We start from the raw sequence: 57,671 nt of genomic DNA on the forward strand, positions 1-57,671 counted from the left end.
CTTCCTGCGGCCCTGAGCCACCGTCCGGGTCTTGCGGATCTCGAACATCGCAACCCCTTGAACTGGGGGTGTTGCGACGATCGCTAGAACCTAAGGGGGGCGGCCGGGGCCTTCGTGAGTTGTGCGCGGGGCTCAGTGCCAGCTGTGCGGGGCGCGGAAGCCGGGCTCGCGCTCCAGGCGGCGCCAGCCTGCCTTCGGGCGGCCTCGGCGGGTCGGGGCGGCAGGGGCGGCGGCCGCGCGGGCCAGGAGGATGGCCGTGATGGCGGCGACTTCCTCGGGCTCGGCGTGGCCCTTCTCGACACGAATGTCATGCGTGGTCATGGGTGTCAGTCTCCGTGAGAGAGGTTTCCGCGGGGGAACCGCAGAGGTTCCGCAGGGTTACTGCGGGGGGTTGCCGTGCTTGCGGGAGGGCAGGTCGGCGTGCTTGGTGTGCAGCATCGCCAGGGACTTGATCAGCACCTCGCGGGTCTCCGCGGGGTCGATGACGTCGTCGACCAGGCCGCGCTCGGCCGCGTAGTACGGGTGCATGAGCTCGGACTTGTACTCCTTGACCATGCGGGCCCGCATGGCCTCGGGGTCCTCGGCCTCGGCGATCTGGCGGCGGAAGATCACGTTGGCCGCGCCTTCCGCGCCCATGACGGCGATCTCGTTGGTCGGCCACGCGTAGGTGAGGTCAGCGCCGATGGACTGGCTGTCCATGACGATGTAGGCACCTCCGTAGGCCTTGCGCAGGATCAGGGAGATCCTCGGCACGGTCGCGTTGCAGTAGGCGTAGAGCAGCTTCGCTCCGTGCCGGATGATCCCGCCGTGCTCCTGGTCGACGCCCGGGAGGAACCCGGGGACGTCCAGGAAAGTAATGATCGGGATGTTAAAAGCGTCGCACATCTGGACAAAGCGTGCAGCTTTTTCCGACGCCTCGATGTCCAGGACCCCGGCCAGGGACTGCGGCTGGTTGGCGACGATGCCCACCACCTGGCCGTCGAGACGGGCCAGGGCGCAGATGATGTTGCGGGCCCAGCGCTCGTGGACCTCCAGGTAGTCGCCGTCGTCGACGATCTCCTCGATGACCTTGGTCATGTCGTACGGCCGGTTGCCGTCGGCCGGGACCAGGTCGAGCAGGATCTCGCTGCGGCGGTCCGTCTCGTCGCTCGGCTCCACCCGGGGCGGGTTCTCGCGGTTGTTCTGCGGGAGCATCGACAGCAGGTAGCGCACCTCGGCGAGGCACGTCTCCTCGTCGTCGTAGGCGAAGTGCGCCACGCCGGACGTCTCGGCGTGCACGTCGGCGCCGCCGAGGCCGTTCTGGGTGATCTCCTCGCCGGTGACCGCCTTGACGACGTCCGGGCCGGTGATGAACATCTGCGAGGTCTCGCGGACCATGAACACGAAGTCGGTGAGGGCGGGGCTGTAGGCCGCGCCGCCCGCGCACGGGCCGAGCATCACCGAGATCTGCGGGATGACTCCGGAGGCCTTGGTGTTGCGCTGGAAGATGCCGCCGTAGCCGGCGAGCGCGGAGACGCCTTCCTGGATACGGGCGCCCGCGCCGTCGTTCAGGGAGACCAGCGGGGCGCCGGCCGCGATGGCCATGTCCATGATCTTGTGGATCTTCGTGGCGTGGGCCTCGCCCAGCGCGCCGCCGAAGATGCGGAAGTCGTGGGCGTAGACGAAGACCGTACGGCCCTCCACGGTGCCCCAGCCGGTGACGACACCGTCCGTGTACGGCCTCTTCGCCTCCAGGCCGAAGCCGGTCGCCCGGTGTCGCCGCAGTTGTTCGACCTCCCGGAAGGAATCCGGGTCCAGGAGGAGCTCGATGCGCTCCCGTGCGGTCAGCTTGCCCTTGGCGTGCTGCGCGGCGGTCGCCTTCTCGCCGGGGCCGGCCAGCGCCTGCGCACGGATCTCGTGCAGCTCGGCGACCCGCCCGCGGGCGTCCGTCGGTTCACCCGTCGGCTCGCCCGTCGCCTCGTCGGTCGACTCACCCGGCGCCTCATCCAAAACGGTCATGTAGCGACCTTACGAACACCACCAAGGAAAGCTCGCCGTCGACTCCGTACAGTCTCCGGACCGTTTCCTTGGTACCCCTGAACAGAACCGGGGCCACATGCAGCCCTTCTGACTGCTCAAGGGGCATCGTGCTTGTAGGGGTCGTACAAACTCAGCCAGTGAGAGTCACCTCACATTCGTGGGTGGCACATGCCCTCCCCGGAGTGACACGGAGGCGCAATCGGCGGCCTGTGGAGACCACCTCGACCGAGGGGTCCGCGCGGATCACCCCGCCCACCGGGTGGCCCCAGCCGATCTCCAGCGGCGCACCAGTGCGGGGCGGCGGGCTCGCTCACGCAGAGGTTGACTTGCACCTCGGGCTGAAGCCCGAGGATTCTGGCCTTCTCGATCGTTGCTGTGCCGCTACGCGGCACGGGGCTCGGTCGGGAATCCGTGGCTTCCTGTTTCTTCGCGCTGTGCCAGAACGAGTTCTGGTCTTACCGGCGCTCCGCAGGCCGATACCGCCAGTCCGGCGGCCGTCTTCACGTTGATCGCGGCGTTGATGTCCCGGTCGTGGACGGTGCCGCAGGCGGCGCACGTCCATTCCCTCACGTCGAGGGGTTTGGGCCCGTCTTTGACGCCGCAGGTGGAGCAGACCTGACTCGTCGGCTCAAACCGGCCGATCTTGATCAGGGCCCGCCCGTACCGTTGTGCTTTGTACTCCAGCATGTTCACGAATGAGGCCCAGCCGGCGTCGTGGACGGACTTGGCCAGTCTGGTGCGTGCCAGTCCCGTCACCGACAGGTCCTCCACGGCGATCCCTTGGTTCTCGGAGATCAGCTTCGTGGAGAGCTGGTGGTGGAACTCATGGCGGGCATCGGTGACCTTGACGTGGGCGCGAGCGACCTTGAGCCGGGCCTTGGCGCGGTTCTTCGAACCTTTCTGCTTGCGGGACAGTTCCCGCTGGGCCTTCTTCAGCTTCTTCTCCGCGCGGCGCAAGAACCGCGGGGAGTCGATCTTCGTGCCGTCGGACAGGACGGCGAAGTGCGTCAGGCCGAGGTCGATGCCGATGGTGCGGTCGGTGGCGGGCATCCGCTCGGCATCCGCCTGTGGGTCGGTGTCGATGACGAAGGAGGCGAAGTACCGCCCGGCGGAGTCCTTGATGACGGTGACCGAGGTGGGGGTGGCGGGCAGCGTGCGGGACCACTTCACCTTCACCGGACCGATCTTCGGCAGGTTCAGCCGGCCGCTGTCGGTGAGGTGCCAGCGGGCGTTGGCGGTGAACCGGATCGACTGCTGGGCGTCCTTGCGGGACTTGAAGCGCGGGGCGCCCACCTTGGGGCCCTTGCGGGTGCCCTTGAGGGAGGCGAAGAAGTTGCGGTACGCGGTCTCGACGTCGCGCAGGGACTGCTGCAGGACGACCGCGGAGACCTCGCCCAGCCAGGAGCGTGAGGTGGTCTGCTTCGCCTGGGTGATCAGGCGGGTGGACAGCTCGCCGATCTTCGGGAACGGCTGCTGGGCCTTGCGGGCGTCCTCGCGGGCGCGCACCGCGTCGTTGAACACGACGCGGGCGCACCCGAACGCCTTCGCCAACGCCCCCTGCTGACCGGGGTCCGGGTACAACCTGAAGGCGTACCGGAGTTGCATGACAGCCACGATACATACTTGGGTTATGGGTGAGATGCAGAAGATCAGAACTGGTCGGCACATACTTTCGTGATGCATGTGCACTTGGTCTTCGTGACCAAGTTCCGGCACAAGGTGTTCACCGATGCCCACTTGAGGCGCATGGAGGAGATCATGCGGTCGGTGTGCGCGGACTTCGAGTGCGATCTGGTGGAGTTCAACGGCGAGAACAACCACGTCCACCTCCTGGTGAACTTCCCGCCCAAGGTCGCCGTCACCAAACTGGTCAACTCCCTCAAGGGTGTCTCCTCGCGCCGTCTGCGCCTGGGGGCACCTCCCGACCGAAGGCTGGGGGAGAGTTCCCCGGCCTGGACGGCACTACTGGAGGGCCAACAAGCTGTGGTCAGGCTCCTACTTCGCAGGCACCGTCGGCGGCGCCCCGCTCACCGTGGTCAGGCAGTACATCGAACAGCAGAACCGGCCGGTGTGAGCACAGCCCGGCTTTGCCGGGACCAGCGATCACGACGCTCCGCGCCGCGGGTGGTGAACATGCCGTGTCCGGCTCCGCCGGACCAGACGCGGCGACGCTCCGCTCGCAACCATCAGATTCGCTTCACCACCGGGCTGAAGGCCCGATGCACTGGAATGAACCTCGTAGCGGTGCGGCCTCGGCGGCGGACCAGCACGCTCGCACCGGCGGACGCGGTCAGCCCGCCGGCCGTGCGGAAGCCGCGGGCGAGCTCGCCGGTTTCGGCGAGGCGGGAGGCGTACGGCTCGGTGGCGGGGTCGTAGCCGGTGCCGAGGGCGAGGTCGAGCCAGCGGCGGCGGAGGGTGTCGTAGGGGTCGGCGGCCGCGTCCGCAGGGAGCCGGGGGGAGCGGCGGCGATGGTCGTCGCAGGCAGGGCGGCGGTGAACAGGAGGGCCCGGCGGGTGGGGCCGGGCAGGGCGGAGGCTCGGCGCTGGGGATCCATGACCGTTTCGTCTACCACTTCCGTGCCATCGGGCAACACTCCGCCGAAAAGGTTGAAGCGTCACCGGAATAGGTCTACGGTCGTCACTGTTGACCTGGTTGAACGTTCAACATCATCCCGTCGATCTCGCTAGGAGCACGTCATGGGCATCTTCGGCCGCAAGGACAGCGCCGACACGACCGCCGCGGCGCCCGCCGCCGTGAACCCCGACCTCGCCGCGCTGACCGGCGACTACACCATCGACCCGTCCCACACGACGCTCGGCTTCGTCGCCCGGCACGCCATGGTCACCAACGTCAAGGGCAAGTTCCTCGACTTCAGCGGCTCCCTGCACCTCGACGGCGGCGACCCGTCCGCGTCCACGGCGTCCATCGACGTCAAGATGGACAGCATCGACACGGGCTCCGCGGACCGCGACGGTCACCTCAAGGGCTCGGACTTCTTCAAGACGGACGAGTTCCCGACGATGACCTTCCGCTCGACCTCGGCCGAGGCCCTGGGCGGCGACGACTACCGCATCACCGGCGACCTCAGCGTCCTCGGCGTCACCAAGCCGATCACCATCGACCTCGAGTTCAACGGCGCCGCGAAGGACCCCTTCGGCAACGAGCGCGTCGGCTTCGAGGGCAAGGCGGAGATCATCCGCTCCGAGTGGGGCCTGACCTGGAACGCGGCGCTGGAAACCGGTGGCGTCCTGGTCTCCGACAAGATCAAGCTGAACTTCGACATCTCGGCGATCAAGAACGCCTGAGCCTGCCGGCGGCTGCCCGAGGAAAGCCGCAACCCGGTGAGCCGTCGAGACACATGAGCACTGAGCGCGCCCGCCCTCCGGTCCCCACGGACCGGGAGGGCGGGCGCTCGGCGCGTCATCCCCTTGCCAGTCTGCCGACGACGGCCGCCAGTTGGGCATCGCGGCTGTCCGGCGTACGGGCCCGCAGGACGGGGAGCATGGCCAGGTACCGGTCCGTCTTGCCGAGGCGCTCGAAGGCGGCCTTGGCGCGGGGGTTCCGTTCCAGGGCGGCGGTGAGGTCGTCGGGGACGGTGGCCTCGCGTTGCGACTCGTACGCGGCGGCCCATCTGCCGTCGGCCTTCGCGGCCTCCACCTCGGCGAGTCCGGCGGGGCGCATGCGGCCGCCCGCCGTCAGTTCCTCCACGCGCCGCACGTTGACCATCGACCACAGGCTGCCGGGGCGACGCGGGGTGATCCGCTGCAGGTAGTGCGTGGCGTCGAGCGCCTTGCGCTGACCCGTGATCCAGCCGTGGCAGAGGGCCACGTCGTTGACGTCGGCAGCGGTCACGGAGGGCAGGCCCGAGGACTTCTTGGCGACCTTGACCCACAGGCCCGGATGGGGGGCCGGGTGGGCGGTGAGCCAGTCGTCGAGGGCGGTCGTGCTGTCGAAGGCTCGGGGCTGCGGGTCCTCGGGGATCATGGGGACACCGTAGGCGGCGAGTCGATGGCGCGCGGCTGGTGAGCGCTGTGCGCGTGGCCGAATCCCACCCCTTGTGCGGGCACTCACGGGGTTCTCATAATCCAGCAACAGATTTGACCTGCGCATGCCAGTAAGAGGCACTTCTTTGTTGCCGTTAATGACATGCTCACGTCAATTCTGTGTCTCCTCGTACGTCTCGCACCGTCCCCAGGTCAACCCCCCACGGAAGGCATCACGTTGAAGAGACTCCTCTCGGCACTCAAGAGATGCGCGGCCGTCGGTGCCGCCGCCCTCGCGATCGCCAGCCTTCAGCCCGTCTCGGCCGCCAACGCCGCCCCCGCCCCCGTCGTCGGCGGAACCCGCGCGGCGCAGGGCGAGTTCCCGTTCATGGTCCGGCTCTCGATGGGCTGTGGCGGCGCGCTGTACACCCAGCAGATCGTGCTCACCGCCGCGCACTGCGTGGGCGCGACCGGCAACAACACCAGCATCACCGCCACCGCCGGTGTCGTGGACCTCCAGTCCACCACCGGCCGGGTCCAGGTCAGGTCCACCAAGGTGTACCGGGCCCCCGGCTACAACGGCACCGGCAAGGACTGGGCGCTCATCAAGCTCGCCGCGCCCATCAACCTGCCGACGCTGAAGATCGCCACGACCACGCAGTACAACACCGGCACCTTCACCGTCGCCGGCTGGGGCTCGGCCTCCGAGGGCGGCGCCCAGCAGCGGTACATGCTCAAGGCCAACGTGCCGTTCGTCAGCGACGCCACGTGTCGTTCCTACAGCGGCTACAGCGGCCTCGTCGCCGCCGAGGAGATCTGCGCCGGCTACGCGGCCGGCGGCGTCGACACCTGCCAGGGCGACTCCGGCGGCCCGATGTTCCGCCGGGACAGCGCCAACGCCTGGATCCAGGTGGGCATCGTCAGCTGGGGCATAGGCTGCGCCCGGCCCAACGCCCCCGGCGTCTACACCGAGGTCTCCACCTTCGCCTCCGCGATCGCCTCGGCCGCGTCCACGCTCTGACGCACGCGCGCCTCACCTCGTCACCTCGTACGACCGGGCCCGGCGCTGTCCTGCGCCGGGCCCGTTCCGTAGCGTCAGAACCTGCGCCGGAGCGTCAGAACCCGCCGCCGAAGTCCCCGCCGCCCCCGCCGAAGTCGCCGCCTCCGCCGTAGTCCCCGCCGCCGAAGCCGCCGCCGAAGTCGTCGGTGTGGAAGTCCGCGCCGGACACGTCGCCGCCCTCGTAGCCGCCGGCGCCGAAGTCGCCGTAGCCGGAGCCGTAGTCGGCGGCGTAGGCCGGGGTGGCCATCATGCTGCCGAGCATCGTGCCGATGAGCAGGCCGGGCAGGATGCCGCCGCCGAAGTAGCCACCCGCCCAGGGGCCGTACGCGGGGCCCGCGTCCCAGTAGGGGCGGCGGCCCTGTTCCGTGTCGACCTCGCGGACCACCGGATCGCGGCCGTCCGCCAGGCGGGTCCGGTCAGCCGCGCAGACCGGGACCTCGCGCGGGGTGCCGTCCACCGGTGTCCAGGTCGCGTCGGCGACCGAGGGGCCGTGGCGCGGGTCGAAGAAGCAGGGTGCCCGGCGTTCGGGCAGCGGCCGGCCCTCGCGGCGGGCGGCGAGACCGGCCAGCGAGAAGCGGCCGTCGTCGATGGACTGGGTGACGGCCCGGACGTCCTCCGGTTTCGCGGCCTGGGCCATGAACGTCTTCGCCTTCTCGTAGGAGTCCAGCCCGCGTTCGTAGTCCTCGCGCATGGCGTCGGTGGCGCCCGGCTCCCCGGGATGGAAGTCGAGACGGTCCAGCTCCTCGCCGAAGGCGGTGATGTCCTCGTCGACCACGACGCGCAGCCTCTCCAGCGCGGCCCGCTGCGCCTCCTCGTGCCGGCGCCGCCTGCGCCGTACGAGCGCGTACGCTCCTCCGCCGCCCGCCACCAGGACCACACCGGCGGTGATCAGTCCGGCGGTGGACCCGCCGCCGCCGTCGCCGGAGGTGTCCCAGCCCGCCGGGGCCGAGCCGCCCATGTTCGTCAGGGCGCGGTCGGTGAAGTCGTCGATCTGCGTCTCGGCGGCCTTCTCCGTCCCGACACTGCTGACGAGGTTCCGTACCGCCGTGGGCGGCAGGACCGAGGAGTCGGCGCGGGCGTCGAAGTCGTCGCCGACGCGGATCGCGTACAGGCCGGTGATGCCGGTGGCGGTGCGCAGGTCGGTGAAGAGCTGCTCGGTCGGCTGGTCGGCGGGCAGGACGGCGACGAAGAGGGGCTTGTCGGCATCCTTGATCTGCTCGGCCAGCGCGTCGGCGTCGGCGGCGGAGAGCTGGTCGGAGGCGGCCGGTGCGACGTACACCGGATCCTCGCGCAGGGCCTCGGCGATCGTCGAGACGTCGGTGGCCGCAAAGGCGCGCGGGGCGCCCGCCGTCAGGACGGTCAGGGCCGTCAGGACGGCGAGCGCCAGTGCGGCGAGCAGTCCGGCAAGGCTTCGGGCCGATAGGGCGACCTTCATACTTCGAAGCTACCCGAAAGCCGACGAAAAAGGTCCCTTCGGACCGGCGGGAACCCGGTCGCTCAGGCCGCCGCCCGATAGGCCGCCGTCAGCTTCTCCACCGCCTCTCCGTACCGCCCGGTCAGCAGCAGACGGTCCGCGTCGGCGAAGGGCTTCGCGACCGCCGCCGTGACGTCCTGTCCCACCTTCTGCTGAACGATCAGCCGGGCCCTGGTGACGAGCGCACGGCCGGTCTCCTCGGCTCCGGCCCGCTCGGCCGCCCCGGCCGCGACGCCGAGTGCCTTCAGGGCCGTCGCGCCGCCCTCCGGGACCCGGCTCAGGGTCGTGAGTCCCCAGCCGTAGGGGAACTGCGGGTCGTAGGCCGCGTCGCCGACGTTGATCGGCAGCTGCGCCTGGGACTTCGGCCAGGTCACCGGGAGCTGTCCGGTGAAGGGCCGCCTGCCGTACAGGACGTCGGCCACGCCGTCTCCCTGCGTGCCCGGCAGCCAGGAGGCGACCAGGGCGTCGATCTCGCCGAGCCGGTCCCCGAGGAGCTGGGGGCGCCCGGAGACGATCAGCACCGCGCACCTCATCGCGGCGCACACCGTGTCGACGGCCGCCCGGTCGGCGGCGGACAGCTCCAGGTCGTGGCCGTTGCCGACGTCGCCCATGCCTTCGGCGTACGGGGTCTCGCCGACGACGACCACCCCGACGTCGTGGCCGCCCGTCGGTGCCGAGGCGTCCTTGGAGTAGGTGACGTCACCGCCCGCCTCGCGCATCCCTTCGAGGATGGTCGTGCCGGGGGTGATGTCACCGGAGGAGCCCTGCCAGGTGACGGTCCAGCCGCCGCTCTGGTTGCCGATGTCGTCGGCGTTGGACCCGGCGACGTACACCTTCTGGCTCTTCCGCAGCGGCAGCAGCCCCGCGGAGTTCTTCAGCAGCACCTGCGACTCGGCGACCGCCTGACGGGCCACGGCGCGGTGCCCGGCGGAGCCGATCCGGGACGCGCCGCTCGTGTCGGCGTACGGCTTCTCGAAGAGCCCGAGCTTGAACTTCTGGGTGAGGATGCGCGACACGGCGTCGTCGATCCGCCGCTCGCCGACGCGGCCCGCCTCGATCTCGTCGAGGAGTGTGGCGTGGAAGTCGCGGTACGCGTACGGGACCATGATCATGTCGAGGCCCGCGTTGACGGACGTGCGGACGTCGGAGGCGTAGTCGCCCGGGAGCTGGTCGATGGCCGCCCAGTCGCTGATGACGAAGCCGTCGAAGCCCATACGGCCCTTCAGGACGCCGTTCAGCATGTCGGCGCGGGCGTGCATCTTCACGGGCCCCCGGCCGTCGCCGGCGATGTCGAGCGAGGAGTAGGACGGCATGACCGTGCCGACGCCTCGGTCGACGGCCGTCTCGTACGGCGCCAGGTGGACGGTCTCCAACTGCCGCCGGGTGACCTTGGTGACGCCCTGGTCGATGGTGTACGTCCCGGTCGTGGACGAGCCGTACTCGGTGCCGCCGTCCCCGACGAAGTGCTTGGCGGTGGCGAGGACCTTGTCGCCGTCTTTCAGATCACTGCCGTCGGCGGCGCCCTGGAAGCCCTGGACGACCGTCTCCATGGCATCGACCAGTGCCGGGTCCTCGCCGAAGGCCTCGTAGGAGCGGCCCCAGCGTTCGTCGCGGGTGACGCACAGGCAGGGGGCGAAGTCCCAGGGGATGCCGGTGGACCGGACCTCGGCGGCGGTGACGGCGGCCGTCCTCTGGGCGAGCCGGGGATTCCTGGACGCTCCGATGCCGATGTTGTGCGGCATGATCGTCGCGCCGACCAGGTTGTTGTGACCGTGCACGGCGTCGACGCCGTAGATCAGCGGGATCTGGAAGCGGGTCGCCTGGGCGCGCAGTTGGAACGCGTCGATCATCTTCGCCCACGCCTCGGGCGTGTTGGGCGTCGGTGTCGAGCCGCCGCCGGACAGGAGCGAGCCGAGGTCGTACGCGGCGATGTCACCGGGGTTGGTGACCGCTCCGCGCTCGGCCTGGGTCATCTGCCCGGCCTTCTCCTCGAGGGACATGCGGGACAGGAGGTCGGCCACGCGCTTCTTCACCGGCAACCTGGCGTCGAGATACGGCAGTCCGTGCGCGTCGATCACGATCTGCGGTGTCTCGGACGGGGGTTTGGCGCCGTTGACGGTCAGCTTGAGCGGGATCGTCTCGGCGGACTCCGCCTGCTTGTCCTTCAGGGTGCGGACCTCGACGGTGCGGGAGGTGCCGGAGGCGGTGCCCGCGGGGAAGGTGAACTCGCCCTTGAGGGGCGTGAAGTCGCCGTCGGAGCCCGTGCCGGCCGAGGTGGTCTCGTAGGCGATGGTGACGGGCTCGTCGATCGGGGCGGAGCCGGTGGTGCCGACGGTGAGCCGGACGTCGGCCGTGCCGCCCTCCCGCACCGGATACACGGCGGCGTCGGTCGTCACGCTCGCGCGCAGCGACTGGTCGGCCCTGCCGTACAGCTCGACGCCGTCCAAGGCGAAGTCGCCCTTGACGCCGACGGGAAGGGTGACGGCGTATCCCCACGTCTCGGTCAGGCCGAGGATCTGGTCGATGCCGCCGACGGGCTGGTAGTCCGTGCGGTACGCGAAGTCGGTGAAGGGGATCTCGATCTGTTTCCAGCCGCTGAAGTCGTCCGTGAAGGACGTCGTCCAGAGCTCGGAGGCCTCCCCGTCGGCGCCGCCGTCCTTGATCTCGAAGGCGATCTTCCTGCCGTTGTTCCGCCCGTCCCACCAGAGGCGGACGCCCTGGTGGGCGGACCAGTCGTGGGCGGGTTCGGCGAACGCGAAGTCGTGGGTGAAGCCGCCGTAGCCGCTGATGTCGTAGGTGCCGGTGAGCACCTTGTCGCCCTCGGGGGCGTCGTCGCGTGCGGTGAGTGCGAGGGCGGGCGGGTCGTCGGTGTCGCTGCCCCAGGTGAAGATGCCTCCGGCGGGCGGGGAGGCGAAGGGGACTTCGCCTTCGAAGCGGTCGACGGGGACGGGCGCCGGGTCGTCGGCGGCTTGCGCGGACGCCAGCGGAAGCAGTCCGGTCAGCAGGGCGGCGGAGGCTAAGAGGGCGGTTCTTCGCATGGAACATCCCCTGGCTCTCGTGGTCCAACGGTGTCTCGTGCATCGACGTGCGGCTCAGCACACGCCGTGAGTGAACCGGTGCCCCAGGAAGCCGTCAAGACCACGTCAGGAGGGGCGGCACTCCGCTGCCCGGCCGGGCACGGGCCGACGACCGGGCGTCGAGCCTCGGCGAGTCGGAAACTCGCCGAGGACTCCTGCTGAGCGGCCCGCTACTCGGCCGGCTCGACCCCCGCCCGCAGCAACCCGTACGTGTAGGCGTCCTCCAGGGCCTGCCAGGACGCGGCGATCACGTTCTCGGCCACGCCGACCGTGGACCACTCGCCCGCGCCGTCGGAGGTGGAGATCAGGACGCGGGTCGTGGACTGGGTGCCGTGGACGCCCTCCAGGATGCGGACCTTGTAGTCGACGAGGTCGAGCCTGGCGAGCTGCGGGTAGATCTGTTCCAGGGCGACGCGCAGGGTGCGGTCGAGGGCGTTGACCGGGCCGTTGCCCTCGGCCGTGGCGACGATGCGCTCGCCCTTGGCGAAGAGCTTGACGGTGGCCTCGTTGGCGTGGATGCCGTCGGGGCGGTCCTCGACGATCGCTCGCCAGGACTCGACCTCGAAGTACCTGAGGGGCTTGCCCTCCACCTCGGCCCGCAGGAGGAGTTCGAAGGACGCGTCGGCGGCCTCGTACGTGTAGCCCTTGAGCTCGCGCTCCTTGACCCGGTCGACCACCCGCTGGATCAGCGCGCGGTCGCCGCCGAGGTCGACGCCGAGTTCCTTGCCCTTGAGCTCGATCGACGCGCGGCCCGCCATGTCGGAGACCAGCATCCGCATGGTGTTGCCGACCTGCTCGGGGTCGATGTGCTGGTACAGGTCGGGGTCGACCTTGATGGCCGAGGCGTGCAGGCCCGCCTTGTGGGCGAAGGCGGAGACACCGACGTACGGCTGGTGGGTGGAGGGGGTGAGGTTCACGACCTCGGCGATCGCGTGCGAGATGCGCGTCATCTCGCGGAGCTTGCCGTCGGGCAGCACCTTCTTGCCGTACTTCAGTTCCAGGGCCGCCACGACCGGGAACAGGTTGGCGTTGCCGACCCGCTCGCCGTAGCCGTTGGCCGTGCACTGGACGTGGGTCGCGCCCGCGTCCACCGCGGCGAGGGTGTTGGCGACCGCGCAGCCCGTGTCGTCCTGGGCGTGGATGCCGAGGCGGGCGCCGGTGTCGGCGAGGACCGTGGCGACGACCGCCTGGACCTGCGCCGGGAGCATGCCGCCGTTGGTGTCGCAGAGGATGACCACGTCGGCGCCCGCCTCGGACGCCGCCCGTACGACCGCCTTGGCGTACTCCGGGTTTCCGCGGTAGCCGTCGAAGAAGTGCTCGCAGTCGACGAAGACGCGGCGGCCCTGCCCCTTCAGGTGGGACACCGTGTCGCGGACCATCTCCAGGTTCTCGTCGAGCGTGGTGCGCAGCGCGAGTTCCACGTGCCGGTCGTGGGACTTGGCCACCAGGGTGATGACGTCGGCTCCCGAGTCCAGGAGCGCCTTGACCTGGGGGTCCTCGGCGGCCTTGGCGCCGGCCCGGCGGGTGGCGCCGAAGGCGACCAGCTGGGCGTGCCTGAAGTCGATCTCCTGCCGGGCGCGGGCGAAGAACTCGGTGTCGCGCGGGTTGGCGCCGGGCCAGCCGCCCTCGATGAAGCCCACGCCGAAGTCGTCCAGGTGCCGTGCGATGGCCAGCTTGTCCGCGACGGTGAGGTTGATGCCCTCCCGCTGCGCGCCGTCGCGCAGGGTGGTGTCGAAGACGTGGAACGAATCGTCGAGCTCGCTGGTTTCGGTCATGGTGTCAAGGCTCCTGTGTCGGATCTCGGTCTGTACCGGAATGACCGGCTCCACCGTCCTCACATGGTCCCTCGCACTCTCGCCTCCGGCTGCGGGTGGGCCAGAAAAGCGAAAAACCTCTCGCGGGTGCGAGAGGTCTGCGCGCGGGTCGAAGACGACGGTGTCCGCCCGTACCTGGTCGTACGTGGCGGTCACTGCGGACCGGCGCGCCTGCTGCCAATAATCGTGGCGAACGAGAGCACGGAGGCAGTCTGGCACAGACCGTCCCCGTGCTCACCGTCTGTCTCAGGATGCGAGCACTCGGTTGATCACCGCAGGTGGCGCACGAAGACGTGCGTGGTGTCGGCGGAGTCACCGGGCACGAGGTCGGCGGCGCTGCTGCTGAAGGCGACCTGGCGGCCGTGCCGGTCGATCACCGGGAAGGACACCCCGTAGGAGCCGCTCGGACCGCCCTGCACCGAAGGGCTGGCGAGCACGGTGCGTCCGGTGCGCAGATCGCGTACGTACGCCTGGCTCGCGTGGTTCGGGCCGGCAGGGTCGGACGAACTGAACACGAGGAACCGGCTGTCGGCGCTGAGCCGGGGCTGGGCGGTGGAGGCGGCCGGGTCGGCGGCGTCGATCCGCTGCACCTTCCCCGTCTTCAGGTCGCGGACGAAGGCGTTGTGTCCGTTGTTCGTGTCGCCCGGCGTCAGCTGCGAGTCGAGCGAGTTGAAGACCGCGTACCGGCCGTCGGCGCTGACCTGCGGGAACTCGGTCTGCGCGTCGGAGGTCCTGCCGTCGGGTGCCTTGTCGGCCTGGAACAGCTCGCCGCTCGGCACATCACGGACGTAGGCGTCGCTCCAGTCGCCCCGGGTGGGGTACGGGACGAAGAACTGGTAGCCGACCCGACTGCCGTCCGCGCTGATGGTCGGACGGGTGGCGGCGGATTTCCAGGCGTTCTCGCCGGGCACCTGGCTGATCCGGACGGCCTCGCCGGTCACGCGGTCGACGCGGTAGACCCGGTTCGAACCGTCCCCCGCCGGCGCGTCACCCGTGCGCAGGGCGACGAAGGCGACATAGCGGCCGTCGGCGCTGAGGGCGGGGCCGCTGCCGGCGCTGTACCCCGTGTCGACGGCGTCGTCGATCCGCTGGAGGGCGCCGGTCTTCAGGTCCTTGACGAAGACGTGGTTGTCGGCGGTGTCGTAGGTGGCGTTGGAGGTGAACGCCAGATACCGGCCGTCGGCACTCAGGGAGACGTCCAGGACGTGAGCGTTCCACGGGCTGCCGTTCTCCGCGGTGCTCGCCAGGCGGGTGGTGCCGGTCCTCAGGTCGCGGACGAAGGCGTCGGCGGTGCCGTTGGTGTCGCCCGCGACCAGGTTGTCGGCGTCGGAGACGAAGGCCAGGTGACGGCCGTTCGCACTCAGACTCTGGCCGTCGGAGGCGCCGTTGCCGTCCGTGCGGTCAGGGGCCACGCTCGCCTTCTCCGTGTACGGGACGCCGGGTGCGGCGCTCACCGGGGATCCGGTGAGCGCCATGGCGGCGGTGGCCGCGACGACGGTGGCCGCCGCCGAGGCGGTGCGGTGCTTCTTCGTGCGCATGGTTGTTCCCCCGTTGGTTTTGTCCATGGTCGTTTCCCCGTGGTCGTTCGTCGTCATTGCACTGTCCGCAAGAAGACGCCCGTCACCCCGTTCGTGTCCCCCGCCACCAGATCGGGTGACGCCGGCTCGAACGCGACGGCCGTGCCGTCGGCGTTGACGGACGGGTGCCCGGCCGGGAGGTCGTTGCGGGCGCCCCAGCGGTAGACGCCGATCAGCTCGTCGGTGCCGGTGGCCGTGTCGCGGACGTACAACAGCCGGAAGTTCTCGTCGCCGTCGCGGTTGCCGATGGTGTACGCGACGTGCGTGCCGTCCGGGCTGATCGACTGCGCGCGGCCCGACTCGTCGGAACCGGGCGGGTTCTCGGGCCGCAGCCGCTCCGAGCGGCCGGTGGCGCGGTCGTACAGGTACGGGGCCAGCAACCGGGTGCCCGCGGAGTAGGCGATACGGCCCCGTCGGCGCTCGGCAGCGGCGAGTCGTAGGTCTGGCCGCTGCCGAGATCGACCCTGGTGATCCCGCCGGTGGCCAGGTCCTTCACGAGCAGGCACGGCGAGAAGTGCGCGCAGCCGAAGCTCGGCGCGTCGGACGTGAACGCGACCCGCCGGCCGTCGGCGCTGATCGCGGCGCCGTCGGACGGCCCGTCGGCCTGGGTGCCGTCGGCGGCGGTGCTGACCCGTTCGACGTGCGTGCGGTGCCTGCGGTGCCGCGCCGGCACTCGGATCGGCGGCTCCGGCGAGCACCAGCAACAGCACCGCGCCTGACGAGCCTCTGGACACATGTACGGCTCTGGACATGTTCCCCCCGTGGTCCCCGTGGACGCTTCACCCCCGGCCCCGCGCCAAGGGCTCCGTTCGAGGCAAACGCACCGGCGGCCACCGGTCAATCGGCCTTATTGCGTACAACCCGGGCGGGAGGTCACGCGTCCGCGAGGAGGCTTTCGTCCAGGAAGTCCCGACCGTGGCCGAGAATCGTCCCCCGGTGACGGGTGCGTGTTCGTCGGCCGCCGGCCCTGGCTTCCTGTCGTCGGGGGCGGCGCCGGGGCGGGCCGGCTCACCCGGCGGCGACGGGGCGGGAACGCGTGCGGGCCGCCGCGGACACGGAGTCCACGACGGCCCTGGCTTCTGGTGCAGGACACTAGCCCAGCTTGTGCATCCAGCCGTGCCTGTCCTCCGCCGTCCCGCGCTGGATGTCCAGCAGGGCCTGGCGCAGCCGCAGTGTGACCTCGCCGGGCTCGCCGCCCGCCTGCTGCCACTCGGCGGTGGCGCGCTTGACCGTGCCGACGGGGGTGATCACGGCCGCCGTGCCGCAGGCGAAGACCTCGGTGAGGGTGCCGGCCTCGGCGTCGCGCTGCCACTGGTCGACGGAGACGCGGCCCTCCTCGGACTCGTAACCGAGGTCGCGGGCGACGGTGAGCAGGGAGTCGCGGGTGACGCCCTCCAGGATGGAGCCGGTGAGGGCGGGTGTGACGATCTTGTCGCCGTACACGAAGTACAGGTTCATGCCGCCGAGTTCCTCGACCCACGTGTGCTCGACCGCGTCGAGGTAGCAGACCTGGTCGCAGCCCTTGGTCGCCGCTTCGGCCTGGGCGAGCAGGGAGGCCGCGTAGTTGCCGCCCGTCTTCGCGTCGCCCATGCCGCCGGGGACGGCACGGACGCGGTCCTCGGAGAGCCAGATGGAGACCGGCTTGACGCCACCGGGGAAGTAGGCGCCCGCGGGGGACGCGATGACCAGGAAGAGGTACTCGTTGGCGGGCTTCACGCCGAGGCCGACCTCGGTCGCGATCATGAACGGGCGCAGATAGAGGGACTCCTCGCCGCCGTGTGCCGGGACCCATGCCTGGTCCTGGCGCACCAGCGCGTCGCACGCCTCGATGAACGTCTCGACCGGCAGCTCCGGCATGCCGAGGCGGCGGGCCGAGGACTGGAAGCGCCTGGCGTTCTTCTCGGGGCGGAAGCTGGCGACGGAACCGTCGGGCTGGCGGTAGGCCTTGAGCCCCTCGAAGATCTCCTGCGCGTAGTGCAGGACCATGGTCGCCGGGTCGAGGGAGATCGGCGCGTACGGGACGAGCTGGCCGTCGTGCCAGCCTCGGCCCTCCGTCCACTTGATGATCACCATGTGGTCGGTGAAGTGGCGGCCGAACCCGGGGTTGGCCAGGATCGCGTCGCGCTCCGCGTCGGAGAGTGGCGAGGCCGAGGGCTTGAGCTCGATCGTGGGCGTCGTCATGAGTGGTTGTCCTTCACCGGTCGGATAGTGACGGGCCGCGCTCACGCCCGTACTGCCAGTGGCCAGTGCTAGGACGTCCGAGCATTCCCTCATTCCGCGGCTCCGCGTTCGATTATCTCGCGACGGAGGCCGTGGACGAAAAACAGCGTGAAATGCGGCCCAGGGGATGATGGTGGCACCCCGGCGGGGACATGCGAAAGCCGCCGGGTGGTGAGTGACCCGGCGGCTTCGAGAGGTTCGCGAGAGCGCGGCGGGTCAGCCGGCTACTCGTACGGCGAGCGCGTCGCCGATCTCGGAGGTGGAACGGGCGGGCTTGCCGGTGCGCTCCGCGAGGTCGGTGGAGACGGCGTCCTCGATGCGGGCGGCCTCGGACTCGTAGCCGAGGTGACGCAGCAGGAGGGCGACGGACAGGACCGTGGCGGTGGGGTCGGCCTTGCCCTGACCGGCGATGTCCGGGGCCGAGCCGTGGACCGGCTCGAACATGGACGGGAACTCGCCGGAGGGGTTGATGTTCCCGCTCGCGGCGACGCCGATGCCGCCGGAGACGGCCGCGGCGAGGTCGGTGATGATGTCGCCGAAGAGGTTGTCGGTGACGATCACGTCGAAGCGCTCGGGCTGCGTGACCAGGTAGATGGTCGCGGCGTCCACGTGCATGTACTCGGTGGTGACCTCGGGGAACTCCGCCGCCACCTTGTTGAAGATGTTCGTCCACAGGTGACCCGCGAAGGTCAGCACGTTGTTCTTGTGGATCAGCGCGAGCTTCTTGCGGGGGCGCGCCTGGGCGCGGGCGAAGGCGTCGCGGACCACGCGCTCGACACCGAAGGCCGTGTTGACGGAGACCTCGGTGGCGACCTCGTGCTCAGTGCCCTTCCTGATGGTGCCGCCGTTGCCGGTGTACGGCCCCTCGGTGCCCTCACGGACCACGACGAAGTCGATCTCGGGCTCGCCGGCGAGCGGGGTGGCGACACCCGGCAGCAGCTTCGACGGACGCAGGTTGACGTGGTGGTCGAAGAGGAAGCGGAGCTTCAGCAGGAACCCGCGCTCCAGGACACCGGACGGGACCGACGGGTCGCCGATCGCGCCGAGCAGGATGGCGTCGTGCTGCTTGAGGGCCTCGGCGTCCGCGTCGGTGAGGGTCTCACCGGTGGCGTGGTAGCGCGCGGCGCCGAAGTCGTACTCCTTGGTCTCCAGCTTCACATCCTGCGGGAGGACGGCGGAGAGGACCTTCAGGCCTTCGGCCACGACTTCCTGCCCGATGCCGTCACCGGGGATCACTGCGAGATTGAGGCTGCGAGACATGTCGGCACCGTACTCCCTCGTCCCATGTGATGACACGCACTGTCCGCGATACGGACACGCAGACGGCGGACAACGTCATCCTGTCGGACTGCGTTCACCCGTACGTATGGCGGGTGTTGGGCTGCGCTGGGAAGTTCACCACCATGGAGACCCCCGACTTCGGCATCCCGCCCGCGCTCGCCCGCCGGATGAGCATGGCGGAACAGCACGAGTACCTGCGCACCAAGCTGTCCAGGCGCCGCACGCTGGTGACGGCCGGCGCGGTGGCGGGAGGGCTGCTGACCGGCTGTTCGGGCGGCGGCTCGCCGGAGACGACCGCCGGCACGACGGCCGCGACGGCCGCGTCCCGGGTGCACGGCTCCGTCGTCACCCCCTTCGGCCGGCATCTCGCCTTCGGCGCCGACCCGAAGACGCAGATGCGGGTCTCCTGGCAGGTGCCGCTCGCGGTGCGCAAGCCGTACCTCCGGATCGGGACCCGGCCCGACGGCCTCGACCGCCGGATCGACGCCGAGGTCCGCGACCTGCACACGCCCGGGCTGACCGGGGTGCGCCCGGCGCTCGACCAGTACTACCTGCACGCAGCCCTGGACGGCCTGCGCCCCGGCACGACGTACTACTACGGCGTCGGCCACGACGGCTTCGATCCGGCGTCACCCGGGCACAGGAAGACCATCGGCACCTTCCGCACCGCCCCGGCGAGCCCCGAACGGTTCGTGTTCACCGCGTTCGGCGACCAGGGAGTCGGCAAGGCCGCGGCTGCCAACGACCACGTGCTGCTGCGCCAGGACCCCGCCTTCCACCTCCACGCCGGCGACATCTGCTACGCCGACGTCAACGGCCGCGGCGAGAAGTCCGACGGCTACGACCCCGCTTTCTGGGACCTGTTCCTCCAGCAGAACGAGCCGGTGACGAGGTCGGTGCCGTGGATGGTGACGACCGGCAACCACGACATGGAGGCCTGGTACTCGCCGGACGGCTACGGCGGCCAGCTGGCCCGCTGGTCCCTGCCGGACAGCGGCTTCGACCCGCGCGCGGCCCCGGGCGTGTACGCGTTCACGTACGGCAACGTCGGCTTCGTGGCGCTGGACGCGAACGACGTGTCGTACGAGATCCCCGCCAACTTCGGCTACACGGAAGGCAAGCAGACGGCCTGGCTGGACCGGAAGCTGGGCGAGCTGCGGGCGGACGCCACGGTGGACTTCGTCGTCGTCTTCTTCCACCACTGCGCGTACTCGACCTCCACGCACGCCTCCGACGGCGGGGTCCGGGCCGAGTGGCTGCCCCTGTTCGCCAGGCACCAGGTGGACCTGGTGATCAACGGGCACAACCACGTCTACGAGCGCACCGACGCGATCAAGGACGGCGAGGTCGGCAGGCCGGTCCCGATCGGCGCGTCCACGGACCCCACGCGGGACGGGACGGTGTATGTCACGGCGGGCGGCGGCGGCAAGGACCTGTACGGCTTTCCGACGGGCGTCAAGGAGAGCTACGAGGGGCACGTCACGGGCCGCGAGCCGGTCGAGACCTTCCGGTGGACGAAGTCGAAGGAGTCCGAGAAGGAGACCGTGGAGTGGTCGCGGGTGCGCTACCGGGGCTTCTCCTTCCTCTCGGTGGAGGCGGAGAGCGGGGCGCGGCCGCGTCTCACGGTGTCGGCGCTGGCGCAGAGCGGGGAGCGGGTCGACCATTTCGAGGTGCGGCGCGGCGTCTGAGACCGCGCCGCACCTCGCGGGCGCGGCTCCCGGCTTATCTGCGGACTGGGCCCGGCTCAGTGGCCCGTCGAGCCGCCGTTGTCGCGGCGGTCGAGGGCGGCCTGGAGGGCAGCCGCTGCGTTCTTGCGGTCGGACTCGCTCGTACGGGAAATACGGCGGACTCGGCGGCGGGCGGTCGTCTCGGCCATGGGAAATCGACTCCTTCGAGTTTCCTGGAGTGCACAGGGGGTTGCGAGACGCCGGAAGGGGCGGGGAGCGGACCGCAGGGGTTGCCTGCAACGGGGCCCGGCTCACGACCGCCATTCGCTTGGTCGAGCGAGACGTTCGGCTCCTACAAAGCTAAGCGAGGAGCGCGCGCCTGTCTCCACAATTACTCGGACTTCCTACTATCTGAGACGGCGCATGGGCTGTGCGCTGACTCACACCGCGCTGAACCGCCGTTTCGCCCCTGTCCGCAGCTCTCGCACCAGGGCCCGCACGGACACGCGGACGGGCCGGGTCGATGACGACCCGGCCCGTTTCCCCGTGGGGGAGGTCAGCCCATGTGCGGGTAGGTGTAGTCGGTCGGCGGGACCAGCGTCTCCTTGATGGCCCGGGTCAGCGTCCAGCGCATCAGGTTCTGCGGGGCGCCCGCCTTGTCGTTGGTGCCCGAGGCGCGGCCGCCGCCGAAGGGCTGCTGGCCGACGACGGCGCCGGTCGACTTGTCGTTGATGTAGAAGTTGCCGGCCGCGTAGCGCAGCCTGTCCATCGTGTACGCCGTCGCCGCGCGGTCGGCCGAGATGACCGCGCCCGTGAGCGCGTAGGCGGACACCGACTCCATCTGGGTCAGCATCTCGTCGTACCTGTCGTCCTCGTAGACGTGCACGGCGAGGATCGGGCCGAAGTACTCGGTGGTGAAGACCTCGTTCGCCGGGTCGCCGCACTCGATGACGGTCGGGCGGACGAAGTAGCCGGTCGAGTCGTCGTAGGACCCGCCCGCGACGATCGTGCAGGCGGGGTCCGCCTTCGCGCGGTCGATGGCCGCCTTGTTCTTGGCGAAGGCCCGCTCGTCGATGACGGCGCCGATGAAGTTGGACAGGTCGGTGACGTCACCCATGGTGATGTAGTCGACCTCGGCGGCGAACTCCTCGCGGAAGCCGCTGTTCCAGATCGATGCCGGGATGTACGCCCGGGAGGTCGCCGAGCACTTCTGGCCCTGGTACTCGAAGGCACCGCGGGTCAGGGCCGTCTTCAGGACGGCGGGGTCGGCGCTCGGGTGGGCGACGACGAAGTCCTTGCCGCCGGTCTCACCGACCAGGCGGGGGTAGGAGCGGTACTTCTCGATGTTGGCGCCGACGGTCTTCCACAGGTACTGGAACGTCTTGGTCGAGCCGGTGAAGTGGATGCCGGCCAGGTCGCGGTGGGCCAGGGCGACCTCGGAGACCTCGATGCCGTCACCGGTGACGAGGTTGATGACGCCCTTGGGCAGACCGGCCTCCTCCAGGAGCCGCATGAGCAGCACGGCGGCGTGGGTCTGCGTCGGGGACGGCTTCCACACGACGACGTTGCCCATCAGGGCCGGGGCCGTCGGCAGGTTGCCGGCGATCGCCGTGAAGTTGAAGGGCGTGATCGCGTAGACGAAGCCCTCGAGCGGGCGGTGGTCGAGGCGGTTCCAGACGCCCGGGGAGTTGGCCGGGGGCTGCTCGGCGAGCAGGTCACGGGCGTACTTGACGTTGAAGCGCCAGAAGTCGACCAGCTCGCAGGGGGTGTCGATCTCGGCCTGCTGCGCGGTCTTGGACTGGCCCAGCATGGTGGAGGCGGCGAGCGTCTCGCGCCAGGGGCCGGCCAGCAGGTCCGCCGCGCGCAGGATGATCGCCGCACGGTCGTCGAACGACATCGCACGCCAGCCCGGCGCGGCGGCGAGGGCCGCGTCGATGGCGTCCTGGGCGTCCTGCCGGGTGGCGTTGCCGTAGGTGCCGAGGACGGCCTTGTGGTTGTGCGGCTGCACGACGTCGAAACGCTCGCCGCCACCGAGCCGCTGCTCGCCGCCGATGGTGCACGGCAGGTCGACCGGGTTCTCGGCCAGCTCCTTCAGCCTGGCCTCCAGCCGGGCACGCTCGGGCGAGCCGGGGGCATAGCCGTGCACCGGCTCGTTGACGGGGGTGGGGACCTGGGTCACAGCGTCCATGGGTTCCGTAACTCCTTACTGAGCGGTGTTGCGAGCGGTGTGCGGCTCAGTCCTTGGTGAGGATCGAGCGGGCGAAGAAGCGCAGGTTGGCCGGCTTCTCCGCCAGGCGGCGCATGAAGTAGCCGTACCAGTCGGTGCCGTAGGCGGTGTAGACGCGCATCCGGTGGCCCTCGGCGGCGAGCCGCAGGTGCTCGTCGCCCCGGATGCCGTACAGCATCTGGAACTCGTACTCGCCGGGCTTGCGGCCGGAGCGCCGGGCGAGTTCCTGGGCGATGGAGATGAGGCGCGGGTCGTGGGACCCGATCATCGGGTACCCCTCCCCCTCCATCAGGACCTTCAGGATCCGGACGTACGCCTTGTCGATCTCGTGCTTGCGCTGGTACGCGACCTCGGCGGGCTCCTTGTACGCCCCCTTCACCAGCCGGACCCGGCTGCCGTTCCCGGCGAGGCGGCGGGCGTCGGCCTCGGTGCGGAAGAGGTAGGCCTGGATCACGCAGCCGGTCTGCGGGAAGTCCTTCCGCAGCTCGTCGTGGATGGCGAACATCGAGTCGAGGGTGGTGTGGTCCTCGGCGTCGAGGGTGACGGTCGTGCCGATGGCGGCGGCCGCCTCGACGACGGGCCGGACGTTACCGAGAGCCAGCTCGTGACCTCCGGCCAGTGCCTGGCCGAACATCGACAGCTTCACCGACATCTCGGCGCGGGCGCCCAGCTCCAGCTGCTTCAGCCGGTCGACGAGCTCCAGGTACGCGTCCCGCGCGGCGGCGGCCTGCCCGGGCGAGGTGATGTCCTCGCCGACGACGTCCATCGTCAGCTCCAGGCCCCGGTCCGTCAGCGACCGGACGACGGGCACGATCTCGTCGACCGTCTCGCCCGGGATGAAGCGGTCGACGACCCGCTTGGTCACCGGGGCCGCCGAGATCAGGTGGCGCATCCGGTCGCTGCGCGACGCGGCGAGAATCACGGGACCCAGCACGGGGAACCTCCACATACCAACCCAGACGAGGCCGTTTCCCTACGTTCCGGGAACGGCACGGAGAACCACCGTGAAACCTAAGGATCCCTCCGATCGTCTGCCATCGACAGCTGTCACGCATCCATGCCCCGGATCTCAGACAGATGTATGAAGGGCTTGCGGAAATACGGGAGAATGCCCGGGTGACGTCGGATTACAAGGACCACAAGGGCGACTACCAGGAACTGGTCGACGAGGTCTCGGAGATCCTCGGCGCCCCGGCGACGCTGGAGAGCCGTGACTTCGAGCTGATCGCCTTCGGCGCGTACGACAGTGAGGGCGAGCTCGATGCCGCCGCCCTGGACCCGGTGCGCACCCGCTCGATCCTGACCCGCCGCTCGACGGCCGAGGTCCGGACGTGGTTCGAGGGCTTCGGCATCACGCGGGCGACCGGCCCCGTCCGCATCCCGCCGACGCCGGAGGCGGGGGTGTACCGGGGACGCGTCTGCCTTCCCGTACGCCATCGGGGTGTCGTCCTCGGGTACGTCTGGCTGCTGGCCGACGACCCGGGACCCACCGAGCGGCAGCTGACGGCGGCCATGGAAGTGACCGCCCGCATCGGCGCCCTGCTCGCGGACGAGGCGCAGCACGGGGCGGACCTCTCGCGGGAACTGAGGGCGGTGCTCACGGCCGAGCGCGACTGGCAGCGCGACATGGCCGTCGCCGAACTCCGCACCGCCCTCGGGCCGCGCACCGACACCCTGCACACCGTGGTGTGCGTGGCCCCCTGGTCCGCGACCGGCCCGGACGACGCCCCTTCGGTCCGTACCGTGCCGGGCGCGACCGCCCTGTGCACGGTGCCGTGGGGGACGACGGCCACGTCGCTGGCCCTGCTGGTGCGGCTGCGCTCGGCGGACGTCCTGACACCGGCCACGTCGGCGGCGGGGCGGCTGCTGGAGCGGGCGCACGGCGCGACGGCCGCCGCCGGCGTCGCGGCAGCCCGCGCCGGGCTCGCGGAACTGGGCACGGCCTGGCAGGAGGCCTCGGCCGCCGCCCGCGCGGCCCTGGCGGAACCCCGCCTCGGCCCGGTCGCCGAGTGGGCGTCGATCGGCCCGTACCGCCTGCTGACGGCCCTGCCCCCCGAGGCGGCCCACGACCCCGCCGTACGCAGGCTCCTCTCCCCCGCCCACCGCGAACTGGCCCGCACGGCCGAGGTCTACCTCGACTGCGCGGGCCAGGCGGGCCGGACGGCGGCGGAGCTGGGGATCCACCGGCAGACCCTCTACTACCGGTTGTCGCGGGTCGAACAGCTCACGGGGCTGGACCTGGACGACGGCGAGGACCGGCTGCTGCTGCACATGGCGTTGAAGGGGGCGCGGCTGTAACCGGCCAGGCCGCCGGGACGGCGGTGCCCGGCGCGACGAGTGTGACCGACGCGCAGGCGATCCACACCAGGTGAGCGCGGGAGCGGAGGACGCCCTCCTGCCAGGACCCGCCCGGAGCGGCACTCGAACACGGGCCGCACCGCGGCGATCCGCACCGCCGCGGCGTGACGGCGAGGACCGTCCGTGACCGACTCGCAGCCGATGGAGACCGGGCGAGGAGAGGGCGACGTCCCCTCCCGCCAGGACCCGCCCGGAGCGGCACTCGAGCACGGGCCGCGGCGTGACGGCGAGGACCGTCAGGACCGGAACGGCCACCGGAGGTCGCCGACGGCCACGCCCAGCGGCACGACGACGGCCAGGAGCGCTTCGGCGCGGCCGAGCGCGCGGAAGACGAGACGGCCGATGCCGAGCCCGATCCGGATGGTCACCCCCGGGCGCCCCGGAACTTCAGCGGCGCTTCCAGGAAGGAGATGACCGGCACCATCCCGAGCCGCACGAGGACGGCCGCGGCGGCCACGGCCACCAGAGTGGCGTGCATGCGCGGTGCACCGTCGTGCGGTCGCTTCCGACAGCCGCGGGGAGCGCTCTACCGGCCGAGCCAGAGGTCCGGGCCGAAGACCTCGCAGGGGATCCTCTCGGCGGGCACGGCCGCGCCGCAGCAACTCGCCTCCGCACCGACACATGAACGGCAGTGGCCCGCACAGGTAGGCCCCCGGCGCCGCGACACCCGGGGCAGGCCAGGGAGTTCGGCTACCGCGGTGGAGGGCCTGCCAGGGAGATCAGCACCGGTCCGGTGGGCGACGTGACGAGGTCGGCCACCGTCAGCGGGTCGAGGGTGGCGTAGAACGCCTCCTGGGCGTCGCGCAGGGCGTGCCGCAGGCGGCAGGCTCCGCGCAGGGGGCACGGCGGGTCGTCGCAGGAGACGACCTCGCCCCCGCCTTCGAGTTCACGCACCAGCCAGCCCACCGAGGCCCGGCGGCCGAGGCCGGTCAGGGCGAGGCCGCCGCCGCGGCCCCGCCGGGCCTCGACCACCCCGAGGTGCTGCAGGCGCGTGATCGCCTTCGCGGCATGCGTGTGCCGCACGTCCATGGCCTCGGCCACCTCGCGCGTGGTGAGCACCTCGTCGGCGGGGCAGACCGCGAGGCGCATCACGGAACGCAGCGCGAGGTCGGTGAACCTGGTGAGTCGCACAGTCCGGACGCTAACAAATGCGAATGTTAGATTCGTGTTTGATGACGGCCCTGGCGGTCTGGAGTACGTCACGGACGGCGGCTTCGGATGTGATCGGACGGCGACAGGAGTGACGGTGGCAGACGGCGGTTCCCCGGACCCGGCCGACGGGGCGCCGGTGCCTCGGGTCCTGTTCGACACCGGAACGCTGGAGGCGCTCGACCCGGCATCGACAGGCGCCGTGTGGCGGCTGGCGGAGCCCGGCCGCCAGGTCGACGCCAACGTCGTCCGGATTCCGCCCGGGCGGCGCGTCGATCCCCACACCGAGCCGGATCTGGACGTCCTCCTGCTGGTGGTGGCCGGAGACGGCACCTTGATCACCTCCGACGGACCGTCCCCCCTGAGCGAAGGCAGCCTCGCCTGGCTGCCCCACGGCTCCAGCCGGGGCCTGGCCGCGGGCGAGCGGGGCATGGCGTACCTGACCGTCCACCGGCGCCGTCCCGGCATGTGGATCCGGCCCGCCGAAACCCGGGAGTGAGCAGGCCGTTCGGCGTCCGGCGGACACCGGACGGTCGCCGGACGGGCAGCGGGCGGTCGCCGGACCGGCAGCGGGCGGGCAGTGACTGGGGTGATTATTGAAAACGATTGTCATCGTGCTACGGTCACCGCACTCACCCCTGACCGCCCCTTTACCCGGAGGGTCCCGTGCGCCTGCCCGCCCACCGCCTGCTCCCCGCCACCGCCCTCACGGCCGCCTCCGCCCTGCTCACCGGCTGTTTCGCCGGCACGGAGTCGGCCACGGGTGACGAGGGGGACGGCAGGCGAATACGTGTCGCGATGATGCTCCCCCCGCGCTCCGGGCTGTCCCCGCTGTCCGACGACGCGTTCAAGCTGTCCCGCTGGTCGACGGCCGAGACGCTGGTCAAGCTGGACAAGGAGGGAGACGCCGCACCCGCGCTGGCCACCAGGTGGACCCAGTCGGGGAAGAGCTGGACCTTCACCGTCAGAGACGGCGTCACCTTCCACGACGGCACACGGCTGACCGCCGAGACCGTCGCCCGCTCCCTCACCACGGCCGCCGGCGCCGCCCCCAAGCCCCGCATCCTCGACGGCGTCGAACTGACGGCGAAGGCCGAGGGCCAGGACACGGTCGTGGTCACCACCGGCGTCGAGGACCCCCTCGTCCCGCAACGCCTCAGCTCCCCGCAGCTGTCCATCCTCGCGGCGAAGGCGTACACCGGGAAGACCGTGAACCCCGTCGGCGCCGGCACCGGCCCCTTCGAGCTGACCAAGGTCCACGGCACCTCGTCCGCCACCCTCGACCGGTACGGCGACTACTGGGGCGACAAGGCCAAGTCCCCCGGAATCGACGTCAGGTTCGTGCCGGACGGCACCGCCCGCGCCGCCGCCCTGCGCAGCGGCGAGGCCGACATCGTCGAGGCGGTCCCCGTGTCGCAGGCCGCGCTGCTCGACGAGGACCTGATCACCGAGGTTCCGATGCCGCGCACCAACACCCTGTACCTGAACACCGGGAAGGGCGCCTTCAAGGACGCCTCGCTGCGAGCCGCCGCCCGCGAGGCGATCGACGCCGCGACGATCGTGAAGAGCGTGTACGAGGGCCGCGCGGACGTCGCCGAAGGGCTGCTGGGGCCCGCGCTGCCGTGGGCGGCCGGACTGCGCGCGCCGGTGTCCCGCGCCAAGGCGGGCGACCCGTCCGGGAAGACCATCACCATCGGCACCTTCACCGACCGCGCCGAACTTCCCGAGGTGGCGGCCACCCTCCAACAGCAGCTCCAGAAGGCCGGCTTCAAGGTGAAGCTGGACGTCCGCGAGTACGCCAACATCGAATCCGACGCGCTGGCGGGCGAGTTCGACGCGTTCATCCTCTCCCGGGCCACCGTCCTCGACTCCGGCGACCCGGCCGCCTACCTCCACAGCGACTTCGCCTCCGACGGCTCCTTCAACATCTCCCAGCTCGCGAACCCCACCGTGGACAAGGCGCTGACCGAGGCGGGCGGCACCAAGGCCGGTGACACCCGCCGCAAGGCCGTCATCGAGGCCGAGGCCGCCGTGCTCGCCACCGACGCGGCCGTGCCGATGCTGCACGAGCGGGTGGTCCAGGGCGACGCCGCCGGGGTCGTCGACGCCGCCCACGACCCCCGCGAGCGGGAGCTGGTCACGGCGGACACGCACCTCAGGTGAAGCTCCGCACCAGAGCGGCCGGGGCGACCCGGGCCCTTTGCCTGCTCGCCGTCCTGACCACCGTGGGCCTGCTGCCCTGGCTCTCCGGCCGCGACCCCGCCCTGACGGTCCTGCGGGCACGCTCCGCCGAACAGGAGCCGACCGAGGAGGCCCTGGAGGCCGTCCGACAGGATCTCGGTCTCGACGCCGGTCCCCTCTCCCTGCTCGGGAGCTGGGCCTTCGACCTGCTGCACGCGGACCTCGGCACGTCCTGGGTCTCCGGCACCGACATCCTGCCGTCCGTCGTCTCCGGGCTCCAGGTGTCGCTGGCGCTGATGGGGGCGACCTTCGCGGTCGCGGTGCTGCTGGCGTGCGCGCTGGTGGCGCCCGTGCTGGTGCGGGGGCGGGGCTCGTCCGGGGCGTGGGCCGCGATGCTGGCGGCCGTGCCCGAGTTCCTGCTGGCCACCGTCGCGTTGCTGGTCTGCGGGGTGTGGCTGGGGTGGCTGCCGACGTCCGGCTGGCAGGGCCCGCAGTACATGGTCCTGCCCGCACTCGCCCTCGGCGTCCCCGCGGGCGGTCTGCTCGGCCGGCTGGTCGCGGACGCGCTGCCCGCCGTGCTGGACGAGCGGTGGGTGGAGCTGTGGCGAGGAGCCGGAGTGGGCCGCGGGAGCGTCTCGGCAGCCGCCCTCAAGCGCGTACTGCCGCCGCTGGTACCGCAGTTCGGGATGGTGGCCGTCGGGCTGACCGGTGGCGCGGTCGCCGTCGAGACCGTTTTCGCCGTACCCGGCATCGGCCGTACGGCGCTCGGCGCGGCCAAGTCACAGGATCTGCCGCTGCTCCAGGGCGCCATCCTCGCCCTGCTGCTGCTCGGTCTGGTCACGGGCGCGATCGCGGCGCTCGTACGGCGTCGGCTGCTGGGCCCTGCCCTGCGGGACGCCGGGCTGTCCCTGCCGCCGGTCCGGCCGGTCCGCGCGCACCCGGCGATCCCGGCCGCCCTCGCCGTCCTGCTCGCGACGGCGATCGGCTGGGGTCTGCTGCGCGACCCGTACGTCCTCGACCCGGCCGCCCGGCTGGCCGCGCCCTCCTGGTCACACCCCCTCGGCACCGACGGCCTCGGCCGGGACGTGCTCGCCCGGCTCGGGCACGGTGCCGCCCCGACGGTCGGCACGGCGGCGGCCGTGTGCCTGCTGAGCCTGCTCCTCGCGCTGGCCCTCGGCTTCCTGCCCGGTGTCGCGGCCGGCGCGGCGGACATCGCGAACGCCCTGCCCCCGGTGATCGTCGGCATCCTGGTCGCCGCGGTGTCCGGCCCCGGCACCGGCGGAGCGGCCCTCGCGGTCGCGCTGATCTCCTGGCCGCCCCTGGCCGCGCACGCGGCGGCGCTGGTGCAGGAGGTGCGGGCGTCCTCCTTCCTCACCGCGCAACGGGCCCTCGGCGCGACCCCGCTGTGGATCCTCACCCGGCACGTCCTCCCGTCGGTGGCGGCGCCCGTCGCCCGGCACGCCCTGCTGCGCCTGCCCGGCATCGCCCTCGCCCTGGCCTCCCTCGGCTTCCTGGGCCTCGGCGCCCAGCCGCCCGCCCCCGAGTGGGGCCTGCTCCTCGACGAATCCCGCGCGTACGTGGAACGCGCCCCGTGGGCGGCCCTCGCCCCGGCGGTGGCTCTGGCCGTGCTGGCGGGGCTGGCGGTGTCGGGAGCGGCGTACGCGCACGGCCGGCGAGTCACCCGCGACACCCGGAAGGCGGCCCCCGTTGGAGTCTGAGGCACTTCTCTCCGTACGCGATCTCCGGATCGCCTTCGACGGCGTCGAGGCCGTGCGCGGCCTGTCCTTCGACGTCCGCCCGCGCGAAGTGCTGGCCGTCGTCGGCGAGTCGGGCGCGGGCAAGTCCCTCACGGCGCGGGCCCTGCTGGGCATGCTGCCGCCGGGTGCGACGACGAGCGGGAGCATACGGCTGCGCGGCGAGAGTGATCTCGCCGCCCAGCGCGGCCGCCGCATCGCCCTCGTGCCGCAGGACGCCCTCTCCGCCCTCTCCCCCGTGCACAAGGTGGGCGACCAACTCGCGGTCGCCGTACGGTCGGTGGCCGGAGTGTCCCGCAAAGAGGCCCGGGCCCGGGCGGTGGCCGCGCTCGACCGCGTCGGCATCGCGGACGCCGCCCGCAAGGCGCGCGCCTACCCGCACGAGTTCTCCGGCGGCATGCGGCAGCGGGCGGTCATCGCCATGGCGACGATCAACGAACCCGACGTCCTCGTCGCCGACGAGCCGACCACCGCGCTGGACGAGGAGCGCAGGGACCAGGTGCTCCGAGTGCTCGGCGAACAGCGGGAAGCGGTCGGGGCGGCGCTCGTCCTGGTCACCCACGACCTGGACGTCGTACGAGAGCACGCGGACCGCGCGCTGGTCATGTACGCCGGACGCCTGACCGAACTCGGCCCGGCACACGAGGTGTTGAGCCGCCCGTCCGCCCCCTACACGGCGGGTCTGCTGGCGTCCCTGCCCCAGTTCGCTCCCGCCGGGCGGCGCCTGCCCACCCTTCCGGGCACCCCGCCCGCGCCGGGCATGCTGCCGCCGGGCTGCGCCTTCGCCCCGCGCTGCCCGCTCGCCGCGGACGCCTGTCACCACGAGGAACCGGAGCCGCGCCCGGTGGACGGACGGCTGGTCGCCTGTCATCGCTGGGCCGACGTCCCGCACCCCGCCGTCGAGTTGTTCCTGGAGAAGCCGTATGCCTCTTCTTGACGTCCACGATCTCGTCGTCCGCCACGGACCGGTCACGGCGGTGGACCACGTCTCCTTCGCCCTGCACGCGGGAGAGACGCTGGCCCTGAACGGCCCCTCCGGCTGCGGCAAGTCCTCCACCGCCCTGGCGGTCCTGCAACTGCGCCGCCCGGACAGCGGCGAAGTGCGCTTCGAGGGCCGGGAGCTGACCACTCTCACCGAACGCGAACTCCGCCCGCTGCGCCCCCGCATGCAGCCCGTCTTCCAGGATCCGTACGGCTCCCTCAGCCCCCGCCACCGCATCCGCGACGCGGTCGCCGAACCGCTGAGGGTCCAGGGCCGCTGGAACCCGGACGACGGGCCCGCCCGGGTGGCCGACCTCCTCGACCGCGTCGGCCTCGACCCGTCGTACGGCGACCGCCACCCGCACGAGCTCTCCGGCGGCCAGTGCCAGCGCGCCGGCATCGCCCGCGCCCTGGCCTCCGAGCCGCGCCTGCTGGTCCTCGACGAACCGGTGTCGGCCCTCGACCCGTCGGTCCGGGCCGGCGTGCTGAACCTGCTCGCGGACCTCCAGGACGAGCTGGGACTCGGCTACCTGTTCATCTGCCACGACCGGGCGGTCGTACGGCACTTCGCGGACCGGGTGCTGGAGATGCGGGACGGACGCGTCAGCGCTTCGTGACTCCGGCGATCACCTGGCGCAGGCCCTCGGCCAGCTGCTCGGCGCCGGGAGCGGTCTTCGGGTCGAAGGTCCACTGCGCGATGAGGCCGGTCATCAGGGTCAGGTAGAACGCGCCGAGGGTGTCCACGGTCTCGTCCGAGACGTCCTCCTCCCGGCCGCCCATCAGCAGCGGGATGAGCCCGCGTGCCGCCTCCCGCTGGGCCAGCGCCAGGTGATCGCGCACCTCGGGCATCTCGTCGCCCATGACCAGGACCTCCATGCTGAGGTGCCAGATCGACCCCGGATCCCGCATGGTGCCGACGATGTTCGACCACACCCCCTGGAACCGTTCGACGGATCCGGGCTCGGTGGCAACGGTGGCGATCCCGTCCCCCTCGAAGGCATCGCCCATCGCCTCGACCAGCGCCACGTAGGCCTGGGCGAGCAGTGCGCCCTTCGAGCCGTAGTGGTAGCCGATCGACGCCAGGTTCGTCCCCGACTCCTTGACGATGTCCCGCGCCGTCGTCCGCGCGAACCCCTTCTGCAGCAGGCAGCGCTTGGCGCCTTCGAGCAGATCCTCACGGTGTCCCATGCAGAGCAGCGTACCCGGACCCATACAACCGTCCTAGACAACCGACCTATACACCCGTACTAGACAAGCGTTTAAGACGCTCGTACAGTCCTCGCCATGACGAATCCGACGAGCACTTCCGCGGGCTCCCGTGCCGGGCGCCGCGAGTGGACCGCCCTCGCCGTGCTGATGCTTCCGCTGCTCCTGGTCTCCATGGACGTCTCGGTGCTCTACTTCGCCATCCCGGCGATCAGCGCCGACCTGGAGCCGAGCGGCACCCAGCAGTTGTGGATCTTCGACATCTACGCGTTCGTGCTGGCCGGTCTGCTGATGACGATGGGCTCCCTCGGCGACCGCATCGGCCGTCGCAGGCTGCTGCTCGGCGGCGCGGTCGCCTTCGGCGCCGCCTCCCTGCTCGCCGCGTACGCGAACAGCGCCGAGACCCTCATCGCGGCCCGCGCGATCCTCGGCATAGGCGGCGCGACCCTGATGCCCTCGACGATGGCCCTGATCCGCACGATGTTCGTCGACCCCGCCCAGCGCGCCAAGGCGATCGGCATGTGGTCCGGCGTGATGACGGCGGGCATCGCCCTCGGCTCGGTCATGAGCGGTGTGCTGGTCGAGTACTTCTGGTGGGGGTCGGTCTTCCTGGTCAACCTGCCCGCGATGGTGCTGCTGCTGATCCTCGGCCCGGTCCTGCTGCCGGAGTCGCGCGACCCCGCCCCCGGCCGCTTCGACTGGCCGAGCGTCCCGCTGTCGATGGCCGCCGTGCTCCCCGTGATCTACGGCCTGAAGGAACTGCCCTCCGAGGGCTGGAACGTGCGGTACGTCCTCTCGATCACCGTCGGCCTGCTCTTCGCGGCCCTCTTCGTCCACCGCCAGCGCACGGCCGCCTCACCGATGATCTCCCCCGCCCTGTTCCGCGGGCCGGGCTTCGCTCCCGCCGTCGTCCTCAACATGATCTCCGCGTTCGGGATGCTGGGGTCGGCGTTCTTCACCACGCAGTACCTGCAGTCGGTGCTCGGCAAGAGCGCACTGGAAGCGGCTCTGTGGGGCCTGCTCCCCTCGGTGCCGATCGGCCTGGTGGCCCCCCTGGCGACCGCCCTGGTCCAGCGGGGCGTGCAGCGCGCCCACGTCGTGACGGCCGGCTTCGTCATCGGCGCCGCCGGCTACGGCATGCTCGCCCTCGCCGGTACGGACTCGATGTGGCTGGTGCTGGCCGCCTGCGGGGTCCTCGCCTCCGGAATCGTCATGGTCATCTCCCAGATGACGGACCTGGCCATCGGCACGGCCCCCGTCGAACGCGCGGGCTCCGCCTCCTCACTCCTGGAGACCGGCACGGAGTTCGGCGGCGCCCTCGGCATGGCGGTGCTCGGCTCCATCGGTACGGCGGTCTACCGGCACGACATGCCGAGCTCGGCGCCCGACGCGGCCAGGGAGACGCTGGGCGGGGCGCTGGCGGCCGCCGAGCACGTGCCCGGCCTGGCGACGGCCGCCCGCGAGGCGTTCACCAGCGGGATACAGGGGGCGGCGATCGCGGGAACCGTGGTGCTCGCCGGTGCCGCCGTGGGGGCGGCGGTCGCGCTGCGGAGGGTGCGCCCGGACAGCAGAACGCCGGACGAGCCGAGTCACCTCAGCCCGTCCGGCGTGTGAGAGCAGCCTCAGACGAGGTTCACCGCGCGGGCGGACGTCGCGCCGATCTCCTCCGCGACCTCCGCCAGCACATTGGCGGGCACGGTGTCGTCCACGGTCAGGACGGCCAGCGCCTCGCCGCCCGCCACCGCACGCGATACCTGCATGCCGGCGATGTTGATGCCGGCCTCGCCGAAGACACGGCCCACGGTGCCGACGACACCCGGACGGTCCTCGTACTTGAGGACGACCATGTGGTCGGCGAGTGCGAGATCCACGTCGTACTCACCGACGGCGACGATCTTCTGCAGGTGCTTCGGGCCGGCCAGCGTGCCGGAGACCGACACCTCCTCGCCGTTGCCGAGCGTGCCGCGCACGGTCACCACGTTGCGGTGGTCGGCCGACTCGGAGCTGGTCGTCAGGCGCACCTCGACACCGCGCTCCTGCGCGAACAGCGGGGCGTTGACGTACGACACCGTCTCGTCGACGACGTCCTCGAAGACACCCTTGAGGGCGCTGAGCTCCAGCACCTTCACGTCGTGCTGGGTGATCTCGCCGTACACCTCGACGTCGAGGCGGACCGCGACCTCACCGGCGAGCGCGGTGAAGATCCGGCCGAGACGCTCGGCGAGCGGCAGACCCGGCTTGACGTCCTCGGCGATGACCCCGCCCTGGACGTTGACCGCGTCCGGGACCAGCTCGCCGGCCAGGGCCAGGCGCACCGACTTCGCGACGGCGATACCGGCCTTCTCCTGCGCCTCGTCGGTCGACGCCCCGAGGTGCGGGGTGCACACGACCTGGTCCAGCTCGAACAGCGGGGAGTCCGTGCAGGGCTCCTTCGCGTACACGTCCAGGCCGGCGCCGGCGACGCGGCCCTCCTTGAGCGCCGAGTACAGCGCCTCCTCGTCGACGATCCCGCCGCGCGCGGCGTTGACGATGCGCACCGACGGCTTGACCTTGTGCAGCGCCTCGTCACCGATGAGACCGAGGGTCTCGGGGGTCTTCGGCAGGTGCACGGTGATGAAGTCGGCGACCTCGAGCAGCTCGTCCAGCGACAGCACCTTGACGCCCATCTGCGCGGCCCGCGCGGGCTGCACGTAGGGGTCGTAGGCGACGACCTTCATGCCGAAGGCCGACATCCGCTGGGCGACGAGCGCGCCGATGCGGCCCAGACCCACGACACCGAGGGTCTTCTCCGCGAGCTCGACGCCCGTGTACTTGCTGCGCTTCCACTCGCCGTTCTTCAGCGCCGTGTTGGCCTGCGGAATGTGGCGGGCGGTGGCGAGCAGCAGACCGCAGGCCAGTTCGGCGGCGGTCACGATGTTCGAGGTGGGGGCGTTGACGACCATCACGCCGGCCTTGGTGGCGGCGGAGACGTCGACGTTGTCCAGGCCGACGCCGGCTCGTGCGACGACCTTCAGCTTGTTGGCGGCGGCGACGGCCTCGGCATCGACCTTGGTGGCCGAGCGGATCAGGATCGCGTCGACGTCGGCGATGGCCGGAAGCAGCTCGGCGCGGTCGGCGCCGTTGCAGTGCCGGATCTCGAAGTCGGGGCCAAGCGCGTCGACAGTGGCGGGCGACAGCTCTTCAGCGATGAGTACGACAGGTTTCGAGCTCACGTGAGTCCTCACATGTCCAATGCGGACGGCCGTCCCGACGGCCGCATGCGGTGGAGGGTTGCTAGCCGCGTGGAAGACGCACGACGCTGTGGGCCTGACGCGTATGTAATGCAGCAGTCTAGTGCCGCGACGGAAGTCGTCTTACGCCTCCACGGAAGGATCACTCGTCCGTGGCTGGACACCGTGGACAAGCGGCTACCCGTGGTTCGGCGACGGGGCCGCAACGACATCGCCGCGACCCCGCCCCTGCGGCTCACGCCTCGTCGTTCACCCACGACATGAGCTTGCGCAGCTCCTTGCCGGTGGTCTCCAGCAGGGACTCGGAGTCCTGCTGCTTGTACTCGTTGTACTTCTTCAGACCGCCGTGGTACTCGGCCATCCACTCACGCGCGAAGGTGCCGTCCTGGATCTCGGCGAGGACCTTCTTCATCTCGGCCTTGGTGGCGTCCGTGATGATCCGCGGGCCGGTGACGTAGTCGCCCCACTCGGCGGTCTCGGAGATGGACCAGCGCATCTTGTCCAGGCCGCCCTCGTACATGAGGTCGACGATCAGCTTCAGCTCGTGCAGGCACTCGAAGTACGCGATCTCCGGCTGGTAGCCGGCCTCGGTCAGCGTCTCGAACCCGGCCTTGACCAGCGCGGCCGTACCACCGCACAGAACGACCTGCTCACCGAACAGGTCGGTCTCGGTCTCCTCGGTGAAGGTCGTCTTGATGACGCCGGCGCGGGTGCCGCCGATGCCCTTGGCGTAGGAGAGGGCCAGCTCGAAGGCGTTGCCGGTCGCGTCCTGCTCGACGGCCGCGATACACGGAACGCCGCGGCCCTCCTCGTACTGGCGGCGCACCAGGTGGCCCGGGCCCTTGGGGGCGACCATGCAGACGTCGACGCCGGCCGGGGGCTTGATGAAGTCGAAGCGGATGTTCAGGCCGTGGCCGAAGAAGAGGGCGTCGCCGTCCTTGAGGTTGTCCTTGATGGACTCCTCGTAGACCTGGGCCTGGATCGGGTCCGGGACCAGGATCATGATGACGTCGGCCTCGGTGGCGGCCTCGGCCGGACTCACCACGCGCAGGCCCTGCTCCTCGGCCTTCGCCTTGGACTTGGAGCCCTCGTGCAGACCGACACGCACGTCGACACCCGAGTCACGGAGCGACAGCGCGTGGGCGTGGCCCTGGCTGCCGTAACCGATGACCGCGACCTTGCGGCCCTGGATGATGGACAGGTCGGCGTCGGCGTCGTAGAACAGCTCGGCCACTTTGGGTTCTCTCCTTGTGTGCAGGTGTTGCGTCCCACCGTATGACGGGGGACGGAAGTGACGTTTCGGGGTCTCGGTATACGGGCGGCCGGTGGACGCCGACCGCCCGTTCCCTCTCCTAGGCGGACCGGTCCAGGGCGCGCAGCGACCGGTCGGTGATCGAACGCGAACCTCGGCCGATCGCGATCGTGCCGGACTGGACGAGCTCCTTGATGCCGTACGGCTCCAGCATCTTCAGCATCGCCGACAGCTTGTCGCTGCTGCCGGTGGCCTCGATGGTGACGGCCTCCGGGGAGACGTCGACCGTCTTGGCGCGGAACAGCTGGACGATCTCGACGATCTGGGAGCGCGTCTCGTTGTCGGCGCGCACCTTCACCAGAACGAGTTCGCGCTGAACGGCGGATCCCGCCTCCAGCTCGACGATCTTCAGCACGTTGACGAGCTTGTTGAGCTGCTTGGTGACCTGTTCGAGGGGCAGTTCCTCGATCACGTTCACCACGATGGTGATCCGGGAGATCTCGGGGTGCTCCGTGACGCCGACCGCGAGCGAGTCGATGTTGAAGCCGCGGCGGGAGAACAGGGCGGCGATCCGGGCGAGGATGCCGGGCGTGTTCTCCACCAGGACGGAGAGCGTGTGCTTGGACATGTCTCTTGGGTCTTCCTCGCTCAGTCGTCTTCGTTGTCGCCGAAGTCGGGGCGGACGTCCCGAGCGGCCATGATCTCGTCGTTGGATGTGCCGGCGGCGACCATCGGCCACACCATGGCGTCCTCGTGGACGATGAAGTCCACGACGACCGGGCGGTCGTTGATGGAGTTGGCCTCTTCGATGACCTTGTCGAGGTCGTCCGGGGACTCGCAGCGGATCGCGTAGCAGCCCATGGCCTCCGACAGCTTCACGAAGTCGGGGACGCGGGTGCCGGCGCTCGGCTGCTTGCCGTCGGCGTCGGGGCCGGAGTGCAGCACGGTGTTGGAGTAGCGCTGGTTGTAGAAGAGGGTCTGCCACTGGCGGACCATCCCGAGGGCGCCGTTGTTGATGATGGCGACCTTGATCGGGATGTTGTTCAGGGCGCAGGTGGTGAGTTCCTGATTGGTCATCTGGAAGCAGCCGTCGCCGTCGATGGCCCAGACCGTGTGGTCCGGGGCTCCGGCCTTGGCGCCCATCGCGGCCGGGACCGCGTAGCCCATCGTGCCCGCGCCGCCGGAGTTCAGCCAGGTCGCCGGCTTCTCGTACTGCACGTAGTGCGCGGCCCACATCTGGTGCTGGCCCACGCCCGCGGCGAAGATCGTGCCCTCGGGCGCGAGCTGTCCGATGCGCTCGATGACCTGCTGGGGCGACAGCGAGCCGTTGTCGGGCTGGTCGTAGCCCAGCGGGTACGTCTCGCGCCAGCGGTTGAGGTCCTTCCACCAGGCGCTGTAGTCGCCCCGGTGCCCCTCGCTGTGCTCCTTCTGCACCGCCTGGACCAGATCGGCGATGACCTCGCGGGCGTCACCGACGATCGGCACGTCGGCCGCGCGGTTCTTGCCGATCTCGGCCGGGTCGATGTCGGCGTGGACGATCTTGGCGTGCGGGGCGAAGCTGTCCAGCTTGCCGGTGACGCGGTCGTCGAAGCGGGCTCCGAGGGCGACGATCAGGTCGGCCTTCTGCAGCGCGGTGACGGCGGTGACCGCACCGTGCATGCCCGGCATTCCCACGTGCAGCGGGTGGCTGTCGGGGAATGCGCCGAGCGCCATCAGGGTGGTGGTGACGGGCGCTCCGGTGAGTTCTGCGAGGACCTTCAGTTCGGCGGTGGCGTTGGCCTTCAGGACGCCGCCGCCGACGTACAGCACCGGCCGCTTGGCGGCGGTGATCAGCTTGGCGGCCTCACGGATCTGCTTGGCGTGCGGCTTGGTCACCGGGCGGTAGCCGGGCAGGTCCATGACCGGCGGCCAGGAGAAGGTCGTCCGCGCCTGGAGGGCGTCCTTGGCGATGTCGACCAGGACCGGGCCCGGGCGGCCGGTGGAGGCGATGTGGAACGCCTGCGCAATCACCCGCGGGATGTCCTCGGCCTTGGTGACCAGGAAGTTGTGCTTGGTGATCGGCATGGTGATGCCGACGATGTCCGCCTCCTGGAAGGCGTCCGTTCCGATCGACGCGGAGGCGACCTGGCCGGTGATCGCGACCATCGGCACGGAGTCCATGTGGGCGTTGGCGATCGGCGTGACGAGGTTGGTCGCACCGGGGCCGGACGTCGCCATGCAGACCCCGACCTTGCCGGTGGCCAGAGCGTAGCCCTCGGCCGCGTGGCCCGCGCCCTGCTCGTGCCGGACCAGAACGTGGCGCACCCGGGTGGAGTCCATCAGCGGGTCGTACGCCGGGAGGATCGCACCGCCGGGAATCCCGAATACCGTCTCGGCGCCGACCTCCTCGAGAGAGCGGATGAGGGACTGCGCTCCCGTGACGTGCTCGGGCGCGGACTGGTGTCCTCCGGAACGGGGCCGCGGCTGCGGATGATGGGCCCCGGTGGCCTGCTCGGTCATCGGCATTCTCTTCTCGATGCTGAGGGTTTTTGCGAAGTTTGTGCGGTGTACGGCTTTTGTACGACAGGTCTCTGTGCAACAAAAAACCCCTCGTGCCGTGAGGCAAGCGAGGGGAGCGCGCCGGGTGCGGTCGCTGGGAGTTCCGGGTCCGTCCGGAGGTCACCAGCGTCAGCCGACGCGCTTTCCAAGTACGAGAATTCGGGTGCGCATGGCACAGACCCTCTCCCCGGCGCGCACTCACTGTCAAGTGGGTGGGACGGGAGTCTCATTATGTGAACGGAGGGCTGTTCCGCCACCGAGGACCGCGGGCACACCACTGGTGTACACCCCCGCCCCGCCCCCCGCGAACGCGGGCTCCGCCGGTCCGTGCGGGACCGGATAGTGGCCGGATCCGAGCGCTCTGCGCAGCCGGTACTCGTCCAGCGGGCCGGAGAACGCCATGCCCTGTCCGTGCGTGCACCCCATCGCGCGCAACGCCACGACCTGCTCGGGCAGGTCCACGCCGTCGGCCACGGACTGCAGCCCGAGATCGCCGGAGATCCGCAACAGGCCACTGGTGATCTTGTGCAGCCGGGCGGACTCGACGACTCCCTCGACCAGACCGCGGTCGAGCTTCAGTACGTCGACGGGGAGCCTGCGAAGGGCCGTGATGGCCGCGTATCCGCTTCCGAAGCCGTCGAGGGCGATCCGGACGCCGAGCCTGCGCAAGGCGCTCAGACGGCGCTCCAGCTCGTCCAGCGGGACCCTGGGGTCGGTGTCGGACAGCTCGATCACCAGCGAACCGGACGGCAGCCCGTGCCGGGTCAGCAGAGCCTCGATCGAGCCGAGCGGCATCGAGCGGTCCAGCAGCCGGCGCGCGCCCATTCGGACGGTCACCGGCACGGACAGGCCGTTCGAGGCGCGCTCGGCGGCCTGCTCGACGGCCTCCCCGAGGATCCACCGGCCCAGCTCGGCGGTCTTCTCGCTGTCCTCGGCCACCCGCAGGAACTCGGCGGGCGTGAACAGCACGCCCTGCGAGGAGCGCCAACGCGCCTGTGCGGCGACCGACGTGATCCGGCCGTCCTCCAGACACACCACCGGCTGGTGCAGCAGGGTGAACTCGCCGTCGTTCAGGGCGGCACGCAGGCGCGTGGCCAGCTCCGCCTTGCGTACGACGTCCTGCTGCATCTGCGGGGCGTACAGCTCGACGCGGCCCTTGCCGCCCGCCTTGGCGCGGTACATGGCCAGGTCGGCGTTGCGCAGGATCTCGCCCGCGCCGAGGCCCGGCTCGGCGAAGGCGACGCCGATGGAGGCGTTGACCCGGACATCGTTGCCGTCGATGAGGTAGGGCTGGGAGAGCGTGATCCTGAGGCGGTCGGCGAGGTCCAGGATGTGACGCTCCCGGGCGGGGCGGTCACGGGCGCCGTCCCCGACGATCAGGGCCGCGAACTCGTCGCCGCCCAGCCGGGAGGCGGTGTCCCCGTGCCGGACCGCGTCCTGGAGTCGGCGGGCGGCCTGGACGAGCAATTCGTCGCCGGCCTGGTGTCCGATCGTGTCGTTGACGGCCTTGAAGCCGTCGAGGTCGATGAAGAGGACCGCCGTGCCGCGCAGGGCGGCGCCCCGGTCGGAGGAGCGGCGGCCGGACAGGGCATGCTGGACGCGCCGGGTGAACAGGGCGCGGTTGGGCAGGTCGGTCAGCGGGTCGTGCTCGGCGTTGTGCTGGAGCTGCGCCTGCAGGCGCACCCTTTCGGTCACGTCCCGGCTGTTGAAGATGAGGCCGCCGTGGTGCCGGTTGACGGTGGACTCGACGTTGAGCCAGCCGCCGTCGCCGGAGCGGAAGCGGCACTCGATGCGCGTGGTGGGCTCCTCCTGCGGGCTGGCGGCGAGGAAGCGGCGGACCTCGTGCACCACGCAGCCCAGGTCCTCCGGGTGGATGAGGCCGGCCAGTTCCGTGCCCACGAGCTCCTCCGCGGGGCGGCCGTAGACACCGGCGGCGGCCGGGGAGACGTACCGGAGGATGCCGTTGGGTGCGGCGATCATGATGACGTCGCTGGAGCCCTGCACCAGGGAGCGGAAGTGGTTCTCCTTCTGCGCCAGCTCCTGGGTGAGGGTGATGTTGTCGAGCAGCATGATGCCCTGGCGCACCACGAGGGCGAGCACGACGGTGCCGCCGGTGAGGAGCACCACGCGGTCGACGCTCCTGCCGCTGAGGACGTTGTAGAGGATCCCGAGCGTGCAGACGGCGGCGGCGAGGTAGGGCGTGAGGGCGGCCAGCGAGCCGGCGATGGGCCGGGCCGCCGGATACCGGCTGTGATCGGCTCCCGGCGCGGGCGGGCGGTGATGCGGGCCCGTGCGCTGTCCAGGCAGGTGTTCGTGCACCACGCGCGTGTGCCCCTCCATCCGGCGCCGGTCGGGGCGCTGCCTCAGGGGGTCCGGCCGGCCGCGCCGCGGGGCCGCCCAGGGGGCGTAGGCGAGCAGCAGCGAACCGGCGAACCAGCCCGCGTCGAGCAGCTGCCCGGAGCGGTAGGTGTGGTGCAGCAGCGGTGAGGTGAACAGCGCGTCGCACATCACGGTCAGGGCGAGCGCCCCGATCGCGGTGTTGACCGCCGTACGGTTCACCGCCGAGCGCCGGAAGTGCAGCGCGAGCACCATGCTGACCAGGGCGATGTCGAGCAGCGGATAGGCGAGCGACAGCGCGGTGTGCGCCACGCTCGACCCCTCGGACTTCGCCGCCTGCGCGAGGGCCAGGCTCCAGGACAGGGTGAGCAGCGAGCCGCCGATCAGCCACGCGTCCAGGCCGAGGCAGACCCAGCCCGCCTTGGTCACCGGCCGCTTGGCGAGCACCAGCAGTCCCACGATCGCGGGCGGCGCGAAGCACAGGAAGAAGAGATCAGCGGAGCTGGGGCTGGGCACGGGCCGCTGCAGGACGACTTCGTACCACCCCCAGATGAGGTTGCCGACGGCCGCCATCGCCGAGGAGAGGGCGAAGAGCAGCCAGGCGGGCCGGAAGACGATGCGGCGCCTGCGGGCGTAGAGGAAGCAGGACACCGCGGCGGCGCCCGCCGCGGCGCTCAGCCCGAAATCGCCCATGATCAGGGCGAGTTGGCGTGACCCCCAGCCGAACGCGGAACCGAGGGCATATCCCGCGCACACCAGGGCCAGCGCGAGTTGGCGGACCGTGCTCGACGCGCGGCCGAGGGCCGGTGGGCGGGCCGCCGGCCTCACCCCCGGCGCGGGCTGTGCCCGCCGCGCCCCGTCAAGGGCGGTCGTGGAAGGCGGGGGCGAACTCACCGGGCCCTCCCGGTCCGCGCCGCTCCAGGGTCCCGGGGGTCCCGGTGCGCTGGGTGCGCATGCCTCCTGCGGCTGCTGTGCCTGCGGTGGTGATGGCTGTGGTGGTGATGGCTGTGATGACCGTCGTGCTGACCGTGATGACCGCCGTGGCTCCCGTGATGGCCGCGCCTGCGCGCAGCCGCGTGCCAGGGTCGCCGCCGACGGCCCCGCCGCGTCGGATCGCTCGTCCATAGGCCGTGCATCGCCCGTCGCCCCCCTCACAGTCTCAAAACGTCCATCCCCAGCGCCGAACGGTGCGGCGCAGCCCCTGTCGGGACGATACACCAGTCTCGTCACTCAGGGACATAGTTCCTCTACGCTCCGTGACGACCAGCGGCGATGCGAGCACGGACCGCGTCCGTGAGGTTGCGGAGGGTACCGGAAACGGATGACACGCTTGTTGCGCCGGTCGTGCGGGGCGTACGCGCGGCGCTCATCTCGCAGGCGTCACGCGCCCGTTGGGCCTGTCGTAAGGATCACGTTGCGCAGGGGCTCCCGGTTCACGAATCGGCTCAACTGGTCCACCAGCAGTCGCTTGGCGCGGGGCAGGAACGCGGAGGTGGGCCCTCCGACGTGCGGGCTGACGAGCACCCCGGGCGCCTGCCACAGAGGGTGCCCCGGGGGCAGCGGTTCGGGGTCGGTGACGTCGAGGGCGGCGGTGATACGGCCGCTCTCCAGCTCGGCGAGCAGCGCCTTGGTGTCGACGACCGGGCCCCTGGCCACGTTGACCAGCAGCGCACCGTCCTTCATGCGGGCCAGGAAGTCGCCGTTCACCAGGTGACGGGTGGTCTCGGTGAGGGGCGTGGCGAGGACGATCACGTCCGCCTCGGGGAGCAGGGCGGGAAGTTCGGTGAGCGGATGCACCGGACCGCGCGCCGTGGTGCGCTCGGAGCGCGCGACGCGCGCCACCCGCGCGACCTCGAAGGGAACGAGCCGGTCCTCGATCGCTGATCCGATCGAGCCGTACCCCACGATGAGGACGTTCCGGTCGGCGAGCGCGGGCCGGAACCCGCCGCGCCACTCCCCCTTGTCCTGGGCCCGCACGAAGTCGGGGACGCCGCGCAGCGAGGCGAGGATCAGGGTGAGGGCGAGCTCGGCGGTGCTGGCTTCGTGCACCCCGCGCGCGTTGCACAACCGCACGCCGGCGGGCAGGTACTTGAGGCCCGGTTCGATGGCGTCGGTGCCGGCCGACAGTGTCTGCACGACCTGCACCGAGCTCATGCGGGGCACCGGCCGCAGGACGACCTCGACGGGCTTCATGTAGGGGACGACGTAGTACGCGCAGTCGGCCGGGTCTGCGGGAAAGTCCTCACCACCGTTCCAGAAGCGGTAGTTCGGGCCTGCGGGGAGCCCTTCGATGTCTTCCGGCGGAATGGGGAGCCACACGTCTGCAGTCATGGTCAGGAGGCTATGTCAGGCACTACCGGGCGCAGAGGTTAGGTTGGGGGACCAGGAGAGGGAGGGTCACGGCCAGGTGGAGCGCAGGACGATCGGCGCGGCGGCGCTCACGGTGGGGGCCGTCGGACTCGGGTGCATGCCGATGAGCTGGGCGTACAGCGGTTCGCGGCAGCGTGGTGACGAGTCGCTGCGGGCCGTGCACCGGGCGCTGGACCTGGGCTCGACCCTCCTGGACACGGCGGACATGTACGGCCCGTTCACCAACGAGCTGCTGCTGGGGCGGGCACTGAAGGAGCGTCGCCGAGACGCCTTCGTGTCGACCAAGGTCGGCCTGCTGGTGGGCGAGCAGCACATCGTGGCCAACGGCCGCCCCGGCTATGTGAAGCGTGCCTGCGACGCCTCCCTGCGCCGCCTGCAGACGGACGTCATCGACCTCTACCAGCTCCACCGGGCGGACCCCGAGGTGCCCGTCGAGGAGACCTGGGGTGCGATGGCGGAACTCGTCCAGGCCGGAAAGGTACGGTCGTTGGGGCTGTGCGCGGTGGGCGCGCGGGGCGGCCGCAGGTCCGGGGCCCGGTTGCACGACGCGACGATCCGGCAGTTGCAGCGCGTCCAGCAGGTCTTCCCGGTGAGCGCGGTGCAGGCCGAGCTGTCGGTGTGGTCGCCGGAGTCGAAGGAGTCCCTGCTGCCGTGGTGCGAGGCGCGCGGCATCGGCTTCCTCGCGGCGATGCCCCTCGGCAACGGGTACCTGACCGGCACTCTCACCCCCGGCGGGGGATTCGAGCCGGACGACGTGCGTGCCCGCCATCCCCGCTTCACCGCGGAGATGATGGCCGCGAACCAGCCGATCGTGGCCGGCCTGCGCCGGGTGGCCCGCCGCCACGGCGAGGAGGTCACCTGCGCCCAGGTGGCCCTGGCCTGGGTGCTGGCGCAGGGACGGCACGTGGTCCCGGTGCCGGGCTCCAAACAGGAGCGCTGGGTGACGCAGAACGCGGGGGCGGCGACCCTGCGCCTGACGGCCCGGGACCTGGCCGAGGTGGCGGAGCTGCCGGGGGCGCAGGGGTCCTGGGAGTAGGGATCGAGGTTCACCGCCTTGCGTTTTCGGGGGTCGGGTTGCGGTGATCGGGAACCTGTGAGGCGCGAGCGGTGTATGACAAGGAGAACCTGCCGCGAGACCGCCCCGTCGAAGGGACCATGATCGTGCAACGTCGAGCTGTGTCGGCCGTATTGGCCGCGACCGCGCTCGTGCTGACGGCCGGCTGCTCCTCCGACAGCGGAGGTGAATCGTCCAGCGGCAGTGACAGCGCCCCACCGAGCAGTACGACACCGGGGTCGTCGTCGCCCGCGGAACAGACCGCCGACCCCACACCTCCCGCCAAGGGCTCGGTGAAGGTCGTCCGCACCGTCGCCGAGGGCCTGAGCACCCCCTGGGGCCTGGCCCCGATCCCGGACGGCGACCTGCTGGTCTCCTCCCGCGACGAGGCCACCCTCACCCGGGTCGACGAGGAGACGGGCAAGAAGACCGAGCTGGGCGAGGTGCCCGGGGTGTCCCCGGCCGGCGAGGGCGGTCTGCTGGGCATCGCCCTCTCCCCGGACTTCGCCTCGGACCACATGGTGTACGCGTACTTCACCTCGGCCTCCGACAACCGCATCGTCCGCATGCTGTACGACGAGGAGAAGCCGGCCGGCGAACAGCTGGGCGCACCGGACACGGTCTTCAAGGGCATCCCCAAGGGCGTGATCCACAACGGCGGCCGGATCGCCTTCGGGCCGGACAAGATGCTGTACGCGGGCACGGGCGAGAGCGGTGACACCGGTCTGTCCCAGGACACCAAGTCCCTCGGCGGCAAGATCCTGCGCATGACCCCGGAGGGCGAGCCCGCTCCGGGCAACCCGTTCCCCGACTCGCCGGTGTATTCGTACGGCCATCGCAATGTGCAGGGCCTCGCCTGGGACGACAAGCAGCGACTGTTCGCCTCGGAGTTCGGCCAGGACACCTGGGACGAGCTGAATGCGATCAAGCCCGGCGACAACTACGGCTGGCCGGAGGCGGAGGGCAAGTCGGGCGGCTCCGAGTACCACAACCCGACAGCCCAGTGGGGCACGGACGACGCCTCCCCCAGCGGTGTCGCCTACGCGGAGGGTTCCGTCTGGATGGCGGGCCTCAAGGGTCAGCGCCTGTGGCGCGTTCCCCTGAAGGGCACGGAGGCCTCGGCCGAACCGCAGGCGTTCCTGGAAGGCGAGTACGGCCGGCTGCGGACGGTGGTCGCGGCGGGCGGCGACAAGCTGTGGCTGGTCACCAGCAACACGGACGGCCGGGGTGACCCGGAGGCGGGCGACGACCGGATCCTGGAGATACAGGTCAGCTAGGGCCTGTGTCGTCCGTGGAGGAGTCTTCCTCGTCCGGCTGTGGCGGCCGTACGACGACTTTCCCGGACGTGAGGTCTATCGGCCCGCGTCCGGGGTCGGCGTCGCCGATGTCCTCCCGGGTGAGCTCCAGCCGTTTCTGCTCGTCGCGGGTGTGTTTGCGGCCGGGGGCGAACAGTTCCTCGAAGGGGTTGAACACGGAGTCTCCCTCAGCCGGTGTCCTGTCCAGCGTAGGCCTCAGGGCGCCGTCCGCATCGTGAGCGTTTTCTCGGACGGGAACAGCCCCAGCCGATGCGCCACCGCCGCCGCCTCGCCGCGGCCGGAGACACCGAGCTTGGCCAGGATGTTCGAGACATGCACGCTGGCCGTCTTCGGGGAGATGAAGAGCACCTCGGCTATCTGTCGGTTGGTGCGGCCCGCGGAGACCAGCCGCAGGACGTCGCGTTCCCTGCCGGTGAGGCCGAGGGTGTCGGCCGGGTCGGCGGCGGGCGCCTGCTCGGAGGACCGGTTCAGGGGGAGGCGGGCGCGTTGGGCGAGGAGCATGACGGAGTCGGCGAGCGGGCGGGCGCCGAGGTGGCAGGCGACGGCGTGGGCCAGGCGGAGAAGTTCCGTCGCGCCGTCGCGGTGGTCGGCGCCCTCCTCCGACAGCAGCAGGGCCTCGGCCAGGCGGTGGCGGACGCGGGCGAGGTCGTAGGGGCGTTCCAGGACCTCGAAGGCGGTGACCACCTCCGTCCAGGTGTCCGCGCAGGCACCGCCCTCGGCTCGGAGCACTTCGGCGCGGACCCAGCGTTCGTAGGCCTGCCAGACGGGGACGTGAGTGGGCAGGGACTTGGCCGTGGTGCGGATGCGTTCGAGGATCTCGGGGCGGCCGGGGCCGGCGGCGGGCAGGGCGCGGGCGTCGGCCTCCGCGGCGGCCGCGCTGAGCAGCATCCGCCAGACGTAGCGCTGGGTGGCGGGTGGGAAGCCGGCGTCCATGGCGCGTGCGAGTTCGGCGCGGGCGTCCAGGAGGCGGCCCTCGCCCGCGGCGATGCCGATCGCGATGCGGACCAGGGGCAGCTCGTGCTGGGGTGCGCGGTCGTGGTTGCCGAAGTGGCCGCGCGCGGCGGCCAGATGGCCGGCGGCGGCGGTCAGCTCTCCTGCGGCCAGGGCGAGTTCGGCGCGGAGGGTGGCGTGGAAGCCACGGGGCTTCGCGCTCTGGCCGACGCGTTCGGCCTTGGTTCCCGCTTCGGCGGCGCGGTCCCAGCGGCCCAGGGAGTACAGGGTCTCGGCGTAGTTCCCCCAGATCCAGGCCTCGGAGTCCAGCAGCCCGAACTTCTGGGAGTAGGCGAGGCCTTCCTCCAGGATCGGAACGGCCTGCGTGGAGCGGCCGACGGATTCGAGGGCGTCGGGCAGGTTCACATAGGCGCGGGCCGCGATGGCGGAGATGCCGTACTCGACGGTCCGCTGTTTGACCTCGGACATCTCGGCGAGACCCGCCTCGACGTCACCGGCCTCGACCATGAGCCCGCCGAGTGTGAGGCGGGCGTTCATCTCGGTCTCGCGGACGCCGACCATGCGCGCGTACTCCACGGCGCGTTCGGCGGCCGTGAAGGCGTCGGGTCCCGGGGCGTGCACCATGGACCAGTTGGCGACGTTGGCGAGGACCTCGGCGTGCACCTCCGACGGCGGCAGACCGCGTACCAGATCCTGTGCGGTGGCCAGTTCGGCCCAGCCGTCGCCGCGGGACAGCGCCTGGATCAGACGCGAGCGCTGGGTCCAGAACCAGGCGGCGCGCAGCGGGTCGTCCTCGTCCTCCAGCAGCCGCAGCGCCCGCTTGGTGATCTTCAGGGCGCGTTCGCGTTCCGAGCACAGCCGTCCGGCGACCGCGGCCTCGGCCATCAGGTCGAGGTAGTGCAGCGGGACGGCGGCCGGGTCGCAGCCGCCGGAGGTCCCCCCGCGCCTTCCGGGCAGTGCGGGAGCGTGGATCTCGGTGTAGTCGGTGGGCCGGAGCCTGCCGCGGACCTCTTCGGGGGTGGCGTCCCACAGTTCCATCGCGCGTTCCAGCAGCCGCAGTTGTTCGGAGTAGGCGTGCCGGCGGCGGGCGGTGACGGAGGCGTCCAGGACGGCGGGCAGAGCCTTGGCGGGGTCGTGGGCGTGGTACCAGTAGCTGGCCAGGCGCATCACGCGTTCACCGGCGGGGACGAGCGTGGGGTCGGCCTCCAGGGCTTCCGCGTAGCGGCGGTTCAGGCGGGAGCGTTCGCCGGGCAGCAGGTCGTCGGCGACGGCCTCGCGGACCAGGGAGTGGCGGAAGCGGTAGCCGTCGCCGTCGGGTGCGGCGAGCAGCAGGTTGGCGTTGACGGCGGCCCTGAGCGCCTCGATGAGGTCGTCCTCGGCGAGCCGGGCGACGGCGGCGATCAGCCGGTACTCGACGGTGGAGCCGCCCTCGGCGACGATCCGGGCGACCCGCTGGGCGCTGTCGGGCAGGCTCTCGACGCGGACCAGGAGCAGGTCGCGCAGGGAGTCGGTGAGACCGGTGCGGCAGCCCTCGTGGGCGGCGACGGCGAGTTCCTCGACGAAGAAGGCGTTGCCGTCGGAGCGTTCGAAGATGTCGTCGACCTGGGCCGGGTCGGGTTCGTGGGCGAGGATGCCGGCGATCTGGCGGCCGACCTCGGCGCGGTTGAAGCGGCCCAGTTCGATGCGGTGGACGGTGCGCAGCCGGTCGAGTTCGGCGAGCAGGGGGCGCAGCGGGTGGCGGCGGTGGATGTCGTCGGCGCGGTAGGTGGCGAGGACGACGAGGCGGCCGGTGCGCAGGGTGCGGAAGAGGTAGGCGAGGAGGTGGCGGGTGGAGGCGTCGGCCCAGTGCAGGTCCTCCAGGGCGACGACGACCGTGCGGTCGGTGGCGACGCGCTCCAGGAGGCGGGCGGTGAGTTCGAAGAGGCGGGCCATGCCCTCCTCGTCGTGCCGGCCGGGGGCGAGCTCGCCGAGTTCGGGCAGCAGCCGGGCGAGTTCCTCCTCCTGTCCGGCGGCCGCGGCGGCCAGTTCGTCGGGCAGTTCGCGGCGCAGGGCCCGCAGGGCGGTGGAGAAGGGGGCGAACGGCAGCCCGTCGGCGCCGATCTCGACACAGCCGCCGAGCGCGACGACGGCACCGCCCCGGCAGGCGGCGGTGGCGAACTCCTCGACGAGGCGGGTCTTGCCGACGCCGGCCTCACCCCCGAGCAGTAACGCCTGCGGCTCGCCCGCGGCAGCGCGGGCGAGCGCGTCGTTCAGCGTGTCCAGCTCATCGGTGCGACCGACGAACACCGGACTGACGGACCTGGTCTCCACGGGCCCGAGCATCGCACGCGGGTCCGACAGTGCGGCACCGGTTTTCGCGGGGAGACCGTCCCCCGCCCCGGCGGTCATGCCGTGCGCGGGAACCGGTGCCTGCGGGGGCGGCCGGTATGCACCTCGCCCTCGGCGGCGCGTTCGGCCGCCTCGCGGCGGGCGGCGCGGCGGCCGCGGACGGCCTCCCGGGCCAGGCGCTCGCGCTCGGCCCTGCGGATCAGTTCGGCGGAGCGGAGCCGGACGATCTCGTACTCGTACATGGTGTGTCCCCCTGTGTCCTGGTGAGGCGCCGGTTTCGGCTTCGCTTGCTGCGATGTCTCCACCTTCGTCTCCCAGGCGGGTCCGCCACATCGGGAGAGTTCCGCATCTTCGGCGGCGGGCAGGGCCTTAGACGTGCGTGAGGGGCCTTAGGAGGGCCGTAAGACGCTCACGGCATTCCTAAGACCCCTCGGGTCACGCGGTGTGTCAGCTCGCCGACGGCAGTCCCAGCAGGAAGTCCGTGTACTTCAGGACGGCCAGGAGCAGGCCGATGACGCCGAGCGCGACACCGCCCCAGGCGACCGACTTGATCCACACGGCCTGCGGCTTTCCGGGCGTCCCGAAGGCGGGGCGGGCGAGGACCACGGCACCGACGATCAGCGCGGCGAGGGCGAACAGGCCGGCCCACAGCGCGGTGGTCTTCCAGGCGTCGCCGTACACCTCCTTGACCTGCGTGGCGACGTTCGCGGTGGACGAGGTCCCCAGCTGGCCGATGAGGGTCTCGCGGGCGGCGGCGATGGTGGAGATCCAGCCGCCGGTGAGCGAGACGACGCCGAGCGCGGCGGAGACGACGGCACCGGCACCCTGACCCACGCCCGTCGGGCCTTCCGCCACGACCGGCTCGAGCTCCTCGTCCAGGTCGTCGGCGTCGGTGCCGGCATCGGCCTCGGCGGCGGCCTCGGTCTTCGTCACCTCGTCGGTCTTGGTGAGGTCGGTGGCGCCCGTCTTCTCCTCGTCGGTCGTGGTCTCGGCACCCGTCGTGGCACCGGTCTCGTCAGCTGTCTTGGTTCCCATGTCCGGCACCGTACGGATCCTGTCTGAGAGGTTTCTTAACGTTGGCTGTGGGCGGTACGCGCGCGTGCGTCCCGCCACTCGGGCGCGAGAACGGACCACACCTCGAGGTCGTGCCGCACCCCACGATAGGGGTGCGTCTCGCGCCGGACTCCCTCCAGGGTCATCCCCAGCCGCCGGGCCACGTTCAGGCTGGGTGTGTTCCCCGCGGCGGCGATCCACTCGACGCGGTGGATACCGCGCTGCTCGATCGCGAAGTCGATGAGGACCCGCATCGCCCGGGTGACCAGGCCGCGTCCGGTGCCGGCGGGCTCCAGCCAGCAGCCGACCTCGCAGTTGCCGGTGTCGGCGTGGAAGTTCAGGAAGAGCACACCTCCCACGAGCTGCCCGTTCAGCCACAGGCCGTGCAGGGATCCGGTGTCGGCGGCGCGCATGTCGGCGTACCGCTGGAGCGTCTCGCGCGCGGAGTCCACGTCCGTCGCCTGGGAACCGAAGGCGATGAACTGTCCGATGAACTCGCGCCCCCGGTCCAGGTGCGCCAGGAACTCCTCGGCGTGCCACGGCTCCAGGGGACGCAGCTCGGCTCCGTCGTCACCCAGGGATATCGCGTACATCCTCTTTTTCCCGCCCCTTCGCCAGTACGTCCGCCGCCTCGGCGTCCGTCGCGGCGGCCAGCCTTTCATGGGCGGCACGGCACTCGGGCGGTTCGATGCTGAGGCGGGGCATACGGCGGTCCAGCCAGCGCGGCAGCCACCAGTTGGCGCCGCCGAGCAGGTGCATGAGGGCCGGCACCAGCAGCGTACGGAGCACGAAGGCGTCGAGGGCGACGGCGGCGGCGAGCGCGATGCCGAACATGGCGATCACGCGGTCGCCGCTGAGCACGAAGGCGAGGAAGACGGAGATCATGATGACCGCGGCGGAGTTGATCACCCGGCTGGTCTCGGCGAGGCCGACGCGGACGGCCCGCCGGTTGTCGCCGGTCTCCAGCCACTCCTCGTACATCCGGCTGACCAGGAAGACCTGGTAGTCCATGGAGAGCCCGAAGAGGACGGACACCATGATCACGGGGAGGAAGGGCTCGATCGGCCCCGCCCGGCCGAGCCCGAGCAGTTCGCTCCCCCAGCCCCACTGGAAGATCGCGACGACGACACCGAAGGCGGCGGCGACGGCGGCGACGTTCATCGCGGCGGCCTTCAGCGGTATGCCGACGGACCGGAAGGCGAGCAGGAGCAGCAGACAGCCGAGGCCGATGACGACGCCGACGAACAGGGGCAGCTTGCCGACGATGACGTCGGCGAAGTCATCGTAGCCGGCTGTCACCCCGCCGACCTGCACGTCGAGGGCGGTGCCCTTCTCGGCGCGCGGCAGGACCTCGGTGCGCAGCCGGTCGACGAGGTCGCTGGTGCGCTGGGACTGCGGCGACGACTCGGGGACGAGCGTGAAGTACGCGGTGTCGCCGCCGGTGTCGTACGTCACCGGTGTCACCGACGCGACGCCCTCGGTGGAGCGGATCGTCGCGTCGAGGTTGTCGAGGGCGAGCTTGTCCTCGGCACCGCCGACGTGGGTGACGAGGGTGAGGGGGCCGTTCACGCCGGGTCCGAAGCCGTCGGCGAGGAGGTCGTAGGCCTGGCGTGTGGTCGACGCCTGCGGGTTGTTGCCCTGGTCGGAGGTGCCCAGGCGGAGTCCGAAGGTGGGCAGGGCGAGGACCGTGATCACGGCCAGGGCGAGCGCGCCGAGCAGCTTGGGGTGGCGCTCCACGAACGCCGACCAGCGGGCGGCGAGCCCGGTCGGCAGCTCGGGCTGGGGCCCGTGTTCCGCGAGGTGGCGCCGCTCGCGTCGGCTGAGGGCACGCATGCCGATGAAGGACAGCAGGGCGGGCAGCAGGGTCACGGAGGCGGCGACCGTCAGGACGACGGTCAGCGAGGCGGCGATCGCGACGCCGTTGAGGAAGCCGAGCCGCAGGATCAGCATCCCCAGCAGGGCGATGCAAACGGTGGCACCCGCGAAGACCACCGCGCGTCCGGTGGTGGCGACGGCGTTGGTGACCGCCTCCGTCACGGACAGTCCGCGTTTGAGGCCGCGCCGGTGTCTGGTGACGATGAACAGCGCGTAGTCGATGCCGACCCCGAGCCCGATCAGCATCCCGAGCATGGGCGCGAAGTCGGCGACGGTCATCACGTGCCCGAGCAGCCCGATCCCGGCGTACGCCGTGCCCACGCTGACCAGCGCGGTGGCGATGGGCAGCAGCGAGGCGGCGAGCGAGCCGAAGGCGAGGAACAGGACGACCGCGGCGACGACCACGCCGACCACCTCGGCGAGGTGGCCGCCGGACGATTCGGTGAGCCCGATGGCGCTGCCGCCCAGCTCCACCTGGAGCCCGTCGGTCTCGGCGTCCTCGGCGGCGCTGACGACGGCCTGTGCCTCGCCCTGGTCGATGGTCTCGGCCGGATCGTCGAAGGTGACCGTGGCGTACGCGGTGTGTCCGTCCGCGCTGATCCGGGCGGCGCCCTGCTCGGCGTAGGGGCCGGACACGTCGGCCACGCCGGGCAGGGCCTCGATCCGGTCCAGGGTGCGGGTCATGACCTGTTCGACGTCGGCGGCGCGGACGGTGCCGGACGTGGTGTGCCAGACCACGGTGTCGCTGTCGCCGCCGAGGTCCGGGAAGCCGTCGCGCAGCAGTTGGGTGGCGCGGCCCGATTCGGTGCCGGGGACCTCGTAGTCGTTCGAGTAGGCGGAGCCCGCGACGGCGGCGGCTGTGCTCACTCCGCCGAGGGCGAGGAGCCACAGGAGAACGACGACGAGGCGTCGTTGGACACACCAGCGTGCGAGGGCTGCCACGAACGTGCTCCCGGGGGGTTATTTGTGGATCTTTGACCGGGAACAGTCGTTCATAAGACGTCATTCGATTACATGATGTGAACGGCCCGCAAAGAACGCATGAGCAATGTGAGGACCACTCTTGCAGGCGAAAGTGATCGTTTGCCTCGTTCGTGGGCTTGTTCACAGGAGTGGGAGGCAGATCACAGGACAGTAACGGGCAGTCTGTCACCTCAGTCGAACTGGTCGCCCAGCGCCATCACCATCACACCGCCGACCAGCAGCCACAGGGCCCGCCGGGTGCGCCCCCGGGACCCGAGGACCGACGCCAGCCCGCACACGGCCGCGCCGAAAGCGTAGGCGGCCGGGACCAGCGTGGGTGCGGAACCGGTCAGGCGTAGCGTCGACGCGGCGAGGCCCGCGAGCGTCAGCACCGCCCCCGTCGCCGCCGCCGTCCAGCGTGCCCGCCGGGCGTCCTCGGCCGGGTCTCCGACGTCGGGCATCTCGGAATCACCGCGTCCGCTCATGGCGGGCGAGCGTAGCGCGTCCCGCCGGGAAACCCGGATGCGGGGCCTGGCGGCCGACTGCTAGCTTCCGCGGGTCCCTCGTCCTCGCGGCCCCTCGCCGCCGGCCTGAGCAGGTGCGTTGTTTGAGCGTCCGACCGAGCTCCTCCGTATCCCTTTCCGCTTCCCCGGACTCAAGGAGCCCGTTCACCGATGCCAGACAACACCCAGAAGTCCTCGAATGAGGACCTCGCCAAGCGGCTCAGCAGCGCCCGCTACCCGCGCAGCAACGGCTACGACGTCCGCTGGACCATCGAGAACCAGATGGGCCCGCACGCGCTGTGGCTGCTGGAGTGGCTCGCGCCCGCTCTCGGCCTGGACGCCCTGCGCCCCGGCGCCCGCGTCCTCGATCTGGGCTGCGGCCGGGCCATGACCTCGGTCTTCCTGGCCAGGGAGTACGACGCCCAGGTCACCGCGGCCGATCTGTGGGTCGCGCCCGACGAGAACGCCCGGCGGATCGCCGAGGCCGGTTTCGCCGACCGTGTGCTGCCCGTGCACGCCGAGGCGCACGACCTGCCGTTCGCCGAGGGCGGCTTCGACGCGATCGTGAGCATCGACGCCTACCAGTACTTCGGCACCAACGACCTCTATCTGCCCACGCTGGCCCGGCTGTTGAAGCCGGGCGGGCGGATCGGTGTCGTCGTGCCCGCGCTGCGGGAGGAGCCGGCGGGCGCCGAGCCGCCGGAGCACCTGAAGCCGTTCTGGGACCCCGGCTTCTGGGCCTTCCACACGCCCGCCTGGTGGCGCCGCCACTGGACCCGCAGCGGGACCGTGGAGGTCGAGACCGCCGACTGGCTGGAGGACGGCTGGAAGGACTGGCTGCTGTGGAGCGAGGTGTGCGCCGAGGAGAGCCCGAGCGAGTTCATGGCGGGCATGGCCCGTGAGTCGGTGGAGCTGCTGCACGCCGACGAGGGCCGCGCACTGGGCTTCGCGCGCGTGGTCGGCCGCCGTCGGTGAGGAACGCCGGTCGACACGCCGGTGAATGACACACCGGGGGGACGCATCGCGGCCGATGCGTCCCCCCGGTGCTCACTGCCAGGGGGCCGACGAGGGACTCAGCCCTCGCTGACGCCCAGCTTCTCCAGAATCAGTTCCTTGACCCGAGCCGCGTCCGCCTGCCCGCGCGTGGCCTTCATGACCGCGCCCACCAGGGCACCGGCCGCGGCCACCTTGCCGCCGCGGATCTTGTCCGCGACGCCCGGGTTGCCGGCGATGGCCTCCTCCACGGCGGTGGTGAGAGCGCCCTCGTCGGAGACGACCTTCAGACCGCGCTTGTCGACGACCTCGTCCGGGGTGCCTTCGCCCGCGAGGACGCCTTCGATGACCTGACGGGCCAGCTTGTCGTTCAGGTCGCCGGAGGAGACCAGCTTGCTGACGCGGGCGACCTGCTCCGGCGTGATCGCCAGCTCGTCGAGCGAGCGACCCGACTCGTTGGCGCTGCGGGCCAGCTCACCCATCCACCACTTGCGGGCGGAGGCCGCGTCGGCACCGGCCTCGATGGTCGCGACGATCGGCTCCAGCGCACCGGCGTTGAGGATCGCCTGCATCTCGGTGCCGCTGATGCCCCACTCCTCGCGCAGGCGGTTGCGGCGGACCAGCGGCAGCTCGGGCAGACCCGACCGGATCTCCTCGACCCACTCGCGCGAGGGGGCCACCGGCACCAGGTCCGGCTCGGGGAAGTACCGGTAGTCCTCGGCCTCCTCCTTGACGCGGCCCGAGGTCGTCGACCCCGTGTCCTCGTGGAAGTGCCGGGTCTCCTGGATGATCGTCCCGCCGCTGTTCAGCACGGCAGCGTGCCGCTGGATCTCGAAGCGGGCCGCCCGCTCCACCGACCGCAGCGAGTTGACGTTCTTCGTCTCTGACCGCGTGCCGAACTTCTCCCGGCCGTGCGGGCGCAGCGACAGGTTCACGTCGCAGCGCATCTGGCCCATTTCCATCCGGGCCTCGGAGACGCCGAGCGCCTTGATGACCTCACGCAGCTCACGGACGTAAGCCTTCGCCACCTCGGGAGCACGCTCGCCCGCGCCTTCGATCGGCTTGGTGACGATCTCGATGAGCGGGATGCCGGCGCGGTTGTAGTCCAGGAGCGAGTGCGAGGCGCCGTGGATACGGCCCGTCGCGCCACCGACGTGCATCGACTTGCCGGTGTCCTCCTCCATGTGGGCGCGCTCGATCTCCACGCGGAAGGTCTCGCCGTCCTCCAGCTGTACGTCGAGGTAGCCGTTGAAGGCGATCGGCTCGTCGTACTGGGAGGTCTGGAAGTTCTTCGGCATGTCCGGATAGAAGTAGTTCTTCCGGGCGAAGCGGCACCACTCGGCGATCTCGCAGTTCAGCGCGAGACCGATCCTGATCGCGGACTCGACACCGGTCGCGTTGACGACCGGCAGCGAGCCGGGCATGCCGAGGCAGGTGGGGCAGGTCTGCGAGTTGGGCTCGGCGCCCAGCTCGGTCGAACAGCCGCAGAACATCTTCGTCCTGGTGCCGAGTTCGACATGGACCTCGAGGCCCATGACGGGGTCGTACGACGCCAGCGCGTCCTCGTACGACTCCAGGTCGGTCGTGGTGGTCACGGTGAAACTTCCCTCTCAGCCCAGCAGGACGTCGTCGTCGCCCAGCCGCTTCAGCTCGCGGTAGAGGATGGCGAGACTGGTGACGATGGCGACGGCGGACACGGTGGCGTCGATCAGGACCAGGGTGTCCTTGTCGGCGCGGGCCTTCTTCAGCCGCTTGGCGACGCCGAACGCGCCGAACGCGGTCCCGGCGATGGACAGGTACGTACCGGACTTGGACTTCTTGAAGCCCTTGGCCTTGGTCAGTGCACTCACAGCGACGGAGCCTCCTCGATCAACGGGTGACCCCACCTTTCCACGAAGGCGGCCTCGACGGCGGCGCCGACCTTGTAAAGCCGCTCGTCCTTCAGCGCGGGGGCGATGATCTGCAGCCCGACCGGAAGGTTGTCCTCCGGGGCGAGACCGCAGGGCAGCGACATGGCCGCGTTGCCCGCCAGGTTGGTCGGGATGGTGCACAGGTCCGCGAGGTACATCGCCATCGGGTCGTCGGCGCGCTCGCCGATCGGGAAGGCGGTGGTCGGCGTGGTCGGCGAGACGATCACGTCGACCTGCTCGAAGGCCTTCTCGAAGTCGCGGGTGATGAGCGTACGGACCTTCTGGGCGCTGCCGTAGTACGCGTCGTAGTAGCCGCTCGACAGGGCGTAGGTGCCGAGCATGATGCGGCGCTTGACCTCGGGGCCGAAGCCCGCCTCACGGGTGAGGGAGGTGACCTCCTCGGCCGAGTGGGTGCCGTCGTCGCCGGTCCGCAGGCCGTAGCGCAGGCCGTCGAAGCGGGCCAGGTTGGACGAGCACTCGGAGGGCGCGATGAGGTAGTACGCCGACAGGGCGAGGTCGAAGGACGGGCAGTCCAGCTCGACGATCTCGGCGCCCAGCTCCTTGAGGAGGGCGACGGACTCGTCGAACCGCTGGATGACGCCGGCCTGGTAGCCCTCGCCGCGGAACTGCTTGACCACGCCGACGCGCATGCCCTCGACGCTGCCGTTGCGGGCGGCCTCGACGACCGGCGGGACCGGGGCGTCGATGGAGGTGGAGTCGAGCGGGTCGTGCCCGGCGATGACCTCGTGCAGGAGGGCCGCGTCCAGGACCGTACGGGCGCAGGGGCCGCCCTGGTCGAGGGAGGAGGAGAAGGCGACCATGCCGTAGCGGGAGACCGCCCCGTACGTCGGCTTCACGCCGACCGTGCCGGTGACGGCGGCCGGCTGGCGGATGGAGCCGCCGGTGTCGGTGCCGATGGCCAGCGGGGCCTGGAAGGAGGCGAGCGCGGCGGAGGAACCGCCGCCGGAGC

General features: G+C 71.1%; 47 protein-coding genes and 2 pseudogenes (1 of these 49 running past the window's edge). 15 read left to right on the forward strand and 34 right to left on the reverse strand.

Annotated features, from left to right (window positions below; all coding sequences use genetic code 11):
* Positions 1-132: 132 nt before the first annotated feature.
* The 3 genes from ACZ5XS_RS32205 to ACZ5XS_RS32215 form a co-directional block, all read right to left on the reverse strand.
* A complete protein-coding gene (locus tag ACZ5XS_RS32205) occupies positions 133-321 on the reverse strand; it encodes an acyl-CoA carboxylase subunit epsilon (protein ID WP_217234709.1) in 189 nt (62 codons plus the stop codon).
* A gap of 57 nt (positions 322-378) precedes the next feature.
* A complete protein-coding gene (locus ACZ5XS_RS32210; protein ID WP_468657284.1) occupies positions 379-1,998 on the reverse strand; it encodes an acyl-CoA carboxylase subunit beta in 1,620 nt (539 codons plus the stop codon).
* Positions 1,999-2,400: 402 nt separating this feature from the next.
* The gene (locus ACZ5XS_RS32215) at positions 2,401-3,624 is read right to left on the reverse strand and encodes an RNA-guided endonuclease InsQ/TnpB family protein (RefSeq protein WP_468657286.1); all 1,224 of its coding nucleotides are present in this window, start codon (positions 3,622-3,624) and stop codon (positions 2,401-2,403) included.
* 25 nt (positions 3,625-3,649) lie between these two features.
* On the opposite strand from ACZ5XS_RS32215, the pseudogene tnpA reads away from it, so the two are divergent.
* Positions 3,650-4,093 (forward strand): annotated as a pseudogene (gene tnpA, locus ACZ5XS_RS32220) (IS200/IS605 family transposase).
* A gap of 232 nt (positions 4,094-4,325) precedes the next feature.
* Here tnpA and ACZ5XS_RS32225 read toward each other — a convergent pair.
* A pseudogene (locus ACZ5XS_RS32225) lies at positions 4,326-4,573 on the reverse strand (hypothetical protein); the annotation flags it as partial.
* Between the two features lie 142 nt (positions 4,574-4,715).
* Here ACZ5XS_RS32225 and ACZ5XS_RS32230 point away from each other — a divergent pair.
* Positions 4,716-5,324, forward strand: coding sequence for a YceI family protein (locus ACZ5XS_RS32230; RefSeq protein ID WP_468657288.1), 609 nt, complete (start codon positions 4,716-4,718; stop codon positions 5,322-5,324).
* Positions 5,325-5,439: 115 nt separating this feature from the next.
* Here the strand turns inward: ACZ5XS_RS32230 and ACZ5XS_RS32235 are convergent, their stop codons facing one another.
* Positions 5,440-6,003: a YdeI/OmpD-associated family protein gene (locus tag ACZ5XS_RS32235; protein WP_468657290.1), complete on the reverse strand. Its 564-nt coding sequence runs from the start codon at positions 6,001-6,003 to the stop codon at positions 5,440-5,442.
* A gap of 237 nt (positions 6,004-6,240) precedes the next feature.
* Between ACZ5XS_RS32235 and ACZ5XS_RS32240 the strand changes: the two genes are divergently transcribed.
* Positions 6,241-7,023: a serine protease gene (locus ACZ5XS_RS32240; protein WP_468657292.1), complete on the forward strand. Its 783-nt coding sequence runs from the start codon at positions 6,241-6,243 to the stop codon at positions 7,021-7,023.
* 94 nt (positions 7,024-7,117) lie between these two features.
* Here the strand turns inward: ACZ5XS_RS32240 and ACZ5XS_RS32245 are convergent, their stop codons facing one another.
* From ACZ5XS_RS32245 to ACZ5XS_RS32265, 5 genes are all read right to left on the reverse strand, one after another.
* Positions 7,118-8,497 (reverse strand): hypothetical protein, encoded by a 1,380-nt coding sequence (locus tag ACZ5XS_RS32245; RefSeq protein ID WP_468657294.1) that lies wholly within the window; start codon positions 8,495-8,497, stop codon positions 7,118-7,120.
* A gap of 62 nt (positions 8,498-8,559) precedes the next feature.
* Positions 8,560-11,574, reverse strand: a complete 3,015-nt coding sequence (locus ACZ5XS_RS32250; RefSeq protein ID WP_468657296.1) for a glycoside hydrolase family 3 protein — start codon at positions 11,572-11,574, stop codon at positions 8,560-8,562.
* A 209-nt stretch (positions 11,575-11,783) separates the two neighbouring features.
* Positions 11,784-13,388 carry a citramalate synthase gene (gene cimA / locus ACZ5XS_RS32255; protein ID WP_468657298.1) on the reverse strand — a complete coding sequence of 535 codons (1,605 nt, stop codon included), beginning with the start codon at positions 13,386-13,388 and terminating at the stop codon, positions 11,784-11,786.
* A 308-nt stretch (positions 13,389-13,696) separates the two neighbouring features.
* Complete coding sequence (locus ACZ5XS_RS32260; protein ID WP_468657300.1) at positions 13,697-14,965, reverse strand: TolB family protein; 1,269 nt, start codon at positions 14,963-14,965, stop codon at positions 13,697-13,699.
* Between the two features lie 53 nt (positions 14,966-15,018).
* The gene (locus tag ACZ5XS_RS32265; RefSeq protein WP_468657302.1) at positions 15,019-15,384 is read right to left on the reverse strand and encodes a TolB-like translocation protein; all 366 of its coding nucleotides are present in this window, start codon (positions 15,382-15,384) and stop codon (positions 15,019-15,021) included.
* A 99-nt stretch (positions 15,385-15,483) separates the two neighbouring features.
* On the opposite strand from ACZ5XS_RS32265, the gene ACZ5XS_RS32270 reads away from it, so the two are divergent.
* Positions 15,484-15,723, forward strand: a complete 240-nt coding sequence (locus ACZ5XS_RS32270) for a hypothetical protein (RefSeq protein ID WP_468657304.1) — start codon at positions 15,484-15,486, stop codon at positions 15,721-15,723.
* A gap of 373 nt (positions 15,724-16,096) precedes the next feature.
* Here the strand turns inward: ACZ5XS_RS32270 and ACZ5XS_RS32275 are convergent, their stop codons facing one another.
* On the reverse strand, positions 16,097-17,185 hold the full coding sequence (locus ACZ5XS_RS32275) for a branched-chain amino acid aminotransferase (protein ID WP_217234718.1): 1,089 nt from the start codon (positions 17,183-17,185) through the stop codon (positions 16,097-16,099).
* A 255-nt stretch (positions 17,186-17,440) separates the two neighbouring features.
* Positions 17,441-18,484 (reverse strand): 3-isopropylmalate dehydrogenase, encoded by a 1,044-nt coding sequence (locus ACZ5XS_RS32280; protein ID WP_468657306.1) that lies wholly within the window; start codon positions 18,482-18,484, stop codon positions 17,441-17,443.
* 143 nt (positions 18,485-18,627) lie between these two features.
* Here ACZ5XS_RS32280 and ACZ5XS_RS32285 point away from each other — a divergent pair, with 143 nt between their 5' ends.
* Positions 18,628-20,193: a purple acid phosphatase family protein gene (locus ACZ5XS_RS32285; protein ID WP_468657453.1), complete on the forward strand. Its 1,566-nt coding sequence runs from the start codon at positions 18,628-18,630 to the stop codon at positions 20,191-20,193.
* A 56-nt stretch (positions 20,194-20,249) separates the two neighbouring features.
* On the opposite strand, the gene ACZ5XS_RS32290 is transcribed toward ACZ5XS_RS32285, so the two are convergent.
* The 3 genes from ACZ5XS_RS32290 to ACZ5XS_RS32300 form a co-directional block, all read right to left on the reverse strand.
* Complete coding sequence (locus ACZ5XS_RS32290; RefSeq protein ID WP_302185381.1) at positions 20,250-20,381, reverse strand: hypothetical protein; 132 nt, start codon at positions 20,379-20,381, stop codon at positions 20,250-20,252.
* A 347-nt stretch (positions 20,382-20,728) separates the two neighbouring features.
* A complete protein-coding gene (pruA, locus tag ACZ5XS_RS32295; protein WP_468657308.1) occupies positions 20,729-22,360 on the reverse strand; it encodes an L-glutamate gamma-semialdehyde dehydrogenase in 1,632 nt (543 codons plus the stop codon).
* 46 nt (positions 22,361-22,406) lie between these two features.
* Positions 22,407-23,333, reverse strand: coding sequence for a proline dehydrogenase family protein (locus ACZ5XS_RS32300; protein ID WP_468657310.1), 927 nt, complete (start codon positions 23,331-23,333; stop codon positions 22,407-22,409).
* 143 nt (positions 23,334-23,476) lie between these two features.
* On the opposite strand from ACZ5XS_RS32300, the gene ACZ5XS_RS32305 reads away from it, so the two are divergent.
* Positions 23,477-24,697, forward strand: coding sequence for a PucR family transcriptional regulator (locus ACZ5XS_RS32305; protein ID WP_468657312.1), 1,221 nt, complete (start codon positions 23,477-23,479; stop codon positions 24,695-24,697).
* 296 nt (positions 24,698-24,993) lie between these two features.
* On the opposite strand, the gene ACZ5XS_RS32310 is transcribed toward ACZ5XS_RS32305, so the two are convergent.
* Positions 24,994-25,125: a hypothetical protein gene (locus ACZ5XS_RS32310; RefSeq protein ID WP_468657314.1), complete on the reverse strand. Its 132-nt coding sequence runs from the start codon at positions 25,123-25,125 to the stop codon at positions 24,994-24,996.
* Positions 25,126-25,447: 322 nt separating this feature from the next.
* Positions 25,448-25,888, reverse strand: a complete 441-nt coding sequence (locus tag ACZ5XS_RS32315) for an Rrf2 family transcriptional regulator (protein WP_468657316.1) — start codon at positions 25,886-25,888, stop codon at positions 25,448-25,450.
* Between the two features lie 109 nt (positions 25,889-25,997).
* Between ACZ5XS_RS32315 and ACZ5XS_RS32320 the strand changes: the two genes are divergently transcribed.
* From ACZ5XS_RS32320 to ACZ5XS_RS32340, 5 genes are all read left to right on the forward strand, one after another.
* Positions 25,998-26,405 (forward strand): cupin domain-containing protein, encoded by a 408-nt coding sequence (locus ACZ5XS_RS32320; protein WP_468657455.1) that lies wholly within the window; start codon positions 25,998-26,000, stop codon positions 26,403-26,405.
* A gap of 167 nt (positions 26,406-26,572) precedes the next feature.
* Entirely contained in the window at positions 26,573-28,069 is a 1,497-nt protein-coding gene (locus ACZ5XS_RS32325) for an ABC transporter substrate-binding protein (protein ID WP_468657318.1), read from the forward strand.
* Complete coding sequence (locus ACZ5XS_RS32330) at positions 28,066-29,805, forward strand: ABC transporter permease subunit (RefSeq protein WP_468657320.1); 1,740 nt, start codon at positions 28,066-28,068, stop codon at positions 29,803-29,805. The genes ACZ5XS_RS32325 and ACZ5XS_RS32330 overlap by 4 nt, the downstream gene beginning before the upstream one ends.
* Positions 29,795-30,778, forward strand: coding sequence for an ABC transporter ATP-binding protein (locus ACZ5XS_RS32335; RefSeq protein WP_468657322.1), 984 nt, complete (start codon positions 29,795-29,797; stop codon positions 30,776-30,778). The genes ACZ5XS_RS32330 and ACZ5XS_RS32335 overlap by 11 nt, the downstream gene beginning before the upstream one ends.
* A complete protein-coding gene (locus ACZ5XS_RS32340) occupies positions 30,765-31,439 on the forward strand; it encodes an ATP-binding cassette domain-containing protein (protein WP_468657324.1) in 675 nt (224 codons plus the stop codon). Before ACZ5XS_RS32335 ends, ACZ5XS_RS32340 begins: the two co-directional genes overlap by 14 nt.
* Here the strand turns inward: ACZ5XS_RS32340 and ACZ5XS_RS32345 are convergent.
* Positions 31,426-32,010 carry a TetR/AcrR family transcriptional regulator gene (locus ACZ5XS_RS32345; protein ID WP_468657326.1) on the reverse strand — a complete coding sequence of 195 codons (585 nt, stop codon included), beginning with the start codon at positions 32,008-32,010 and terminating at the stop codon, positions 31,426-31,428. The genes ACZ5XS_RS32340 and ACZ5XS_RS32345 overlap by 14 nt on opposite strands.
* A 96-nt stretch (positions 32,011-32,106) precedes the next feature.
* On the opposite strand from ACZ5XS_RS32345, the gene ACZ5XS_RS32350 reads away from it, so the two are divergent.
* On the forward strand, positions 32,107-33,642 hold the full coding sequence (locus ACZ5XS_RS32350) for an MFS transporter (RefSeq protein ID WP_468657328.1): 1,536 nt from the start codon (positions 32,107-32,109) through the stop codon (positions 33,640-33,642).
* Between the two features lie 8 nt (positions 33,643-33,650).
* Here ACZ5XS_RS32350 and serA read toward each other — a convergent pair whose 3' ends face one another.
* The 6 genes from serA to ACZ5XS_RS32380 form a co-directional block, all read right to left on the reverse strand.
* Positions 33,651-35,240: a phosphoglycerate dehydrogenase gene (gene serA, locus ACZ5XS_RS32355; RefSeq protein WP_468657330.1), complete on the reverse strand. Its 1,590-nt coding sequence runs from the start codon at positions 35,238-35,240 to the stop codon at positions 33,651-33,653.
* Between the two features lie 253 nt (positions 35,241-35,493).
* Complete coding sequence (gene ilvC, locus ACZ5XS_RS32360; protein ID WP_468657332.1) at positions 35,494-36,492, reverse strand: ketol-acid reductoisomerase; 999 nt, start codon at positions 36,490-36,492, stop codon at positions 35,494-35,496.
* A 118-nt stretch (positions 36,493-36,610) separates the two neighbouring features.
* On the reverse strand, positions 36,611-37,138 hold the full coding sequence (ilvN, locus tag ACZ5XS_RS32365) for an acetolactate synthase small subunit (RefSeq protein ID WP_217234733.1): 528 nt from the start codon (positions 37,136-37,138) through the stop codon (positions 36,611-36,613).
* Between the two features lie 20 nt (positions 37,139-37,158).
* Complete coding sequence (locus tag ACZ5XS_RS32370) at positions 37,159-39,015, reverse strand: acetolactate synthase large subunit (RefSeq protein WP_468657334.1); 1,857 nt, start codon at positions 39,013-39,015, stop codon at positions 37,159-37,161.
* 237 nt (positions 39,016-39,252) lie between these two features.
* Entirely contained in the window at positions 39,253-42,279 is a 3,027-nt protein-coding gene (locus ACZ5XS_RS32375; protein ID WP_468657336.1) for a putative bifunctional diguanylate cyclase/phosphodiesterase, read from the reverse strand.
* Positions 42,280-42,765: 486 nt separating this feature from the next.
* Positions 42,766-43,716, reverse strand: coding sequence for a 2-hydroxyacid dehydrogenase (locus ACZ5XS_RS32380; RefSeq protein WP_468657338.1), 951 nt, complete (start codon positions 43,714-43,716; stop codon positions 42,766-42,768).
* Positions 43,717-43,792: 76 nt separating this feature from the next.
* Here ACZ5XS_RS32380 and ACZ5XS_RS32385 point away from each other — a divergent pair, with 76 nt between their 5' ends.
* Complete coding sequence (locus ACZ5XS_RS32385; RefSeq protein WP_468657340.1) at positions 43,793-44,791, forward strand: aldo/keto reductase; 999 nt, start codon at positions 43,793-43,795, stop codon at positions 44,789-44,791.
* Between the two features lie 119 nt (positions 44,792-44,910).
* Positions 44,911-46,086: a PQQ-dependent sugar dehydrogenase gene (locus ACZ5XS_RS32390; protein WP_468657342.1), complete on the forward strand. Its 1,176-nt coding sequence runs from the start codon at positions 44,911-44,913 to the stop codon at positions 46,084-46,086.
* Here the strand turns inward: ACZ5XS_RS32390 and ACZ5XS_RS32395 are convergent.
* The 7 genes from ACZ5XS_RS32395 to ACZ5XS_RS32425 form a co-directional block, all read right to left on the reverse strand.
* Positions 46,079-46,282: a DUF6191 domain-containing protein gene (locus tag ACZ5XS_RS32395; protein WP_468657344.1), complete on the reverse strand. Its 204-nt coding sequence runs from the start codon at positions 46,280-46,282 to the stop codon at positions 46,079-46,081. The genes ACZ5XS_RS32390 and ACZ5XS_RS32395 overlap by 8 nt on opposite strands.
* Positions 46,283-46,320: 38 nt before the next feature.
* Entirely contained in the window at positions 46,321-49,398 is a 3,078-nt protein-coding gene (locus ACZ5XS_RS32400) for a helix-turn-helix transcriptional regulator (protein ID WP_468657457.1), read from the reverse strand.
* Positions 49,399-49,460: 62 nt separating this feature from the next.
* Positions 49,461-49,646 (reverse strand): hypothetical protein, encoded by a 186-nt coding sequence (locus ACZ5XS_RS32405; protein WP_468657346.1) that lies wholly within the window; start codon positions 49,644-49,646, stop codon positions 49,461-49,463.
* Positions 49,647-49,851: 205 nt separating this feature from the next.
* On the reverse strand, positions 49,852-50,439 hold the full coding sequence (locus tag ACZ5XS_RS32410) for a hypothetical protein (protein WP_468657348.1): 588 nt from the start codon (positions 50,437-50,439) through the stop codon (positions 49,852-49,854).
* A gap of 35 nt (positions 50,440-50,474) precedes the next feature.
* Positions 50,475-51,050, reverse strand: a complete 576-nt coding sequence (locus ACZ5XS_RS32415) for a GNAT family N-acetyltransferase (RefSeq protein WP_468657350.1) — start codon at positions 51,048-51,050, stop codon at positions 50,475-50,477.
* Positions 51,028-53,274, reverse strand: a complete 2,247-nt coding sequence (locus tag ACZ5XS_RS32420; RefSeq protein ID WP_468657352.1) for an MMPL family transporter — start codon at positions 53,272-53,274, stop codon at positions 51,028-51,030. Before ACZ5XS_RS32420 ends, ACZ5XS_RS32415 begins: the two co-directional genes overlap by 23 nt.
* A gap of 212 nt (positions 53,275-53,486) precedes the next feature.
* A complete protein-coding gene (locus tag ACZ5XS_RS32425; protein ID WP_468657354.1) occupies positions 53,487-53,780 on the reverse strand; it encodes a hypothetical protein in 294 nt (97 codons plus the stop codon).
* 189 nt (positions 53,781-53,969) lie between these two features.
* On the opposite strand from ACZ5XS_RS32425, the gene ACZ5XS_RS32430 reads away from it, so the two are divergent.
* Complete coding sequence (locus ACZ5XS_RS32430) at positions 53,970-54,773, forward strand: SAM-dependent methyltransferase (RefSeq protein ID WP_468657356.1); 804 nt, start codon at positions 53,970-53,972, stop codon at positions 54,771-54,773.
* Between the two features lie 98 nt (positions 54,774-54,871).
* Here ACZ5XS_RS32430 and gatB read toward each other — a convergent pair whose 3' ends face one another.
* The 3 genes in view from gatB to gatA are tightly spaced (at most 15 nt apart) and all read right to left on the reverse strand, a layout consistent with a single transcriptional unit that may run on beyond the window.
* A complete protein-coding gene (gene gatB / locus ACZ5XS_RS32435; protein ID WP_468657358.1) occupies positions 54,872-56,386 on the reverse strand; it encodes an Asp-tRNA(Asn)/Glu-tRNA(Gln) amidotransferase subunit GatB in 1,515 nt (504 codons plus the stop codon).
* A gap of 15 nt (positions 56,387-56,401) precedes the next feature.
* Positions 56,402-56,641 carry a hypothetical protein gene (locus ACZ5XS_RS32440; RefSeq protein ID WP_468657360.1) on the reverse strand — a complete coding sequence of 80 codons (240 nt, stop codon included), beginning with the start codon at positions 56,639-56,641 and terminating at the stop codon, positions 56,402-56,404.
* Positions 56,638-57,671 carry the 3' portion of an Asp-tRNA(Asn)/Glu-tRNA(Gln) amidotransferase subunit GatA gene (gene gatA / locus ACZ5XS_RS32445; RefSeq protein WP_468657362.1) on the reverse strand. 469 nt of this gene lie beyond the right edge of the window, so only the last 1,034 of its 1,503 coding nucleotides appear in the window; its start codon lies off the right edge, out of view; it ends in the stop codon at positions 56,638-56,640. The genes ACZ5XS_RS32440 and gatA overlap by 4 nt, the downstream gene beginning before the upstream one ends.

It is taken from the genome of Streptomyces sp. NPDC033131 (genome assembly GCF_055578365.1).

Bases quoted from the DNA above. Each gene is read 5' to 3' on its own strand.
- ACZ5XS_RS32285 (WP_468657453.1), top strand. From the start codon at position 18,628: ATGGAGACCCCCGACTTCGGCATCCCGCCCGCGCTCGCCCGCCGGATG.
- ACZ5XS_RS32260 (WP_468657300.1), bottom strand. From the start codon at position 14,965: ATGCGCACGAAGAAGCACCGCACCGCCTCGGCGGCGGCCACCGTCGTC.
- ACZ5XS_RS32345 (WP_468657326.1), bottom strand. From the start codon at position 32,010: ATGGGACACCGTGAGGATCTGCTCGAAGGCGCCAAGCGCTGCCTGCTG.
- ACZ5XS_RS32275 (WP_217234718.1), bottom strand. From the start codon at position 17,185: ATGACGACGCCCACGATCGAGCTCAAGCCCTCGGCCTCGCCACTCTCC.
- ACZ5XS_RS32390 (WP_468657342.1), top strand. From the start codon at position 44,911: ATGATCGTGCAACGTCGAGCTGTGTCGGCCGTATTGGCCGCGACCGCG.
- ACZ5XS_RS32400 (WP_468657457.1), bottom strand. From the start codon at position 49,398: ATGCTCGGGCCCGTGGAGACCAGGTCCGTCAGTCCGGTGTTCGTCGGT.
- ACZ5XS_RS32210 (WP_468657284.1), bottom strand. From the start codon at position 1,998: ATGACCGTTTTGGATGAGGCGCCGGGTGAGTCGACCGACGAGGCGACG.
- ACZ5XS_RS32250 (WP_468657296.1), bottom strand. From the start codon at position 11,574: ATGCGAAGAACCGCCCTCTTAGCCTCCGCCGCCCTGCTGACCGGACTG.
- ACZ5XS_RS32410 (WP_468657348.1), bottom strand. From the start codon at position 50,439: ATGGGAACCAAGACAGCTGACGAGACCGGTGCCACGACGGGTGCCGAG.
- ACZ5XS_RS32235 (WP_468657290.1), bottom strand. From the start codon at position 6,003: ATGATCCCCGAGGACCCGCAGCCCCGAGCCTTCGACAGCACGACCGCC.
- ACZ5XS_RS32370 (WP_468657334.1), bottom strand. From the start codon at position 39,015: ATGCCGATGACCGAGCAGGCCACCGGGGCCCATCATCCGCAGCCGCGG.
- ACZ5XS_RS32280 (WP_468657306.1), bottom strand. From the start codon at position 18,484: ATGTCTCGCAGCCTCAATCTCGCAGTGATCCCCGGTGACGGCATCGGG.
- ACZ5XS_RS32305 (WP_468657312.1), top strand. From the start codon at position 23,477: ATGTATGAAGGGCTTGCGGAAATACGGGAGAATGCCCGGGTGACGTCG.
- ACZ5XS_RS32415 (WP_468657350.1), bottom strand. From the start codon at position 51,050: ATGTACGCGATATCCCTGGGTGACGACGGAGCCGAGCTGCGTCCCCTG.
- ACZ5XS_RS32380 (WP_468657338.1), bottom strand. From the start codon at position 43,716: ATGACTGCAGACGTGTGGCTCCCCATTCCGCCGGAAGACATCGAAGGG.
- ACZ5XS_RS32425 (WP_468657354.1), bottom strand. From the start codon at position 53,780: ATGAGCGGACGCGGTGATTCCGAGATGCCCGACGTCGGAGACCCGGCC.
- ACZ5XS_RS32350 (WP_468657328.1), top strand. From the start codon at position 32,107: ATGACGAATCCGACGAGCACTTCCGCGGGCTCCCGTGCCGGGCGCCGC.
- ACZ5XS_RS32230 (WP_468657288.1), top strand. From the start codon at position 4,716: ATGGGCATCTTCGGCCGCAAGGACAGCGCCGACACGACCGCCGCGGCG.
- ACZ5XS_RS32405 (WP_468657346.1), bottom strand. From the start codon at position 49,646: ATGTACGAGTACGAGATCGTCCGGCTCCGCTCCGCCGAACTGATCCGC.
- ACZ5XS_RS32290 (WP_302185381.1), bottom strand. From the start codon at position 20,381: ATGGCCGAGACGACCGCCCGCCGCCGAGTCCGCCGTATTTCCCGTACG.
- ACZ5XS_RS32430 (WP_468657356.1), top strand. From the start codon at position 53,970: ATGCCAGACAACACCCAGAAGTCCTCGAATGAGGACCTCGCCAAGCGG.
- ACZ5XS_RS32215 (WP_468657286.1), bottom strand. From the start codon at position 3,624: ATGCAACTCCGGTACGCCTTCAGGTTGTACCCGGACCCCGGTCAGCAG.
- ilvN (WP_217234733.1), bottom strand. From the start codon at position 37,138: ATGTCCAAGCACACGCTCTCCGTCCTGGTGGAGAACACGCCCGGCATC.
- ACZ5XS_RS32340 (WP_468657324.1), top strand. From the start codon at position 30,765: ATGCCTCTTCTTGACGTCCACGATCTCGTCGTCCGCCACGGACCGGTC.
- pruA (WP_468657308.1), bottom strand. From the start codon at position 22,360: ATGGACGCTGTGACCCAGGTCCCCACCCCCGTCAACGAGCCGGTGCAC.
- cimA (WP_468657298.1), bottom strand. From the start codon at position 13,388: ATGACCGAAACCAGCGAGCTCGACGATTCGTTCCACGTCTTCGACACC.
- ACZ5XS_RS32205 (WP_217234709.1), bottom strand. From the start codon at position 321: ATGACCACGCATGACATTCGTGTCGAGAAGGGCCACGCCGAGCCCGAG.
- ACZ5XS_RS32245 (WP_468657294.1), bottom strand. From the start codon at position 8,497: ATGAAGGTCGCCCTATCGGCCCGAAGCCTTGCCGGACTGCTCGCCGCA.